The sequence below is a fragment of the Campylobacter concisus genome (assembly GCF_003048875.2).
In the GTDB taxonomy this organism is placed as follows: Bacteria; Campylobacterota; Campylobacteria; order Campylobacterales; family Campylobacteraceae; genus Campylobacter_A; species Campylobacter_A concisus_AU.
Genome location: NZ_CP049264.1, coordinates 170,240 through 227,910, shown reverse-complemented (window position 1 = coordinate 227,910; position 57,671 = coordinate 170,240). Strand labels below are relative to the sequence as shown.

Sequence of the window (57,671 nt, the reverse complement as noted above, 5' to 3'; positions counted from 1 at the left end):
GCAGCAGCTGTTAAGAAAGATAACGCCGAACTTGCAGAGCAAATTTCAAATGCTTTAACTGAACTTTCAAAAGAGGGCAAACTAGAAGCCATCTCAAAAAGCTACTTTGACAAAGACGTCTCAAAATAAATTTATAAACCAACAAGGCAAAAATGGAAAATTTAGATAGAGTGATCGAGCTTGTTTCAAGCTCGACACTACCGATGATCATCGCGCTTTTAAAAGTGACGATCCCACTTACTTTGCTCTCATTTTCGCTAGGGCTTGTCATCGCCATTATCACAGCAGTAGCGAGGCTTTCAAATATAAAAATTTTAAAATTTATATTTGCCACCTATGTTTGGATATTTCGCGGTACGCCGCTTCTTGTGCAGCTTTTCATCGTATTTTACGGGCTTCCTAGTATCGGTGTCACGCTTGATACTTGGAGTGCTGCTACTATCGCATTTAGCCTAAACGTGGGCGCTTATGCGTCTGAGTCTGTAAGGGCTGCCATACTTTCTGTGCCAAAGGGTCAGTGGGAGGCTGCCATATCACTTGGCATGACGCACTATCAAATTTTAAAGCGCATCATCGCACCTCAAGCAGTGAGGATCTCGCTCCCTCCACTTTCAAACACATTTATAGGCCTTGTTAAAGACACTTCACTAGCAGCTTCTATAACGATGGTGGATATGTTTATGGTCGCTCAAAGGATCGCAGCAAGGACCTTTGAGCCACTCATCCTCTACATCCTAGCAGCGCTCATCTATCTAGTGGTTTGCACACTTTTAACCTATCTTCAATCAAGGCTTGAAAAAGCTGTCTCAAGGTATGTCTAATGGCTATAAATTTTAAAAATATAAGCAAATCTTACGGCGATCATTTGGTGCTAGATAATATAAATACAAGCTTCAAAGAGGGGCAAACGACTGTGATCGTTGGCTCATCTGGTTGTGGCAAATCAACGCTTCTTAGATGTATAAATTTACTTGAGATCCCACAAAGTGGCACTTTAGAGGTAGATGACAGGAGTGTAAATTTTAAAGAGAAGCTTAGCTCAAAAGAGCTTTTAGAAATTCGTAAAAAAACAGGCATGGTCTTTCAAAGCTTCAACCTCTTCCCGCACCTAACAGCGCTTCAAAATGTTACCGAAGCTCCGATCTACGTTCAAAAAAAGGATAAAAACGAAGCGATAAAAGAGGCAAAAGAGCTTTTAGCTAAAGTAGGACTTAGCCACAAAGAAGATACCTATCCAAACAGGCTCTCAGGCGGACAAGCACAGCGCGTGGCCATCGCTAGAGCGCTAGCTGTAAATCCATACTTTTTGCTACTTGACGAGCCTACAAGTGCGCTTGATCCAGAGCTCGAGGCTGAAGTTTTAAAGGTCATCTTATCTCTTGCAAAAGAGAAAAAGTCTATGATCATCGTCACTCATAATATGAATTTTGCTAGAAAGATAGCTGATAGAATTTTGTTTTTAGATAAAGGCGTGATCGCCTTTGATGGCTTAGTTGATGAGTTTTTTAACAGCCAAAATGAGAGGATAAAAAACTTCATCTCGGCTATGGATATATAAATTTAGCTAGAAGATCTAGCTAAATTAATTACGCAAAGTATGGCTTTATCTGCTCGATCCAAGCTGAAATTCTACCCTCAGTTTTGTCGCTCTGGTTATCAGCATCAAGCGCTAGACCTACAAATTTACCATTTTTCACAGCGTCAGAGCCATCAAATGTATATCCGTCAGTGCTAACTTCGCCAACTACTTTTGCACCTGCTTTTACGACCTCATCGTAAAGCTTTGCCATGCCATTACAGTACTCATCAGAGTAGCTCTCGCTATCGCCCATGCCAAAAACAGCGACTGTTTTACCGTTTAAATTTAACGCTTTAAAGTCAAACGCGTCCCAGTCATCTTGAAGATCGCCGCTACCCCAAGTCGATGTGCCAAGGATGAGCTTATCAAAGCTATTTAGCTTCGCTGCGTCTACGTCAGAGACGTTTAAAAGCTCGTTTTCAAGGCCCAAGCCCTCGCTTATAAGTTTTGCTGCATCTTCAGTATTTCCCATGCTGCTTCCATAAACTATACCTATCATTTTTATCCTTTTTAAAAAATTTTACTAATAATCGTATAAGGCACGAGCTTTATGCACCCTCTTGCAAAGCAGTGTCTAACCTCAACGTGCCGCCTAAATTCCTCATTTCTAGGGCAAACGATATAGACCATCTCGCACTCGTGACCAAGCGCGCAAACGGCTGCATCGATGTCGTCGTTTAAATTTCTCATATCATCAAAGCTCACTTTTTTAAAGCTTGGCATGACACTGAGCAAATTTTTGCCATCTTTTTTGACCGAGATGACACCGCCATTTAGCACGACCTCTTTGTCCTGATGGCGGAGGCGTATTTTATCATAAACAAACTGGCAAAACATCTGCGCTGCGTCAATGAAAAACTCAAATTCTCCGCTTCTATAAAGCATCTTTATCATCTTTGCAGCTGCCATCTTTGGCTCTTTTGCTACAAATCTCAACGCCTTAAAATCATTTTTTAAATAAGCATTTATAACGACGTTTGAAGGTATGCAAAAGCTATCAACTGGTTTGAAATTTAAAAATTTATCACGCAGTAAGAAATTTATCCTAGCCTCAAAAATGTCTTTGAAATTTAGAAATTTAGCGTAAGAAAGCGGGATCTTTAGCTCGCTTTCAACGCCAACATTATAAAGTGCGATGAAAATTTTCGCACGCGAAAGTTTGTCAAGCTTTGCAAAAATACTTGGAGTTATTTCGCCAATATCTGATAAAAACCCGAACTTCATCGATTATTCTTTGCATCCAAATTCCTTATCTAGGCCAAAGACCTTACAATACTCGCAAAATACGCAGCTAACGCTTCTTTTCGCACAAACGATAGGGATATTTCTTTTTTTTGCTTGAGTTTTAATGGTCTTCATCGTGTTGTGGTTTAAAAAGCTAGTGAGCATCACCACGCACTCGGTATCTTGTGGGATCGGCTTGCGATTTACGCGGTTTTCGTTTCTAGCGTCCCAGTGCTCTATCTTCTCAGCTCCCAAATCATGCAAAACAGCCTTAATAGGCGTGATCTCATCTGCTCCGATAACTAAAACTGACATAACAAGCTCCTAAAATTTATTCGTTTTCTGATAACGATTATAAAAAAGCTTAGCTAAAATTATTCTTAGTTATGATATTTATTATCACTTATTTGTAGAAATTTGTAACGTTTTTGGTTTTTTAAAAAGGCTAAATTTACTTAGCCCTTTTAAATTTAACCGCTGCAACGAGAAAGATGACAAGTCCAGCCGCTGCAAAAAGGCTACCAACGTTGCCGATATTTTGCTCACCAAGATGAACTATCGTTTGATGACCTATTAGCGCGCCAGCTCCTATACCGATGTTATAAATAGCTGAATATATCGCCATAGCAGCATCCGTGGCATTTGAGGCTAAGTTTAGCACCTTTATCTGAAAGCTCATATTTATCCCAGCTATGCCAAGCCCCCAAATAAAGGCAAGTGCAAGCATCAAGCTCTCATTTGTAGCGATCAAATTTAACGTCAGCAAGCAAGCTAAAATGATCGCTATTGAGATAGCTGTAAAGGCAGTTGGTATGAGCTTATAAAATTTAGAGAAAAGCACGCTTGCTACGATACCAGCGACGCCAAATAAAAGCAAAAATATAGTTATAAATTTACCATCAAAGCCGCTTATATCTTTAGCAAATGGCTCGATGTAGCTATAAGTGCTAAAATGCGCGCTGATAACGATAGCAGTTAGCAAAAATATCACCATCAAAAAGCCATTTCTTGCAAGCTCAGGCAAACTCTTTAGTGAGCCTGAGTTTTTGCTAGGCAAAAGTGGCAAAATTTTATATAGCCAAGCCCCAACGCCCACAGCAAATATCCCTATTAGCCCAAATGTGACACGCCAGCCCAAGCTATCACCTAAAATTCTACCAAGTGGCAAGCCAAGTATCATCGCCATCGATGTGCCAAGTGCTAAAAGTCCCAGAGCTTGCGAGCTTTTATTGATAGGTGCAACTCTAACGGCAAGCGAAGCGGTGATCGACCAAAATATGGCGTGCGAGATGGCTATTAGCACGCGAGCTATGACTAAAACCGTGAAATTCCAAGCAACAGCGCAAAGTGCGTGAGAAGCGACAAAAATGATAAAGACCTTTAAAAGTAACGACCTTCGCTCTAAATTTGCAGTTAGCAACATAAAAGGTAGCGAGAGTATCGTCACACTCCACGCATATATCGTGATGATGAGTCCGGTATCAGCCGTGCTCATCTCAAAATCCTTTGCTATGTCACTTAAAAGTGGCACCGGCACGAACTCAGTTGTATTAAATATAAAAGCTGCAAAAGCTAGCGCTATAACCCTTAGATAGGCTACTTTATGAATATTTATCAAAATTTCATCCTTTTTTACTTTGCCCCTACAATATTAAAATTTGACTTACATCTTAGTTATTTATAAATTTTAATTTTTTAATGATAGAGATTAATGACAAATTTTGGATTTTTCTTTTATAATAAAGCTATTTTTAAGATAATTTTAAGGCGGAAATATGTCAAAAATAATGAAAACTATGGACGGAAACGAGGCCGCAGCTTACGCGTCATACGCATTTACCGAAGTAGCTGGAATTTACCCTATCACTCCTAGCTCGCCTATGGCTGACTACACTGACCTTTGGGCAGCGCAGGGCAAAAAAAATTTATTTGGTATGCCAGTAAAAGTAGTCGAGATGCAAAGCGAAGGCGGCGCAGCTGGCACGGTGCATGGCTCGCTACAAGTTGGCGCGCTAACTACGACCTACACAGCTTCTCAAGGCCTACTTTTAAAAATTCCAAATATGTATAAGATAGCAGGCCAGCTCCTTCCTGGTGTCATCCACGTCTCAGCTCGCTCTCTGGCAGCGCAGGCTCTTTCAATATTTGGCGACCACCAAGACATCTACGCCTGTCGCCAAACTGGCTTTGCTATGCTAGCAAGCGGCTCAGTGCAAGAGGTGATGGATATCGCTGGCGTGGCGCATTTAGCAGCGATCAAGGGCAGAGTGCCGTTTTTACACTTCTTTGATGGCTTTAGAACGAGCCATGAAATTCAAAAAGTAGAAGTGATGGACTACGCGCACTTTGATAGACTTCTTGACAGAGAGGCGCTACAGAAATTTAGAGACGAAGCGCTAAATCCAGAGAGCCCAAAAACAAGAGGCACAGCGCAAAATGACGATATCTACTTTCAAACAAGAGAGCTAAGTAACCGCTTTTATGACGCAGTGCCAGACATCGTGGCAAACTACCTAGCTGAAATTTCAAAGATCACTGGCAGAGACTACAAGCCATTTAACTACTACGGAGACCCTGAGGCGACACGCGTCATCGTAGCTATGGGCTCAGTGACGCAAACTCTTGAAGAGGTCGTTGATTATCTAAACGCAAAAGGCGAAAAGGTGGGCATCATCAAGGTGCATTTGTACCGCCCATTTAGCACGAAGTATCTCTTTGACGTGATGCCAAAGAGCGTGAAAAAAATAGCCGTTCTTGACCGCACAAAAGAGCCTGGCAGCCTTGGTGAGCCGCTATATCTTGATATAAAAGCTGCATTTTACGGCCAAAAAGACGCCCCGATCATAGTTGGCGGCAGATACGGCCTTAGCTCAAAGGACGTCGATCCTGCGCAAATGCTAGCTGTGTTTGAAAATTTAAACCAAAGCGAGCCAAAAGATGGCTTTACAGTTGGTATCGTCGATGACATCACTTTTACGTCGCTGCCAACTGGAGAGAAAATTTCACTAAGCGATGAGAGCGTTAAAGAGTGTTTATTTTACGGCCTTGGAGCTGACGGCACCGTGGGCGCAAACAAAAACTCGATAAAGATCATCGGCGATAAGACTGATCTTTATGCGCAGGCATATTTTGCCTACGATAGTAAAAAATCAGGCGGCTACACGCGCTCGCACCTTCGCTTTGGCAAAAAGCCGATCCGCTCGACCTATCTCGTCTCAAACCCGCACTTTGTAGCCTGCTCAGTCGCAGCATATCTTGAAATTTACGATGTGATTGACGGCATCAGAGAAAACGGCACATTTTTATTAAACTCTATCTGGGACGCAGAGCAGACCATAGCGAAGTTGCCAAATAAAGTTAAGAAAATTTTAGCTAGCAAAAATATAAATTTCTACATCATAAACGCAACAAAGCTAGCACACGACATCGGCCTTAAAAACCGCACAAATACCATAATGCAGTCGGCATTTTTCAAGCTTGCGGACATCATACCATTTGAAGATGCGCAAAAATATATGAAAGAGTACGCGCACAAAGCCTACGCTAAAAAAGGCGAGGCGATCGTGCAGATGAATTATAGCGCTATCGACGTTGGCGCAAACGGCCTTATCAAGGTGCCAGTCGATCCTGCGTGGGCAAATTTAGCAGATGATGAGCAAAAAGATGGAAAATATATCGGCAACAGCTTCATCGAAAACGTCGTAAAACCAATAAATGCGGCTCGCGGTGACAGCCTACCAGTCTCAGCCTTCATAGGCTACGAAGACGGCCACTTTGAAGCTGGCACGACGGCTTACGAGAAGCGCGGCGTTGGCGTCATGGTGCCAAAATGGATCGAGCAAAACTGCATCCAGTGCAACCAGTGCGCATTTGTCTGCCCGCACGCTGTAATCAGGCCATTTTTAATAGACGAAAACGAGCTTAGCATAGCCCCACAAGGCGTGCAAGATCACGTCCTAGAAGCAAAAGGCAAAGAAGTAAAGGGACTAAAATATAAAATCCAAGTAAGCCCGCTAGACTGCACCGGCTGCGAGCTATGCGCACAAAACTGCCCAAGCAAAGAAAAATCGCTCGTAATGGTGCCGCTTGAAGAAGAGTTAGGCAAAAACGAGCAAGAAAATGCTGATTATCTATTTAAAAAAGTCGCTTACAAAGACGATCTCATGAACAAAGAGAGCGTTAAAGGCGTTGGCTTTGCTAAGCCGCTCTTTGAATTCCACGGCGCCTGCCCGGGATGTGGCGAAACTCCGTATATCACGCTTATAACAAGGCTTTTTGGCGAGCGCATGATCGTGGCAAACGCGACTGGTTGTAGCTCGATATATGGCGGCTCAGCCCCATCTACTCCATACACCACAAACGACGAAGGCAAGGGCGTTGCGTGGGCAAATTCGCTATTTGAAGACAACGCCGAGTTTGGCATGGGTATGAACGTAGCGATGGAGACCATGCGCCACCGCATCGAAGATATCATGAGAAACAACATAGATAGCGTGCCAAACGCACTTTCAGCGCTTTATAACGACTGGATAAATTTCAAAAATGATGGCGTTAAAACGCAAGAGATCACGAAAAATTTATTGCCTATTTTAGAGCAAAATTTAAGCGCGCCAGGCGTCAAAGAAATTTTAGAACTTAAGAAATTTCTCGTCAAAAAGTCGCAATGGATCATTGGCGGCGACGGCTGGGCGTATGACATCGGCTTTGGCGGACTTGACCACGTGCTAGCAAGCGGCGAGAACGTAAATGTGCTAGTGCTTGACACCGAAGTTTATTCAAACACTGGCGGCCAAAGCTCTAAGTCAAGCCGCGCAGGCTCGATAGCGCAATTTACAGCTAGCGGCAAACCAGCTCAGAAAAAGGACCTTGGCTACATCGCGATGACTTACGGCAACATTTTTGTAGCGCAGATCAACTCAAACGCAAGTCAAGCAAACGTGATAAAAGCGATCACAGCAGCTGAAGCGTATGATGGCCCAAGCCTCATCATCGCCTACTCTCCGTGCATCGCTCACGGCATCAAAGGCGGCTTATCGCAGTCAGGCGGCCAAGGCGAACTCGCTACAAAATGCGGATACTGGCCGACATACCTATACGACCCGCGCCTTTTAAAAGAGGGACAAAATCCGCTTAAAATCACCTCAAAAGAGCCAGACTGGTCGCTTTATGAAGAGTTTTTACTAAACGAAGTTCGCTATAACTCGCTTAAGAAGACCAACCCTGAGCACGCAGACGAGCTACTAGCTAAAAACAAAGCTGACGCTCAAAGACGCTACCGCCAGCTAAAACGCCTAAGCCTAGCTGACTTTAGCGACGAAATCAATTAAATTTTAGGTGCTTTTGCACCTAAAATTTACTCTAGCAGCTAGAATACATCTTGCTTGAAATCTTTTTAAATTTAATACTGCATATCTCGTCAAAGGCAAAATGACGCTCCTTAAGATCGCCCATCATATATGAAAAATAAAATTTCTTCTCCGCAAAAACCGCTTCACTAGCTATGATCTCGCCAAGAGCGCTGTCATCTATATGAAAATTTTTAAAAAGGGCACTTAGCTCGTAGTAGCCATTTTGCAAGTCTCCGATATAAAATTTAACCCTAGCGCCACTTTTCATAAAGGCAAAAGATACTATCTTTGCATCACTAAAATTTAGATCTATAAAAATTCTCTCCAGCGTGTGTAGTTCGCCACGAAAAGACTTTATATACGAGCCATAATCCTCTATCCTCTTTTCAAACTCATCATCGTCTAGATCGCCACTTATCCAGCCCTTATCAAAAAACCTCATCTTGTGCCAAGGCATTGCAGCTCCTTAAATTTAACTTCTAAAGCAAATTTTATATATCATTATCTAAAATTATTCATAAATTTAAAAGGCAAAAACATGAGCCAAACGCACTCTTTTAAGCCAATCTTTGATAAAAACTCTAAAATTTTGATCCTAGGCTCTTTCCCCTCTGTCATCTCTCGTAAATTTGGCTTTTACTATACAAATCCGCAAAACCGCTTTTGGCGGGTGTTGGCTGGGATCTTAAACATTGCCGTGCCAGAATGCATTGATGAAAAGATAAAATTTCTACTCTCTCATCACATCGCGATATATGATGCTGCGATATCATGCGAGATAGAGGGCTCAAGCGACGCAAAAATGGGTAAGATCGTGCCTGTAAATTTAAAGCCATTATTTAAAGAAGCAAATATCACGCAAGTCTATGCAAACGGCGGCAAGGCTTATGAAATTTGCAAAAAATACTTAGAAGATGAGATCATAAAAGCGACAAAAAATGAAGTGATAAAACTACCATCAACCAGCCCTGCAAATGCTAAATTTAGCCTTGAAAGGCTCATGTGCGAATGGCAAGTAGTAGCAGATACATTAAGAGACAGCTAAATTTAGTTAATTTGCTTGTCTGCTATTTAGAATGCTAAAATATAAAACAAAGCCTCACTTTCTGGCCAATTTCATAAACTCCAATTTTTTCTCTTGAAAAAATTCACATATTTAATAGTGCTTAAGACAAGATATCTATGAAGTCTAAATCTATAATCATAAATTTTCCAACATACTACTTATATTTTTAAGATATCGCACCCCTACCCCACCTCTAGCTTAACCTCTTTGCTATCTAGTCCAACTCTTTGCTTTACTTCGTTAAATTTTTGGATAAATCTGTTTTTATTCTCACTATCTATCAAATTTATCCCACTTTTTGTAGATGATGCTCTTTGTATATTGCTATCTCTTGCATAAATTTTACATGGCTCTATATATGATCTATCTTTGCCATCTATGCTTTGGTAGCATGTCTCACTTAGCTTATCATCTTCATATATATCTATATCCCCGCTATTTAAATTTGAGTTTATATAATAAACCCCTTTAGGCATATACTCTACTTTCTTATCTTTACTCTCTTTGCCAAAGATATCATCAGACAAGCTTGTATCAAAGCGCATAGTAGCATCAGTATGCCCAAACTCATATATACAAAGCTTGCCATTAGAGTATTTTAAATATATAGGTGCTTTTATATCTACTCTAATATGCGTCTTTCCAAAATTAGTATTAAACGCAGGTGATTTTAGATAGGCAAAAAACATTATGATATGGTTGCCATGATTTAGCTTCTTTAGTAGCTCTTTATCTTTTATATCATCTTTTGGACTAAAAGTGATCTTTTTGCCTTTAAATTTCTCTTCGCTTAAATTTATCGCCCCTGCTACCTTGCCTACCACCTCACTATTATATTTATCCTCTCTTATCACCTTATAGGCCCAGTTTACCTCTTTGTAGTCATCATCTCCCTTATTTGGTAGATAAACAGCTTCTAAATTTAAAGTATCCTTTATGCTTAGATTTGTAGCACTAGTATTTTCTGAAGTATTTAGCCTGATCTCAGTTATATTTTTTTGATAAGCGACTGTAGATACTTTGATATTAAACTCAGCACCTCCATCTTTTTTATCTTTACTAGCTAAAGTGACAACAGCAGTATCTTCTTTGGCATGTATCTCGGCAGTGTCATACCTTTTACTAAGATTAAGTGTAGCTATGATAAATTTTGAAGTCTTTTTAAAGCCTGTAGAGTTTTTATCTAAATTTATATTTATTCTAAATTTAGCCGTATATGAGTTTTTAGAGCTACTATTGCTATCTGCATCTTTATCATCGTTTTTCTTTAGGTAGTAAGAGGGATAGACCCTTTTATCTTCACCATTATGAAGATACACCTCTTTTATATCGGAGCTTTTGCCTTCTTCATCCTCTATGATCAGATCACTCACTACTAGGTTGAAATTTCCTTCATTTTTTGTAGAGATACTATCAGTAGCGTCTGGTAGCCTTAGCTTTATATCAAACATGCTTGAAGCCTTGTCGCTTCTTATGCTATAGCTGTTTTCTTTAGCAAAATTTAAGAGGTTAAAGTTCATTTTTTCAAAGAAGTTAAGAGTTATTACATTGCCACTATTAAAGGCATATCTATCATCTTGTGATATAAAAATTCCATTAGCGTTTTTGTAGATGATAGTCTCACCATTTGTAGAAGGCTTTATAAAGCTTATCTCTTCATCTCTTGAGTTTTTATTAGGCTCTTTTACATCTTGCTTATAGTTCATAAGCACTATCTCACTCTCATTACTATTTCCGTCTGGGTTTAAATTTGAGCAATCAAGCGATGTATTATCTGCTAAGACGATAGTAAAGGTTGTGTTTTTTGGTTGGATAGGCATTACAGGAAGGGCTGAGGCTGTTGGATATATAAGCAAGATATCTCTCTTTGCTTCAGGTTTAAACTCACCATTTTCTGCTCTTATTTTTAAAAGTTTATTTATCCTTGAGATATTATGGCTATTATCATCTTTTGTGGTGATCACATAGATATCTTCTAGCTTAAAGGTCTTTGAGGTGACATTTTTTAAAAGGGCATTTATCTTATCTGCAAAAAATTGCAAGATAGTGTTGTATTTTCTGTAGTGTTTATTAAAGTTAGTAGCGTTTTTTGGTGTTGCTAAATACTCTGGGATAGTTCTATTACCTTTAAATTCCTTAGTAGTCTCATAAGCTATAGCGTTTTGTAGATAGGTTATAGATGGCTCATCTTTCTCTTTTATCTTTGCCACATTTAAAAGAGAGAATAGATCCAAACACTCTTCAAAGGATATTGCGTTTATGCTTATGTTTGCCAACTCATTTCTTTTAACCCTTCCGTTATTGTCCGCATCTTCAAAGAGTCCAAATTCGTTTGACTCTGCAAATCTACGCTTAGCTATACCTATCTCATTATCTGCATTACTCTTATATCTTATCTCATACCAAGCTCCAAAGCGATTTCTAGCTCTTAAGTGAGCTTTTAGGCCACTTCCTACAAGGCTTGGATTATTATATGTCATGCTCATTAGAGCTATATATTCTCTGCTACCTATACTATCTTTATCTATTTTACTCTCTTGTGGGCTTATAGAAGTATAAGCTAGTTTTTTATTTAGACCATCTCTAAAATTTTCAATCACCTCTGGCAATATATCACCGATTTGTTTATCATCTAGCTTAAATTCGCCAAATTTCGTGCTCTTTTTATCTTCTGCTTTTATGCCATCAAGATACTCTGATACCTTAGATCTTAGATTTTCATTAGTTTTTACCACTACTCCATTAATGGTATTAAGTAACCCAGTAAATTCTTCTTCACTCATCTTAGGATCAGAATATTTTTTATCACAAACTTCTTTTAGTATCTCTTTTAAAGTTACATTAAAACCACAACCTATAGTGGCTATTTTATTAGTATCATAATATAGTTCATATATAAAATCTTCAGCATCTTTTAATGTATCTCTTAGTTCATCTTTAAAATTAGTAGCATTTCTCTCATTAATTGGCATTAAAACTCCTTAAACTGATCAAGATACTCTCTTATAAGCTTAGTATCATTTCTATCTTTAAACCTGCTTTGGATAGGCATTCTGCATATAAGATTATTAGCATATTCTCCTGTAAAAACCCTAAAGAAAAATTTATCAGCAACTATAAGAATAGGCCAATCAGAAGAGTTGCTTGAGAGAAAATGTTCTCCGAATTTCTCTTTTGATTTTTCCCAGCCTAAATTTGAAGCATATAGTATTCTTACCATTCCATCAGAAAGTATATTTGCATCATAGCTTTTATCGGTACTATATATTACGCTACTAAAATCATCTGTATCATTTTTTATTGTTTTTTTATAAACCTCTGTTGAAAAGCTATCATCTTTTTCGTAGTCTAAGCCTCTTCTTTTAAACTCTTCTTCGGTCTCTTCTATCTCTTTAAATTTAAGTCCAAATTTTAGTTTTTGACCATCTCTTATATAATCCCCATTTAAAAAATCCTCGAACTGTCCATTTAATGTTACACAATAAGGCTTATATGTTTTACTTCTTAGATCATATATATCTTTTTCTTCTCCGCCTATACCTACACACATGATGTAACTTCCAACTGGAGCTCCATCAAGTTGTGTGTAGTAATAATTTTTAGTGGTATTTAATTCCCTCGCTGCGATGTCTTTGCCAAGAGCATTAATGATAAATTTCTCATAAAACTCTTTATCTTCTCCATAAGGTGGGTTATCTTTATTTACAGGCTTTGGGGAGTCCATCCAGAATTTTTGAGTAAAGTAGTTATAGCATAGATCATTTGTGCTATTTTTATCGTTTATTGAAAAACCTGTTCTTCTGTTATAGCTTGGAACTACAGATTGTATCCTATTATAATATTCATTAAGGACACACCTTCTAAATTCTTCTTTATCTTTTTCTGTGTTGCAATACCTATCTCTATGCTTAACCCACTCAATCTGACTTTGTTTTAGCTTTTCTAAATATGGCTTTATCTCCTCTTTGGCCTCTTCATTCATATAAGCAAGGTCATATTTACCCATCATTAGATCATAAGCTTTTTGCATATCTCTATCAAGTATTGAGAGAACTTCGTCAGAACATACTAGCTTTTCTACTCTTGTTTTAGCTTTAGAACAATCAAAGCTAGGCTGGATTTTTTCACTTGAGTAGAGGTTTGATGTAATGAGTAGCGTGGATATAACAATAAGTTTTAAACTTTTCATTAGAGTTCCTTTTTGTGATAATAAAATCTTGTTATTGTATCTTTTATGGGGCTTATTAATAATAATTTAAAAGCTTATTTTAACGCAAATCATCTTCTATTTCGTATTTGTCGTTACATTTTTTATAATTCGTTAAATGGCTTAGCTCCAGCTTGTATCTAACTTTCCATGCAAACAAGGATTTGTTGAGTCCGTCCTATAAATTTAAATTCTATCTTTCTAAATATTTATGGCTACTTATGGTCTATAGCCACATACTGCGCCATCTTTTTCATGGTCTTGACATATATATTCTTTTTCAGCACAAGCTGTAAAAACAAATGCCAACAAAGCAAACATGATTAATTTTTTTATTTCCATTTTATCTCCTTTGATTTTGTATTAAACAATAACCAATGCTGACGCATCTTTTGTCTATCCATATTGATTTTTATATTAGAAAAAATTTCTTCCACATCTTGCCTAAATTGTCTTGTTATTTTATTTAACTTTTCTTTTTCTGAGAGGATGCTTTTTTTAAATGCCTCACTTGATAAGTTAAAACTATACTCAGATCTTATACGAAGCACCTTTGGCACACCATTGGCACTATAAAAGCTACAATATGTCTCATACTCTTGTGTCTGAATTATGCCATCACCCTTGTTTTGGTGATTATATTTTTTATTTAGTTCTTTAGGAAAGCTTCTGCATTTTATACCATCTATGATATTGACAAAAGCCCTATCATAATACTGTCCAAATGTTTCATTTTTATATTTTATATTTGGATTATTAGTATTTAGCTCAAAAGAATTTATATTTTCCAAGTCAAGATACTTTTCTCCATCGAATGTATCTATCTTATCTATTTCAAGATAAAATATCTCAACTATCTCTCCGGTGATACGGCGCTGCAACACTGTAAAATCATCATATTTGTCTAAACCCTCAAATAAGATGCCTCTATTTATCGGCGCCTTTACTGAAAATGTTTTATTTGAGCTATAAAGTGTAGTGTTTGCATCCATTTTTATATAGTCGCGATCATATATATCACTTTTATATGTATTATCAAAACTACATCCTGTTATGAAAGCTATTAAAAATGAAATTATTGGTATCTTCATCTCACTACACTCCTTTATGTATAGCCACTATTTTTATCAAATTCTTTGCATATAGTTTGCAGTTGTAATTTTATCTAAAACTGAACCCTATATGGTTTATCAAACAAAAGCCCTTCTTTTCTCATCTTCTCTCTATCCATGCCAAGCTTTATGGTAGAAAATATTGCTTGTATGTCTTGCCTAAATATATTATGTATATCATTTAAGACTTCCTGCTCTGTTTTGTTGCTATCTGTAAACGCTTTTGATTTGCGATTAAAACTATATTCATATTGTAGTCTAACCATATTTGTTGGTTTTTTAATGTTTTTTGGCTGATAAAATGAACAATATGTATCATAATATTGCGTATATGTCTTTTCACCATCAATTACATTTTGATAAATCTGTCTCAAATCCGCATGGACAAATGTCCTGCATTTAACTCCATCTATATAATCAAGATATGCTTTTTTATATATAGCACTAGTAGTAGTATTGTAAAAACTCTCTTTAGTTTTTGTCTCTTCTTCAAAAATTTTAAGATTTTTTGGATTGAGATATTTTGCAGATTCAAAAGTATGCCCAGGATAAGACTCTGTCGAAATAATAAGCTTTGAAGCCATCATATTTTTTACAGCCCAAGTCAACGCCATGCCTTCCTCTACTTTATATACTCCATAAAAAACGCCTATATCCTTATGTATAGGTGCCATCAAAGAGAGCAATCCCTCTTTGGTAGATATTCTTTGATCTACACTCAAAATTTTAGATTCTTTATTGTCATCATCTACACTCGTAATAATGCCGCATCCCGACAGAAATAAGATAATAAATAAAAATCTTATCTGTAACCACATTGTACCCTACCCCTTTATCATTGTCTTTTCGTTTTTGCATTACTTTATGATCCAATAGTCGTTAAATTTAAAATATCCTTGAGCTTCATTTTCTTAGTACCTTGCCTTCTTTGCTGACTAAAATCAATTAAATAGGTTTCTGTAACTTCATAAATTTTTCTTTTCGTTTAGAACCAGCAATATATTGATCTATTTGTGAATACAAAAGTGGCAGTTTGAAAAGATCGCTAGTTAGTATCTCAAAATCATTTTTGACACAGAACGATATGATAAATTTTAAAATATCTTTATATTCACTAGTGAAATTTATACGCAGCAATGCCCCATCTACCAATCCATTGTTGTCAAAAGAGATCTGCAGGCAGCTATCCTCTAGACTGCCATAAATGTCCAAGCTATCCGACCATGATTTTACTTGTGGTAAAACAGAAGCAACACTATTAAAAATTTCTTTATTAACTGATACTTTATGCCAAAAGATAGAATCATCAAATGTTTCTAAATTTAAAACCGCCTCATCGCTGTTGCTTGGTAAAATGTAAAAATCACATTGCCAAATCTCCAATACTAACTCCTTTTATGAATATAGTTTTACAGCATAAAAATTGCCATTGCTATTTTTGCATACAACAGTATCATTAAAACCAAATTCTAGTATCTCGTCAATCTTTTCAAAATCGGTCTTATCTACAATTTTAAAGATATTTCCTTTAAACAAACTGCTTTGACTGGACGCCAAACAGGTATATCTTCATTTAGTATTTTTACATAAATATTAGTAGTCATATTTAAAGCCTTCCCCTCCCACATAAAAATTCACCAGTTTAATTATCAATAACAACTGACTTTCCAGTTTTATCTACACTATCGAGGCTACTTTTCTTTTGTTTTTTCAGATATTATTAGAATATTTTTATTTTGCACTATCTGTATTGTGAATTAAAATTCCAAATTTAGCTTTTTAAGAAAAAAAAATTTATTTCCTGCTAAATTTGGACCAATGCACACATTGTCATTTTTCAATTCCATTGCCTGTGCTTTAATTAAGTCAGATAAAAACATTAAACTTTTTGTATCTCCTTCTATAAAAAAGACATCATCTTCTAGCCAAGTATTTATTTTTATTTTTTCTTTAGAATATTGCTCACATATACTATCTGTTTTCATTTTTGACCCTTAAATCTACCATCTTCTCAAACATCAAATGAACGTTTACCCTTTTCATATGATTTTTTATCTTTATATACTTTTCAGTGGTCTTTATATAATAAGTCCTTTACACATATTGTTTCATCGTCTTTCTTTTTATAAGCTTTAATACTTTTTACTTTTTCAAATTCTGATTTATCCATATCTGTCGTTGTATTTTCTTTTTCAGCAAAATAAACATTATCTTTAAATTTCTACTCTTTCCCCTCAATTCCACCTAGATAAAGTTCATAAAAGAATTATTTGTATTTATCCACTAATTTATTTATCTTTACAAAAATAGCATAGCAAATGTCAACTACCAGCTGGGCACATAGACAAGCAAATGCGATATAGAGCAAATTTTTATTGCCTAGGTTATATTCAAAAATTTTAGGAATGTTTAAAAAATTTGTCAGAATGATAAATATAGCACCAAGAAAAACGAAAAAATATCTAAAAATAAACTTTTGTCCCTTGTTTTTATACTCTTTTAGCCAAAAAATCAAAAATATAAAACTTGCGACTGATCCACAAATTAGACCAATATTATCAAATGCCAATGTTATCCCCCATCAAAAAAACAGTAACTATCAAAAATATATTCAAAAATAGTTGATAATAGCCAGAAAAGTGCTTAGGGTTATTTTGCCAATCTATCAATATAATGGCTGGCCAGATCATATTCATAAAAAGAACAACTATCATGGCCACCAATATTCCAGTTCTTATTTCAAACCGATTGTTGTGATAATACAAAATATAGCAAGCAAAATAGACAAGTATGGCAAAACCTATAAAAATACATGCTCTAGATAAAAATCTCAGAAATTTATATATGGAATTTAGCATAAATCGCTTACTTATATATAGCATTAAATAAAGCACTAAATTTGATATTAAAAAAATAGATACTAGTTCCATTTATTATCCTACTGTATGAATACACGAAAATCTATTGTATGTGGGGCTATTTTATTTAATTGTTCTGTTAGATTTCTTAATTCTGTACTATTTTGCAAAAGGTGCATTTTTAAAATTCATAATAGATCCTCCACTAAATTCTATTACATCATCTACAAATGTATTTGAATTTCTTAATAAAGAGTCCTCATTGTTATTGTAACCTCCAAAAAAAGATTCACTGATTGTTGAAGCAAGATTTGGATATCTATTGTCTTCAAAGATTTTGTTATAGTTTCTTGCATTTTCTAAAACACGCTCATCAAATTCTCTTTCTGTCATACCTCTTGGAGTTTCAATCACCTGTTTTTCTTCCCATGTATTATTCAAGTAATGATCTCTATCTGTGTCTGCCACATCTTCTTCTTCACTAATATGGTTTATATCTTTTACTACGATTTCAGTATCACCACCAAATATAAAATCTTTAGCACCAAGAGAAGCAATAGTAATTCCTTCTTTATAATTACTTCCATCAACTACTATAAACATATGGTTTTTACCTAAAAATACCCCTCTAGAATATGCTTCAACTCTATTCGCTCCCAAATTCTTATCCAGCTTTGCAAATTCTCTATTGTTATTTATCATGCTTGTTGTTACAGCTGTTGTTAAAGGTGTTTTAGAGAAACCTCTGTCATTTAGCCATAGAGCATGAGAGAAATATCTAGTTGCAAAGTCTGAGAAATTTGACGCATACTTAGTATCATCATCTCTATTTTTATTTATATCTCTATGATCTTGTATATCCATAGATCTTTGGTTTTCATGAATTATGGTCTTTACAAGATCTTTCATATTGGTTATGTTTTTGAAATTTATATAGCTAGCACCAGTTTGCAAGCTTGTATAACCTTTTATTTCTTCGTTATTATATCCCCTTTGAATAGCAGCAATTACTCAAAGTATGATATAAATACAAATTTAAAAAATATTATTTTAAAAATTCTATAACATCATAAGTTATCCAGGATATCAAAATAAATATCACCCAAACAAGAGAAACTCCACCGTACTTAAATTCGCCATGTTTTACTCTCTCAAATGTGATGTCATCTTTTTCAATTTTATTTTTTGCTATGCAAAGCACCAAATATACGGTAAAAACAGCAGAAAATAAATTAAAGGCCACATTAAAACCAAAAAAGATAATCACTGCAAATATTACCAAATTCCATGCTAGTACAAAAATCATTTGACCTATTTCACTTGACAACTATCCAAAATACTAATACAAAAGTACAAAAAACAAGCCATACAAATGCTACAAATCCATTATTTTTTACTTGATCGTTTTTTATTTTATACAAAGTTATGTCACTTCTTTTAATGCCATTTTTTATCACATAATATCCGTTAAACAAAATAGGGCACAAAATCAACATATACAGCCTTTGTTCACCAAAAAAATAAATAAATATCCTAAAAATAAGATAGACAAAAAATAGTAGTAGCCAAACTTTTAAAAGTATTAACAAATTATTTTTCATTTTTATCTACTTTCTTGTTTTAACTTTCTACTATTTCTATATAAATTTTGATTTTATAATGTTTTTTTAGATATTTGTGTGCTCTTTTTTAAATATCCTACAAAAGGTTTGATGAATATAAATATGTATATCGGATAATACAAAGTTGATAAAATATCCCAAAAAATATGATCGCCTGGCAATAGATCTGCGCAACTACAATCTATATAGCCATGTCTGCGCAAATACCCATACCCATCCATACCGTACAAAATTGCATTCATTATCAGTCTTTCTGCAAATACAAAAATAACCATAAAAACAGCAAACAAGAGTATGCTAAGAAAAACTGTAACAATTTTTAGTGGCTCATCTCTAAAATTTATAATATAAAATATTTTTAAGAAAACAATTAAATTAAACAAACAAAATAATAGTAGAGAAATCTTATAGGAATAGCCAAGATACACCATGATAATCCCAGAGTATATAACTAAAAAATACCCCAGGATAATCATGTATTTTAGCCTATTATTCATCTTTTTGCCCATTTTTAATGTATCCTTTTATTTCGTGATAGTACATACTAAAAGGATGATATATTTCTACGTAATTAATATATACCCTTATCCATATTACCTTTTAAAAGCTATCACAGCTACTCTTCAACTCATCAACAATGCCTTAACAGATCCACTTTTTAATCTCAAATCCCATCTTTGACAAACAAGCATCACTACTATCCATCTACTCCCTTTAATTCGTTTAGATAGCTTAGCACCTGTTTTTCATCTAACTTTCCATGCAAATAAGGATTTGCTAGTTTAAAGATCATTTCTTGTGTTTTTTCATCTTCAAAGCCTATATCTTCACGACATTCTATTAAATTTGCCCACTCTTCAAGCTCTAAAAAAGATATCTTTTTATCCAAGCTTCTTTGTAAAATTTCTGCTATATCATCTTTTGACATAGAAACGAGCTCAGTTTCGCTATCAAAACCAATCTGGGATAACATATTTTTTAATGTATCTATGTTGTTTTTAAAATGCACCAAGTCTAATAAAATTCCAATTTCGTCATCTGTATATTCAGAATTTCTTTTTATCATATAATTTTTGTTTCACCTACTCTTCTTTTGATAATTCATCTCGTATAGTTTTAAACTTTAGCCTATCATCACAAATTTGATTTTTTTCGTTCATGCTTTTGCATTCAAAGAAGTCCGGATTAAACCACTCGACGGCATTTTCATCTTGAGTACCATATTTGGCATTTTCGTGTAGTAAGCCATCTCTTTTCATTCTTTCAATATCCATCTCATCTATCCAAAGAGAGTCAGCTACTACTTTAATATCTTGTTTAAGGGTATTATAAGCCTGAGTTATCTTATACTCATATAACTCTTCTTTAGTTTTTATAGTTTTATCTCTTGCATAATCCGATAATGACGTCTTTGCTATTAGAAATTTCTTCTTACCATTTTTGCTATAAAAGGGGCAAGTATATTCAATATTCACATAGATACTACTATTAATATTTGTCTTTGCAAGGCATAATAAATTTGATATATACTCATCACTTAGTTTAATGTATCTATTTGATTTAAGAGAAAAGATCTTGCCATGAGATTTTAAATACTCCATTCTATCTTGCATTCTCTCATCTTTGCTTGTTGCTTTTATTACATTGCTATGATCAGCATCTTCAGTATAGACACTTATTTTATATTCAAAGTTTTGTCCTATCTTGTTTATTATAAATTTTTTTAGCCCGTCAGTATCTAGCCTTACTTTATCTCCTCTTGCTTCTGGTGCATAGGCCTTTAAATTTCTATCATAGCTATATATTACATTTCGTTCATTCACCTGAAGACTGCCATCTGAAAAACAACCAGCAAAGAAAAAAGGCGTAAAAAGAATAATGAATTTTTTATACTTAAGCATCTTAACCTCTTATCTTTCTTTCTGTTTCATAGTATTTCTCATCAAAAAATTTTTTATTTTTACGTATCTCTTTCCAAAGATGTGATTTTTTGCAGATCTGATATTCTTTTTGGTACTTTGTACAGTCAAATTTATTTGGATCAAACCACTCATAGATTATTTCATCAAATTCATCCCTAGGGTTATATATTCTGTCAAAAAGCAAGCCCTCTTTTTTCATTCTTTGTCTATCCATATTTTTTAATTTTATCGATTTTAAAAATTCACTCATATCATTTTTAAATAGTATTGCCATATCTTCTGCTTTATAGTTTTTATGTTTAACTGGATCAAAAAATAATCTAAAAGTGCCTCCAATAACTAAAGTTGATACAGCACCACTAGTATCGTAATAAAGACAATCAATGCCATAGTTTGCAGAGCCAATTTGAGTTATTGAGCTTATCAAAAAATCTGCTTCACACTTTATGCCATCAATATATGTAAAGAATCCTTTTTCATAAGGTTGCCAACCCATTAAAATATCATAAATACTCCTATCAATGCTTTCTTCTCTATCTTTGCGAATTTCTAACTTACTTCGTGACATATTTCTTTCTTTATATCTGTAAGTATTGATCTGAAATTTTTCATTAAACATAGACGGCAAATTACGTTCAAAAACATTTCTGCCATTTTTTTCATCTAGAAAATAATACCAATCAATATCAGTAAAACTACTTGGAAGCACATAGGTAAAGCTTTCATTTTGAAAAGATGAAAGCATAATACCTGGCTTAAGGTGCTTTGTAGTTATATCTGGAATATCATGACAACCGGAAAAGAGCACAATAAAAGTTATAACAATAAGCTTTACTACTGGAAATTTACACCACATATAGCACCATCTTTTTCATAATCTTGACACACATAAGAACTGTGTGGTGAGCCATCCATAAATAATTTAGGAATATTTAACACATTTATACGATCTGTCATATCTGCTTTTTTATTCACATCTTTATTTCCACCAAGACCTTCTGCTACAAAATCGTCTTTGTTGGAAAATGTTCCCGCTATATCAATTTTAGCCGCTTCTAATACATCTCTCATTTTTTCTACATCTACTGGAGATCCAAAAGAAGAAACAGTATATGGATTGCCTTTACCTTTTTTCATTGAACTTTTAACTCCATCTAAATGCCTATAAAGTTCATTGTCTATGCCCCATTTAACACCATTATAGACTAATGTATTTAACTGAGAATGTGCTGCAAAATTTACAGCAAAAACTCTATTATCTTTTTTTCTTTTTTCTTCAGCAGCTTTTGTTACATCCGATATAAAACTACCAACTTGCTTCGCCATGTCACTTGTACCTATACTAAATTTATCCTGCGCTGCTTCAAGCAAATCAGAGAAAAATCCACGCGTTGGATTATATTTTATCGTTAATTCAATGGTATTTCCAGCAAGCCTTGTACCATCCTTTTTAATCTGACCAGTTTGCTCAAGTCCGTTCATAATAGCCTCCATTGGCGTATTCAAGATACCATTTCCAAAATTTTGATGTGTTATGGTATCCACATCTATTCCTAAAGGTTCTTTAGAGACATAAAGGTCTTTAAAATACGAAAGCTTTTTTAATTCCTCTCGCTTTTCTGGGCTAATGGTCTTGAAGTATTTACTATCCTCAAGCTTAACCATTTTATCTTTATATAGTTCATATTTTTCTGAGTTTTTACTAAAAACAGAAATAAGGTCACTTGCAATCTCTTTTCCACCGAAAGAACCAACAAGCTGCCCAAATAAACCTCCATTATTATAACTGGTTGGTATTATATCCAAAGCAACCATACTTCCATACACAAGAAGTTTTCCCATAATTGATACTATTTTATTCTTGCTATTTTCGTCTGGCATTTGCTCTGATAGTTTTTTTAATCCATAGTTAGCATCTACTATCTCTTTAGCTATATCCTTTTGCCCACTCTTTGTTAGCACCCTTAAATCCATACTACCATCCACATTTGAGCTTATGCTAGTATTTACTAGATCTTTTGTTAGTTTAGTAGTATCTCTATTTAGTCTTGTTAGATCATCAGAGTTCTCTTTATCAGCTATCTCTATGTTGCCACTACCTAGAGTTGCTAGGTTTTTAGATAAGCTGTAGCTTAAATTTCTATGGTTAGATAGATCTATTGATTTAAGACCTGTAAATTTATCTTCTTGATTGTTATTTGATCTGCTATCTTTATTGTTTTTATCTTCTAGGATATAGTTAGCTCCTATGCTAAAGTCTGTTCCTTTAGCATAGCTTGTATTTGATAGGTTCTCATAGCTTAGGGTATTTGTTTTTAAATTTAGGTTGTGGTTATCTATAAAGGTATTATCTTTATCATACTCTCCTGCTGCTAGTAGTGATCCTTTTAGATGAGTGTTTTTACCTACCTCTACGTTTAGCTCATTTGCTGTTATAGATGAGAGTACGGTTTGTTTGGTTATTGTATTTGAGCTTGATCTAGAGAAATTTGCATTGGTGCTAGTTGCTTTTGTGCTAGATGGATTAGCAAAGCTTGAGTTTGGTGATTTATCACTACTAAATCCTATGCCGACACCTACACTATATCCTCTTTCGTTATATGCGTATTTGTCTCTTACGCTCTCTAAGCTTAGGTTATTTCCTACTTTTAAATTTAATCTCTCATCAGCTCTTAAATTTGCTCCCTTGATAGTTGCGTCATTGGCTGTGTTTATATTTATATCTTTAGCTGAGTAAAGATGAGAGTTGTTGTTTTTTAGGCTCTCTGTGTCACTACTACTAGTAGAGTAGTTTAGGCCAGCACTTCCGCCGCCACCACCATACATAGTATATCTCATGGTTCCACCTATGCTTTTGTCTTTACTTTCTGATGTATAGGTGTTTTTGCTAGAGTTTATATTTAAGTTGTTTGTGTTTATATCTATTAGATTATTGGCACTTAAATTTGAACCAGTGATAGTTGTATCATTTGGAGTTTGTATCTTGATGTTATTTGCGCTTAAATTTGATGGATTAGAGATAACTTCATTTGAGTTTGATTTTGATTTGTGACCATTTACACTAGCTGCTACTCCTACACTAAAGCCAAATGTATACCAGTTAGATGCTGCCTTTGCAGCTGCTGCTACTTGAGCTACTAGAGCTAAGCTCTTAGCCTCTACGTTTGCCATAGCTAAAGCTATATTTGCCTTATAGTATCTCTCTTCGTCATTAACATTTTCAAGGATATCTGATAGATCTTCTATATCTGAGCCATCTATGCCAGGAGTTTTACTTTTATAAGCTTGTTTTAGCTCATGTAGTTTATCTTTTAGATCATCTCTAGTGTGTTTATAGCTATCATACTCTTTTTTTACCTTTTTAAGCTGCTTTATAGCTTCTATCAAAGCAAGACTAGCTGGAGCCACCTCTACGTATTCGTTTTGGGCAGTGATAGAAAGAGCTGCTTTTGCTTGTTTTAGTGTTTTAGATATATCAGTAGTGTCAGTGCTATTTAATATATCGATATTTGCATTTTTACTTATTAGATTTATATCTTCTTTAGCGATCAAATTTGATCCAGTGATACCTATCTCTTCGTTTGCATTTAAATTTATATTTTTATCTGAAACAAGGTTTGACGATATAGCTTTAGTTGATGCTACATCGGTGGTAGATTTTTCATACTCTGCGTCTGCTACTCTTGTCTTAGTGCTAGTATCGTACTTAAATTCTTTTATAGGTTTTGGTTTTTGATCATTTGCAAGATCTTTGGTGCTTGGTAGATTTATACCCTTGCTCTTAGATATCTCATAGCTACTATGCTCGTTTTCGGCATTTGATATCTCAATAGAATTTGCCTTTATATTAGTATCATCTTTACTTGACAAATTTGCAGTTATAGTAGCTTCATTTGCTTTTAGATTGAGCTCTTTGGCTGCAGATATATTTGAAAGCTTCGCTAGCGCATCAAGACTTCCCTTTTCGTTATATGTAGAGCGATAAATTTGAGTCAGAGTATCTCCAAACATTTGCTCAAACAAGTAGGTATTTGAACCAGTCCCAATAGGATCTATTGCAGAAGCTACCAGCATGCCTGGGTATGTCAATAATGAGATTATATTAATGTTTGAGCTCTTATGAACGCTTTTTTCTTTTATTTGCTCTTTAGCTGCTAATATAGACAAGTTATTACCAGCATTTAAATTTACATTTCTACCACCTTTAATATCTGAAGATATTATAGAGATGTCGTTGTTTGCATTTAAATTTATATCTCCTTGACTAGTGCTTAAAGATGAGCCTTGTAAGTTTGTCTTATCAAGAGAGTGCATATCAAGGGTAGATTTTAATCCACCAAATGACTTCTTAGAACTAGATCTTGCCTCATCATTTTTATAAGCTGTTGGGGCTAAGCCTATATTATTTGCATCTATGTTTATATCATTTTTAGCACTTAAATTTGAGCCAGTTACTATTGCATTGCCACCAGCCTTTAGACTGATATCACCTGCGTTTAAATTTGAGCTGATGACCTTTTGATTTATAGCCATTAGCTGTGACTCTTTTTTAGAGAAAAAGCCCTTTGACTTCTCTTTAGTCTCCGTGCTCTCGTTTGTATTAGCACCTACTACATATATATCATTTCCAGCTTCTATGTTTAGCTTGTTAGTGGCTCTTAAGTTGCTTGAGCTTATCTGCGTGTTTGACTTAGAGTTTAAATTTATATCTTTTGCGTCTAGGTTTGCGCTATTTAGTGTTTGGATGCTTTGTTTAAATTCTACGCCTTTTTCTTTTGCGCTATGGCTATAGGCAAACTCTTTGGCGTTTATATTAATATTATCTGCGCTTAAATTTATCTTATCAGCCTCTAAGCCTCCGCCAGCGATGTTTAAATTTTCTTTAGCGTTTAGGCTTAGGCTCTCGTCTGCTTTTAGATTTGAAGCCTTGCTAAACTGAGATGACTCTTTGTCTAAGCTTATATTATTTGCATTTACATTTATATTTTTGGCTGAAATTTCACTTGAGTTGATATTTGCTGCGTTCGCTTTTAAATTTAGATCTTTAGAGTTTAGCTCTAGGTGATTTAAGTTTAAATTTTGTGAGTTTAGATTGATATTATCAGCCACTACGCTGCCAGCTAGACTTATGTTGCCTTTGGCGTCTAGCTCTATGTTATTAGCCATAACCAGAGCTGAAGCTTTTACGTTTTTATCTTTTGCCTCATTTTTAAATTTACTTATACTCTCGTTTCTTGCTTCATATAAGCCATCAAGGATATTTGCTATGTAGGCTGAGCTTATACTATCAAGGCTGTAGTAATACCCTTGGTTTTTCACCCTTCTATTTAGGTTTTTGATGATTGGGCTATTAAATATTGGCTCAGAGAATTTATCCAGATCAACATTTGCTAGCTTTATATCGTCATTTAGTGCGTAGCTTGAAAAATCCTGTGTGCTTCCTACTATGTTATTACCAGCTGCAAAGACTGCTGGAAGGCCAACATCTGTATATGAGAAGTTAAATACAGCACCTTTGCCGCCTTTAGTTACCCATCTTTTTTTACCAAAAACTTTTCCTCTTTTACCTTTCCACTCTTGCTTTTTCCACTTAAATTCGTTAAAGCTGCTAACATCTCTTCTTAAATTTAACGCTACATTTGTTATATCTTTGCTATCAAGCACGAGGTCGTTGCCTGCGTAGATAAAGCTCTTATCATTTAGTAGCTCATCTGTTTTTAAATTTATATCATTGCTTGCTACTATGCTACCTGGGATGAAATTGGCTTTATCTTCTTCGTTTAAAATTTCTTTGTTTATAGAGTAGTAAATTCTCTTTAGCACCTCGCGGTCTTTTGCTTTGCTAGTATCAAGTACTACTTCGTTTTTGTCAATGTCTAGTCTTAGATTAGCAAATACCTTTGTCGATGTGCCATATAGATATGAGTCTTTGTGTAAATTTAGCGCATAAAGGGTGCTATCTTTACTTATAGCCTCTTTTAAAATTTCAGCATTTAGCTCCTGCTCGCTTAGCTCTTTGCCTAGTTTTTTAAATTTAGCCTCTATCTTTGCTTTTATCTCTTTTAAATTTACCTCTTCAAGTTTAAATCTATTCTCGCCACTTTGCTTTAGAGCTAAATTTTTAGCAAATGAGCTTTTCTCCACCCTAGCCTGCGAGCTTGAGTTATTTACCAGCTTTTTAGCCTCTACATTTATATCTTTAGCATAAATTTGGCTTGAAGTATTTACCAAAGTCTCTGCTTTTATGTTAAGGTTCTCTTTGGCTGCTATTAGCGCTTCATCTTTGTTTGTTATAGTCTTTGCCTCTATCTTAGCCTCTTTGTTAGAAGCGATAGCACCAGCATTAACTATGTCGCCATCAAGGCTTATCTCTATGTTGTTATTTGCTATTACTAGGCCATTATTATTTACACCTACACCATTACTTGTGCCAACTAGCTTTATCTTATTAGCATACATGCCGCCAAGCGCGCTACTATCTAGGCTAAAGCTGTTTTCTTGGTTTTTAGCTTTTACGTCGTTGTAAAGTCTATCTTTACTTGAAGTAACCGCCTTTTCACCGATGATGTTTAGCTCATTTGCGTGGATATTTGAGTTTAAATTTACAGCATTTGAGATCACATTAGTATAGTCACTGCTCTTATCATTTAGGCCGTCCCCTACGATGTCGATAGAGTTATTAGATATTAGCTCTATCTCTTTAGGACTTAGTTTATTGATATTGCCTGTTGTTAGTGTGAGTGAGGATGAGTTGATCATATTTAGACCATCTACGCTTATGCCATTTGGGTTTGCTATGACCACATCAGCTCTGCTACCTGCAACCTCTAAATTTCCTTTTAGAGATGATTTCTCAGCCGAATTTACTTTGTTAATAATAAGGCTTGCCTCTTTATTTAGCCTATAGTTTGCATCTATCTGACCAGCTATCTTTGTGTCTATATTTTTATTAGAGTTATTAAGGATAGTGCCAGTGGTTGGGGTATTAAACCTGCTATATTCATTTATAGATACGCCCTTACTATCAGGGTTTGTGATGTTTATGATTAGCGTCTCATTAGGAGCTTTTAATATATCAGGGCGGTTGCTAGCGCCTGGGTCAGCTATGATACTTGGCTCATTTGCAAGGGCGGGCATAGTGCCAAGTAGCAAAGAGAGACTTACGTAGAAATTTAAGCCTATGGTTAAAAGGCTAGGTTTTTGTGAATTTGAAATTTGGTTGTTCTTTAGCATATTTTATCCTTAAAATTCGTAGCTTATGATGAAATTTACATTTGTTGATTTAGTTTCGAAACTCTTTGGCTTATAAAGAGGTTTTGAGACAGATATGTCGTAGCTTAGGTTGTTGTAGGCTTTCATGCTGCCTCTTAGACCTATGGCGTATCCAGCAAGGGTGTTTTTATCCTTTATGCCACTGCTCGCTGCTCTTACCATGCCAGCGTCAAGCCCTGCATAGACAGAGTTGCTCTTATAGTAGTTATATGAGAGGGTATTTCTTACGCTTACTCCGTGGTTTCCAACAAGCGAACTCTCCCCGTCAAAGCCCCTAACACTGTGATATCCACCGATGCTAAATTTATCCTGCAAGCTTAGTTTATTTAGACCATATCTTGCGTTGATATTTAGATCATAGCTTAGTGGAAGTTCAAATTTATATTTGTAGTTTAGGTTTAAATTTATTAGAGCAAACCTAGATGTAGCCTCGCCGCTATCCTCCAAAGGATCAGGCTGTGATCTAAATATACCAGTGCCCTTTTTGTAAGCTAGCTTGGCGCTAAAAGCTTGGTTGTAAGAATTCCAGCTTGATTTTACGCCTACCTCATATCCAGCATTTCTTCTAGCTTGGTTATCTAGCTCGTAGTCCTCTAGGTAGTTTTTATTTTTTCTCTTAAATAGTTTTACATAAGCGCTATTTTTAAAATTTGAGTCCCTATAAAATGTATAAGCAAGGCTTAGTGAGTCGCTCTCGCTTCTACCTTTATATGTGTAGAGGTTATAGGCTGCGTTTATGATCTGGGCGTAGTCATATTTGCTCTTTTCGTATTCAAGCATGAAGTAGCCAAATGGGATACTAAAGCCGTAATAGTAGTTATTTGAAGCCCCGTGATCAGTGGCGCCATTAAATTTATTTGTAACCTCATACTTTTTAAATATATCTTTTCCGCGTGAGAAGCTAAAAATTTCGTTAAATCCAAGCAAATTTAGCGTGCTTAAATTTAGCATTCCTTGATATTTGCCACTTTGTTTTGAGCCAAGGTTATCAATGCTAATAGCAGCCTTTAGTGGAAAGCTATCAACTCTAGTGATCACTATGTTTGAAAAGCCAGCCCTATTTGAAGGCAAGAATTTAATGCTAACGTCATTTTTCGAGACGTTTTGCAGTGACTCAAGAGCCTGCTCGATATCTCTTATATTTGCCACTTTATTTTTATGAGAGTACTCACCAAATGCGCTAAATAAGCTCGCTCTATTTCTTTGGCTGTCAGTTTCATTTATGCTTATATCATCTATTAAGCCAAGATTTATCACAAACTCTAGCTTGGCATCTTTTAGGCTCTTTGTAACAAGGCTCGCACTTGAAGTGATATAGCCACTTTTTATTATCTCGTTGTTAAAAGAGTTTATGATTAGGTTGATAGAGTTTTTACCAAGACAGCTGCCTGATTTAAAATCAAGCTTATTTAAGCTAGCCTCTAAAATAGAGTTAAATTTAGAGTAGTTTTTGTTATAAGCTTCTCTTATTATAGCCTCATCGCCACCACTACTAGCGCTAAAGCTAGCTACTTCGTTCTCACTAAGAAGTGAAATTTTATCTATTTTAAAGCATGGAGTTTCGTTTAAATTTAGCTTACCTTCTGAAGTTGGTTTTTCGTTAAGCAAATTTATGTTGGAGCTTTCGTTAAAAGAGCTTGCCATATTCGCCCTAATCTCTTCGTTGTTTAACTCGTTTTTTAGATTAGTCTCATTAGCAAGTAGCGCAGCACACACCATGCTTAAAGATAAGAGAGTTCTCATCTTAACCTTCCTTGGAAATAACTATAAAGTTATATTTTCTAAAATAATTTAGTGACATTATAAAGGATATAATCTTAATCTAATATTAAAATATAATGAGAAAAAAGAATTTTTATACAAAATATTTCAAAAATGAAACTTTTTAGCTATCTAAATGGCAAAGGCAAATTTAATTTGGTTTATTCTCTTGTATGTAAAATTTAATTTTATATTGACAATGATTATTATTTTGATATAATTGCACTACTAATTTTATTTCGTAATTTCAGTGATTAAACTATTTTTATAGTCATGCTATTTTTATAAATTTGATAAAGTAAATTTGGTTTTGATTACTAAATTTTCTAAAAATTAGTAAAATTTAGATCTATAAAAATTTAACAATATTTTTGTGACATATATTAGAAAAAGAAAAATAGACATTTTAATCTGAAAGGATAGGTAATGAATAAGCATTTATTTGCACTTTTGGCTTTGGCAGCATTTAGCAGCCACTCTTTAGCTCACGAATTTTGGCTTTTTGGAAGCAGCAAGAACGTAACTAGCGTTGATATCGGCTACGCAGACGACTTCCCAACTGTTGAAAAGATACCAGATAATAGGATCGCCCTATTTGAAGCCCCATACGTTATAAATAAAAATGGCGAGAAACTGAGCCTAAAACAAAGTGGCGAAAACTACCACTACGAAAGAGCCAAACTAGAAGACGGCTCATACCTTATAGCTGGCGAGTATAAGCCTACGTTTTGGACAAAAGCAAGCGATGGCACATGGCACATGGGCAAAACCAAAGAGGACATCAAGGACGCCAAATACTGCAAAAAAGCGAGCATGAGCGCAAAAGGTGTAATAAATAAAAAAGCTAAGGACGACTCTGTAACAAAGCCTTCACAGCAGCGCTTAGAGATAGTCCCACTTGACAATCCAGCAAATTTCAAAGTGGGCGTGCCGTTTAAAGTAAAAATTCTATTTGAGGGCAAACCTTTAGAAAATGCTACACTTGATGGAACATTTGATGGATTTTTAAAAGAAAAAAGCGCATTTCACGGCAAAACTGAGCCAGATGGTACGATAGAAGTGCTTGCGCTTAAACCTGGAAAATGGCTACTACAAACAGTGCATAAAATGCCATTTGCTGACTCAAAAATTTGCGATGATGAGACGATCGCAGCAACACTTGCATTTGAGCTAAAATAGATTAAATTTAAAATTTATCAAAGGGCGTAGTCAAATGCGCCCTACTCTTTTACCTTATAAGTCAAATTTATCAAGATAAAAATCAGCAAATTTATCAAATTTATGTTGCGGCTAAATTTTAAAATTTATGTATTTCTAAAAGATTTAATAACTCAGCAGTCATGATTTCATCATTATTTATAATCTCTAAACTTTTATAAATTGTTGATCCGTTTTCGCCTAAAACCTTTTACAAAACTCAAGCACCTCGTTATTAAAACAAGTTTTTAGAGCTTCGGCAAAGAATTTTGAGATTTTGAATACAGTATTTCAATATAATTTCTGCTACCTAAATACCAAAACTACTTCACACATTAACAAGCAATCAAGAAAGTATCATAATCCATAGATGTAAAAATTTAATGATAACAATACACAATTCATTTTACTGTGAAAAAACGAGTGCCCCATTGCTTTCTATATGTGCAACTCTGGTAGTTTTTAACACAAAATTACCTTTCATAAAATAGAAAGAAATTTTAAACATTTTTTAGTCAAATTTATCGCACTAGCACTAAATTTTTCAAAATTTGAGTTAAATTTAGAAGAAAAATGGTGACCCATACGAGACTCGAACTCGTGTTACCAACGTGAGAGGCTGGTGTCCTAACCGCTAGACGAATGGGCCAAAAGATGGTGCCCCGTGTAGGTCTCGAACCTACGACCCCATCATTAAGAGTGATATGCTCTACCAACTGAGCTAACGAGGCAAGATTAAGTATCAATAACAAATCGTAAAGTGTTATCTTAGAACTTATAATCTTAAAATTTAATTTGACACTCAATAATGGGTGCTTTATGAGACGCAACCTTAACCTAAGGTTTAATAGATGGCGCAGCGGACGGGGCTCGAACCCGCGACCTCCGCCGTGACAGGGCGGCATTCTAACCAACTGAACTACCGCTGCACCTAAAAGTAATGGTGGTCGCTATAAGACTCGAACTTATGACATCCACCTTGTAAGGGTGGCGCTCTACCAACTGAGCTAAGCGACCTAAAATTTAAAATATCTGGCGACCCTTAGAGGATTTGAACCTCTGTTTCTACACAGAGAAAGTAGAGTCCTGAGCCACTAGACGAAAGGGTCATAAACCCAAAAAATGGTGTCCTGCGTTGGATTCGAACCAACGGCCCCCTCATTAAAAGTGAGATGCTCTACCGACTGAGCTAGCAAGACATGATTATTTAAAAAAGAATTGAGATTATACAAAAAACATTATTATATGTCAAGAAAAAATTAAATTTTAAATCAAATTAAAGCTATTTTGTCCGCTATTTCTAAGCGAAAAATATAAAATTTTATTTTTAAATCTTCTCAATTTAAAGCCAAAATTTCTTATAAATTTAAACCATTTTTACTTTATGATCCAACAAGCAAAACACAATCAAGCACCTAATCCGCTTAGTGGCAAATTTAATCCCTGCCTAAAAATCTTACAGCTGTTTTTCTAGCTTTTTCTATCTTTTCAGAGTCTTGATTTTGAGCTGCGCTAGAAGATATCCACTTTTTACCAAACAAAATTTGAGCCGCTTCTATCATAACTGCGCAGGCGTATGGCTCTTTTTCGCTAGAGATGCCTTGCAAAAATGCGGCTTTTGTTTTGTCTCGCAAGATATCTTGGCTGGCCCTATGAAACGACATCTGCATAAGGCTAGCTGCCGCCCATGCCCTGCAAAGGCTATCCTTACTTTCTAGCATCTCACTTATCAAAATTTCTATTTGCTCTAACGTGCCAACCCAGCCAAGCGCTATTATAAGCTTGCGGCGTAAGACATCATTTGTCTCCAAAAAAGAAGTTATTTGAGGGATAAGGCGGTCACAAAACGCGGTATAAAAGTCCCTATGCTTGGACTTAGAAAGGATTTGCGCTATAAGATAGATGGTTTCTATTTTTAGTTTTTGATCGCTCTTTTTGGCTAAGCGCTCAAACAAAAACTCCAGCCCAGCGCCTCCATGCCTATCAAAACTGCTTTCTAAATTTAGTTGCCTGCCCTCTTGCCACTCTTTGCAAATGAGCTCATAGTGATATGCTATCTCGTCACTTGCGCCTAAATTTGCGATAAATTTGATCCTTTTGCCGTCCTGAAAATTCTCTTTTTTAAGCTCTAGATACTCTTTTTCAAGATCGTTTAAATTTAGCACTAAATTTTACTTTATCATCTCAAGTTTGGCTTTGCAGGCATCTTTGTAAGCACTTGTGAAATTTGAGCCAACGCACTCGTTTAGATATGGTTTAGCTAGCTTATACTGCTTTTGTCTGATGTAAATTTCACTTGCCAAATTTAGAGCATGCAAGCGGTCCTCTGGCTCAAGCTTCATATTTAGTATAAATTTCGCCTCATCAAGCGCCTCGTCAAGATTATCTGTCTTTAGCGAAGCCTCCGAGTAGTCAAAATTTAGCTTTGGCGAAAAGGTATTTATCTTAGCCCTAGTTTGCAGCTCAAGCGCCTTTTTAGCGTAGGTTGCAGCGATAGCATAGTCGTTGCTCTTCATCGCATAGTCACTTATAGCTGCGTATGCCTCGATGATCTTAAAGTCCTGCCCTCTTAGCTGCTCGATCGCGCTAATCGTAGAGACTGCCTCAGTAAAGCGCTTTAGCGCAAGCAGCGAGTAAAATCTATCAAAAAGCGATGGCGTAGGATCCGAGTACTCGACCGCTGAGCCAAGCGAGAGCGCGTCATTTGCCGCAGTGATCGCATGCTCGTAGTCTTTATTTTTATATAAAATTTTGCTCAAATTTACCAGCCACTCGACTCTATCTTCTAAATTTTCATCCTTTGTGTGCGCCTTGGCAAGCTCTAGCGCATCGTTGTAACGTGCCGTTCTAAAGTAGCAGTTAAATAGCTTAAACTGTGGCAAAGAGACCTTGCTCACATCGTAGTTTTCGAGTAAATTTACAACCGCCGTGCAGTCATCTTTGATGAAAAACTCTTTTGTTAGCTCAAGCGCAGCCTCATTTACAAGCTCCATCGCCTGGCTTAAATTTTCATCTTTTGCGAGGTTGTTGTAAGCCAGTGCATCAGCAAATTTACGCTCTTTTAGATCAAGCTCAAGCTCGCTAATTAAAGCCTTTTGACTAATATTTGTGCCAGCATATTTTTCGATTAGATCTTTATATCTTGCGTGAAGTGCAGTGGCGTTTTTATCGTCCTCTTCAAAAAATAGCCCATCCTTTGCCTTAGCGACCTCATCGATATAATCGCCATATTTAAACTCTTTTTCGTACCTGTTTAGATACTCATACGCCCTTTTTTCATCTTTGGTTTTGGCTAAATTTAGCGCTAAATTTTTTAATGCTGCCTCGTAAAAATCCTTTGTCCTGTCACTATTATTTACCAAAATTTCATAAATTTTAGCAGCCACATCTGGCATATCTTTGCTAGCAAATGTATAGGCTAAATTCATCGATTTTGTCGGATCGTTCATGAAAAATTTTTCATTTGCATTTGCGATCTTTAGCACAAATTTCTTCGCCTCGTCAAATTTCTCTTTATCGATATTTGCATCCGCTAGACTTAGTGCTGCCCTACTTGCAAGGTCGATGTCGTTTGTAGAGTATAGCACCTTTTCATAGTCGCTTAGCGCCTCTTTTTGCCTGCCTATTTTATATAGGTAGTCAGCATAATCAAGCGTGGCAAGCTTTGTAAATTTAGACTCCGCGTGCTCTTCGCTTAGTATGTCAAGCATATATTTTGCATCACTTGCGATGCTATCTTTTAGGTAAGCTCTGGCGATGAGATATAGCACCTCAGAGTAGTTCTCATCAGATGGAAATTTCCTTATCCAGGCTCTGCCCTCGCTTACTATATCTTTTGGCTCAAGCCCCTCAAACTCGCTCTTTGTCTCAAAAATTTTATCAAGCGCTCTTAGTCTAAAAAGCAAAAACTCACTTGAGAAAAGACTGGCTGGGTGCCTTTTCATCGCTGTTTGCGTATCTTTTACCACGCTTTCATAAGCGCCCTTTTCATAAGCTCTTTTTATATTTATGTAGATGTCTATATCGTTGCTATCAAGCCCAGCGATAGGCGCTTTGTTAAGATCAAGCGCTCCGATGCTTGGACTTAGCATATCTCTAAAATCAGGCGAAAAATTTAGCCCAGATACTCTTTTGTTGTTTTCACTTAGCGAAGTGTCGATGATGATGCTAAAGTGCTTTGAGATGGTCGTCTTTGGCGTATCTTGCACGCTTGGACTGCTGTAAAGCTCGGTTTGAACATTTAGAAGTTTTGAGGGTGCTTTTGGCATGATGACGATGAAGAGTTTGCCGTCTTGCTTTTTATATTTTATATCCATTAAAGGCAGTGTCGTATCTTCGATCTTTGGCAAGATCCCATCATCGAGCATACAAACGTAGCGCTTTGTATCATAGGCTAAAATTTGCTCCACACATTCAAATTCTTTCTCGTCGCTTAGCTGAAGGACGCTATAAGGCTTATTTGCGTTTGCGCCGCTGTTTAGGCTAAGGCTAAAGGCGGATAGATAAAGCGGTAAAAATAAGATGGTTAAGAGCTTTTTCATGCCGCCATTATAGTTAAATTTTCTAAAATCCTGAAGCAAAGACAAAATGCTCGATAAATTCCAAAATCGCCCCAGAAAATAAAAAGGCAAAGACCGTGCCAGCAACGGCAACTCCAACGATCACTTTTAGCGCCATCGAGACGTTTGAGATGTAGATATTTTTATCTTTTACGATAGGCTCTTTTAAAAACATAAAGACGATGAGCTTTAGGTAGTAATAAATCGCAATGGCTGAGTTTATCATAATGATGAGGCTAAGCACGACGTAATCAGACTTTATGAGCGATGAGATAAGCACCATCTTGCCCCAAAATACGCTAAAAGGCGGTATGCCAGCAAGGGCGATCATAAAAATTCCCATTATCACGGCGTAACTTGGCAAAATTTTAATAAGCCCTGAAAATTTCTCATACGGATGTTTAAAGCGCTTGTCCCAGCATACGACGTCGTCGCACCTTGCGACCCAAAGCATAGAAAATGCGCCCAAATTTGCAAACAAAAACATGATCCAGTAGAAAAACAAGGCGACATTTGCCTCGTGAGAATTCGCTACAAGCGCGCAAAGCACGACACCAGCGTGAGCTATCGAGCTAAAAGCGAGCATCCTTTTTACGTCTTTTTGCACTAGCGCCATGATGTTTGCAAGGCTCATCGTAAGCACGGCGATGATGTAGAGCATATCTTTTATCCATGAAATTCCAGAGCCCTCAAGCATCGCAAAAATTCTTAACGCGACGATAAAGCCCGCAACCTTTGGCACGATCGACATATAGCCTGCTAGCGGGGCATTTGAGCCCTCATAAACGTCTGGTATCCATGTGTGAAATGGTATGAGCGAGAGCTTAAAGCCAATGGCTGATGCGATGAAAACGCAGCCAAGAAGGATTATTAAATTTTGATTTAGGCTAAGATCTTTTATAACAACGCCTATACGAGCGATGTCTATTGAGTTTGTTGCCAGATAAAACATCGCTATCGCCATCGCAAAAAAGCCAGCTGAGAGAGAACCCATCGCGAAGTATTTGATAGCAGCCTCGACGCTTTTTGCCTTGTTGTGAAGGGCGATTAGGGTATAGAGGCAAAGCGAGCTGATCTCAAGGCCTAAAAAGATGATTAGTAGGTTGTTTGAGCTCACCATAAACAAAAATCCAGCGATCATAAACAAAAATAGCGCGTAATACTCGTAAATTTTATACTCAAAATACTCTTTTGTGCTAAGTGCAAGAGGGATGAAAAGAGCTGAGGCGATTAAGATAATAATCTGCGAGATGATAGAAATTCCATCGACTAGGAGCATATCCCAAAAGCTTAGGCTAAGCCCGTTAAAATCAAGCGTAATGCCTAAATTTACAAATATAGCGATGATGCAAAATACGCAGTAGAAATTCCTCGAAAGATCCTTTTTTATCGCTCCAACTATGAGGATAAAAAGCGCAAAAACCATCATGCTTAGCATCGGTGAGAGCGATTGCAAAGAGATCTCGTTTAGGTCTAAAAAGGCTATTTCGTTCATAGTTTGCTCCCGCCGTTTAAAGATGAAATTTTATCCTTTGTGCCGCTATTTACAGCTCTAGTTTGCATTTTACTTATGATATTTTGTACGCTTGGCTCAAGCGGTTTTAGTATCAAATTTGGTGCGATACCAAGAATGATTATGAGCAAGCAAAGTGGCACAAGAGCGACTAACTCTTTAAAATTTAGATCTTTTAGACTTAAATTTTTCTCCTTGCACTCGCCAAAAAAGACCCTTTTATAAAGTACCAGCATATAAACAGCGCCCACGATGATGCTAAAGCCACCAAGTAGCGCAAAGAGCTTGTTTAGCTTAAATACGCCAATTAGGCTCAAAAACTCGCCCACAAAGCCGATCGTTAGTGGCAGGCCGATACTTGCAAGCGTTGCTATAAAAAATATAAGTGCATACTTTGGCATCACCTTAGCAAGGCCGCCAAATTCGCAAATTTCTTTTGTGTGAGCTCTCTCGTAGATGACACCAACTAACAAAAATAGCGCGCCACTTACGATGCCGTGGCTTATCATTAAAAATATCGAGCCGCCAAGGCCTATTAAATTTAGTGAAAAGATGCCAAGCATGATGACACCCATGTGTGAAATGGAGCTATAAGCGATCACTTGCTTCATATCGCTTTGTGCGTAGGCAACAAGGGCTGCGTAGATGATCATGATGATAGCTATGACGCAGACAAAGCCGCTTAAAAGTAGGCTCGCATCTGGAAAAAGTGGAAGTGAAAATCTCACAAAGCCATAAGTGCCCATCTTCAAAAGCACGCTAGCAAGCAGCACTGAGCCGATAGTCGGAGCCTGTCCGTGTGCGTAAGGTAGCCACGTGTGAAATGGAAATAGCGGAGTTTTGACGCCAAAAGCGAAGAAAAATGCTAAAAATAGCCAAATTTGAGCATTTTCTCCGATGCCAAGCTTGTACCAATCAAGCAGGTTAAAGCTAAATACGCCGCTTTTTTGGTAGCACAGATAGCCGATAAAGATGATCGCCACTAGCATAAAGACAGAGCCTAAAAATGTGTAGATGAAAAACTTAATCGCAGCGTAAATTCTATTTTTACTGCCAAATGCGCCGATGATGTAAAGAAGCGGTATGAGACTAAGCTCCCAAAAGCTGTAAAACAAGATCATATCAAGCGCGCTAAAGACGCCCATCATCGTGCTCTCTAAAAATAGCACGCTAATAACCAGGTGCTTTAAATTTCCATCGTCACTAAGTGCGGCGATAGAGATAAAGCTCATAAATGCGCTAAGGACTATAAGCACAAGTGAGATGGTGTCGATGCCGACAAAGTAGCTGATATTTAGGCTTGGTATGAGCGAGACTTGATGCGTCAAAACAAAGTCATAACCCTGAAAATCGACATTTACGCATATAAAAATAGCTAGTAAAAGCTCGATTAAAGCGATGCTTGCTCCATAAAATTTGATGCTTTTATTTTCTATCAAAAAGCCAAGTATTGCGCTTATTGCTGGGAAAAATATGATGACACTTAGCATTATTTGGCTCCGTTTAATAAAAATATAAAGCTTAAAAGCAAGGCAAATCCTGCGACCATAAATCTAAGCATGACGCTTAGATCGCCACTTTGCATTTTGTTTGCAAGATACGCAAATTTAGTAACCAAAAGTGCGACAAAATCGACACTTTTATCAACTATCATCTCGTCAAATTTCTTACAAATTTTAGAGATAAAAGCGTAGCCATTTATAAAAAATTTCTCATAAAATTTTGGTATAAAGTAGGCATTTTGCAAAATTTTATATAGCTTGCTCTCGCAAATGCTCTCTTTAAAAATTTCTTTTTTATAAGCAAAGACTGCAAAACCAGCACTTGCTAGCACTAGAGTAAGCGTTAAAACGAGTAAGAAAATTTCACTGCTGTGAGATAAATTTAGCTTAAAATCCCCAAGGCTAGCACCCAAAAACTCGCTAAAGTTACTCCAAAAAAAGCCGCTGATGACTGATAGAACGCCGAGCACACTCATGCCAACAAGCATGTAGTTTTTGGCTTCATGTGCGTGAGTATCGCTCTTTGGCTTTGCAAAAAAGACTAGCATGACAAGTCTAAAGCTATAAAATGCCGTAAGCACCGCGCCAAATAGCAAGACGGCCCACAAAATTTGATTTTCACTAAAGGCGACTTCTAAAATTTTATCTTTAGAAAAAAAGCCAGCAAATGGATAAAAGCCAGCCAGTGCGCAGCTTGCGATGATAGAAAGAAGTGCTGTTGGCTTCATAAATTTATAAAGTCCGCCCATTTTTTTGATATTTAGCTCGTCGTTCATCGCGTGCATGACGTTGCCAGCGCACAAAAAGAGCAAAGACTTGAAAAATGCGTGCGTGACAAGGTGAAAAAGTGCGATCTTGTAAGCGCCAAGACCAGCGGCTACAAACATATATCCAAGCTGCGAAAGCGTCGAGTAGGCGACTATCTTTTTAAGGTCGTTATGCACTAGCGCGATGCTAGCGGCAAATATCGCTACAAATGCGCCAAGGCAGGCTATAAAGTGCGAGACTTCAGGCACGTTTGCAAAGATAAAATTTGCGCGTATAACCAGATAAACGCCAGCTGTTACCATGGTCGCAGCGTGGATGAGCGCAGAAACCGGCGTTGGTCCCTCCATGGCGTTTGCAAGCCAAGTGTGAAATGGAAACTGTGCGCTTTTACCCATGGCGCCTATAAAAAGAAGTGTGGCGATGATGCCTAAATTTAGCCCAGAAAGGTCGCTTCTAGCGTTAAAAACCTCGCTAAATTTAAGCGAGCCAAAGCTATAAAATATATAAAAAATGCCAACAAGCATGGCTAGATCAGCTACTCTATTCATCACAAAGGCTTCGTTTGCAGCGACGTTTGCGCTAGGCCTTTTATACCAAAAGCCAATAAGTAGCCACGAGCAAAGACCAACGCCCTCCCAGCCGATAAATAGCCCTATGAAGTTATCACTTGAAACAAGGACGTTCATGCAAAAGACAAAGAGCCCAAGGTAGCTAAAAAAGCGGTTAAAGCTCGCGTCATCTCTCATGTAGCCAATGGAGTAGATATGCACGATGCTAGCAACCACTCCCACGGTGCTAAGCATCACAAGGCTAATCGCGTCAAGGTAGAAGCTAAAGCTAAGATCAAGCGAGCCTAAGCTTATAAACTCTTTTAGGGTTAAATTTAGTGGCTCATCTACGCTAAGACTAGCCGTTAGCATGAGTGAAGCTGTGGCGCTAACGATCATGAGAAGCGAGCAAAAAAGACCGATAAATAAATTCTTGCTGCTATGCGAAAAGATGCCAGCTATGATGAAGCTAAGAAGCGGGAAAAATAGCGAAATACAAAATAAAATCATCTCTTAGCCTTTCATATTTGTCATCGAATCTAAACTGATGCTGCCAGTCTTTTTATACCAAAGCACAAGCAGTCCAAGTCCCACGGCGACCTCGCTAGCTGCTATGGCTACTATAAAAAATGCGATGATCTGCCCAGTTAGGTCAAAGTAGTATTTTGAGATAGCAGCAAGCGCGATGTTTGCTGAGTTTAGTAAAATTTCACTTGAGAAAAATAGCATTATCAAATTTCTTCTTCTCATTATGCCAACAAGCCCTATGACAAAGACCAGGCTTGCTAGGATGAGGTAGTGAGTAAGGCCTATCATAGCATCTCCTCAAATTTGCTTTGCGCGTCTAGATCTTTATGTATCAAGATGATGCCAGCCACCATCGCCACAAGTAGCATGATAGCGCACATCTCAAAGGCTAGCAGATACTTGCTAAAGAGTAAAATTCCAACCGCTTCGATGTTGCCAAGACTAGCGAGAGTAGAATTTACAACCTCTTGCTTTGCGCTATAGATCGGCGCTAAAAAGATAAATATCAAAAGAAGCGCTATGAAGCTGCTTAGAAGATAGATGATGATCTTTGCTTTTTTGCCACTTTTTGGCTCGCACTCCTTGCTGGTGTCAAAAAACATCATCGCAAATGCGTATAAAACGACCACCGCGCCTGTATAGACGACGATTTGCACCACGCCTAAAAACTCAGCCCCAAGCAAGAAAAATATAGCTGATATAAAAACCATGCCAGCAGCTAGCGCAGAGACCGCGTTTAGGGCGTTTTTGCAAAGCACGCTAAAAGAAAAACTAACTAATATAAGGGCGCTAAAAAGATAAAATGCAAAGCTCTCATACATCGCTTGACCCTTTTAAATTTATATCCATCACTTCTGCCTTATCTTCATTTGTAAGCGCATTTGGCGTCTTTTTTACTAGGCTATTAGCATTTTTAGGTAGCGCGCCATAGCCCTCAAACTCGGCTTGATCTTTTAAGAATTTATCATCTGTCAAAAACTCATTTTTTGTACCAAAAAGGATTTTGTTTTCACTTGCGACCTCGTACTCTTGCCCACAAACTATGGCAAGCTCAGGGCAGACATCAGCGCAAAATCCGCAATAGACGCACCTGCTTAAATTTATCGTGTAGCTTGCGACCTTTTTGCGGCCATCTTCGCCAAGAGAAGTCTTCATCGAGATGCAGTTGCTAACGCAAATTTTCTCACATAGCCCACAGCCTATGCAGCGCTCATTTTCGCTTTCAACAAATTTTAAAAGCCTATGAATCCCCCTATATCTGGCGTTTAGCTCCATCTTTTGCATAGGATATTTTAGAGTGTGCGACTTGCTAAAGAGCATCTGCTTTAGCGTGATCTTTAGCCCTACTAAAAGATCAAGCTTAAAAGTAGCGGCGATGAAGTGCTTAAATTTATCAAATGTCCCTTTTGGCTCTATCTTTTCGTCTATCAAAATATATCTTTTCTCGCTCATTTTACGCCTTAGATAAGTAGTGCAAAGCCGGTGATTACGACATTTAAGATGCCAAGCGGAAGCAAAATTTTCCAGCAAAGCATGCTAAGCTGATCGACCCTTAGATGCGGCCACGACGCCCTCGTCCAAAGAAAAAAGAAAAAGACTAGGCTTGATTTTAAGATGATCATCAAAGCGCCTGGGATAAATAAAAACTCATTAAAACCACCCAAAAACAAAAGCGTGATGATGATGCTTGCTGCGATCATGTTTGTGTATTCGCCGATAAAAAACATCGCCCATCTCATGCCGCTATACTCGGTGCCATAACCTGCCACGATCTCGGTCTCGTTTTCTGTTAGGCAAAACGGCGTTCTGTTGCACTCCACAAAGCTTGCCATCACAAAAAGCACGAAGGCAAGGGGCTGTTTGAAGATGAGCCAGTTAAAGATGCCTTTTTGATAGTTGTTTATATCAACTAGCGAGAGCGAGCTAGTCACCATGACAACGCTTAAAAGTGCCATGCCAGCGACCACTTCGAAACTAAGAAGCGCTACGACTGCGCGAGCGGCGCTGATTAGTGCAAATTTATTGTAACTTGCAAGGCCTGCTGCAAGTGGCGAAAAGACGCAACCTGCTGCCACGCCAGCGATATACAAAACGCCCACGTTTATATCTGCAAGTATCGGTCTAATCGTATGTCCAAAAACCTCAAACTCAGGCAAAAATGGCACAGGCGCAAGCGCTGCAAATGCCGCGATAGCAGAGATTAAAGGGGCTATTAGAAAGATAAATTTATTTGCATTTGCTGGGACGATGTCCTCTTTTGTAAAGAGCTTTATCATATCAGCCACGATCTGAAGCACGCCAGCAGGCCCAACCATATCAGGTCCCACGCGGCGCTGCATGTAGGCTAGCACCTTTCTTTCGGCGTAGGTCGCAAGGCCAGCAAGGCTAGCCATGACGGCCAAGATGACGACTGCTTTAACAATAGTTGTTATCACGAAAAATAGCATTTCACTCATTCTGTGCCTTTATTATTTTTACGCTAGCGTAGCAGTTACCCTCAAAAATGGCGCTTACATCAAGCTTATCATCGTAGTCGCCAAGATAGGCGCCAATGCCTCCTAGCTCGCTATCAAGCTCCACGCAAATGGCAAGCTTTTGCCCATTTTTTTCTAAAATGACCGCTTCATTTTGTGAAATTTCAAATTTAGACATAAACTCGCTACTTGCGTAAAGCACTGCGCGTTTAGCTGTCTGGCTAGCATAGTTTGCAAAAAATGAAGGCAGATTTATAGGATTTGCAAGGCTTATAAGCGCTTCGTCTTCTTTTAAATTTAGCTCATTTTTTTCTTTAAAAAGTGGCTCTATGTCCTCTTTTGGCGTGAAATTTGAAATTTCAAGCTTGTAGCCTCTGTGGCTTGTGCCGTCATTTGCGTAAAAATTTTCTAAATCATCAAATTTAACGCCCCTGTAACCCTTCTCTTTTGGTAGTTGCGCTGTGTAATCAATCGTATTTTTAACCGCTAGCCCAAGTGCATTTGCGATATCGTTTAAGAAGTAGCCATTATGTGTCAAAGCCGCATTTGTCGGCACTACTTCGTTATTTATACTTGTAAATGTGCCCTCTTGCTGATTTAGCGCACCAGCGTCAAGATCGCCCTCAAAGATGCTAAATTTAAACTCGCCCATTTCGTTATATCCTAGCGTCTTGCCAGGCTTTTTCTCGTGTGAAAGCGTGCAAATTTTAGCCACGCCAAGCGAGTTTGTGCGTGGTGGTATCAGCATTACAACAAAGGGCGTAGCTCTTGCGATCACTCCAGCAAGGGCGGCTAGTAAATTTGCATTTTCATGAGCGTAAAAATCGCTACCCAAAATGAGCGTAAATTTAGCCTTACCCTCGCAAAGAGTGGCTACTTCTAAGCCAAAGCTCTCTTCAAATTTTTCAAGTCTAGCCTGAAGCGCTGCTGGTAAATTTTCACCCCAGTTTTTAAGCACAAAGAGTAAAATTTGCTCCAAATCCCCAGCCTCATAGCTCACACAGGCGAAATTCTTTGAAAATTTCTTCACCACCTCATCAGCGATGTGATGAAAGTAAATTCCAGCCGCTTTATTCATCTTAAGGGCGTTATTTAGCTTATAGCTAGTTACTGGGCTCTCGTGGCGCAAGAAGCTACCAGCTGTGATAATAAAGTCGCTATTTTTTAGACTCTCATAGTCTGCGTTATATGAACTAAGGCCACTAAATTCGCTAAAAATATTTAAGAAATTTTGAAATTTAAAAGCCTCATCGTTTAGTAAATTTAGATCAAATTTCTCTCTCAAGCGCTCCAAAATAAGCGCCTCCTCGTTTGTTATGAAGCTATTAAATTTTATATTTTTTATGTTGCCGTTTTTTAAATTTGAGATGAGCTCATTAAATTTCGTCTCATTTTTACGCGCGTTTTCATTGTGAAAGTCGTAGGCAAACCTTGCAGCGCCACTTATCTCGCCGAAGTGGAAGTCGTTGCTGACCCTATAAATTTGATTGTTTCTATCGCTAGTGCTTTTTTCTTTTACGTCATAAAAAATGAGCTCGCAGTCGCTTTGGTGCGGATTTGCTGCTGGGACACGGCTTAGCTCCCAGATGTTTGAGCTATACTGAAAATTTGAGCTAACAAGCGCGCCAACAGGGCAGACGCTGATGCACTCGCCACAAAATGAGCAGTCCAAATTTTCGCCCACACTTGGGCCAATTAAGCTCTTTTGCATCTTGCTAAAGACGGCGTAAGCATCTTTTGGCATGCTCTCTTTTAGCTCTTTTGGCACCTCAACACCTCTTGGCACCGTTTTTAGCGCGCTCTCGCCGATCTTATCTTTGCAAACCGTCACGCACCTCTCGCAAACCACGCAAAGGGCTGGGTCGTAGTTTATTAGCCCCCATTTTTTGTGCGGTTTGTGCGTGTCAGTAATGGCAAAGCTTTGCTCTTTTACATTTAGATGCGTCGTTAAATTTTGTAATTCACACTCGCCGCTTTTGTCGCAAACGCCGCACTGAAGGGGGTGATTGACGCAGTAGGTCTGCATGATCGCATTTCGCTCAGCAGCGATCTCTGGCGTATTTGTGTAAATTTGCATATCCTCTTTGGCTTTGGCGTTGCAGCTATAGACCACTTTGCCGTTTGCCTCGACCATGCAAAGCCTGCAAGCAAGCGTTGAAGAACAGCCGCTAAGGTAGCAAAGCGCAGGGATGTAGATGCCATTTGCCCTTGCGATATTTAGGATGCTCTCGCCCTCGTTTGCCTCTAAAATTTGATCGTTTATGGTGATTTTCATTTGCTAACTACTACTTGTTTAAATGCATATCCATCAAAATTTTTTGCACCAAGCAGGGCAACCGTGCCTTTTAGCGTTGGATCAAGCCTAAATTTAGCGCTCACGCTAAAGTCTTTTGCCTTTAAATTTAAAATTTCGCCATCCTTTGCCTTTGCCACGATGCCAAACTGCACGCCGCCCACGATCTCGTCGCTTGCGTTTTTGTTTAGATAGACGACCGCTCCGTCAAAATTGTCAAGCTCTCTTAGCTCGCCAACTTCGCCGCCTGCTGCAAATTCTCTCACTTCGCCGCCTGCTAAAACGACATTTTTGCCTAAAATTTCAAGAAGCCAAAAGATCGCATCTTTATCTGGATGAGTAAAAAAAGAGTCGTCAATGATCACGTTTTTAACGTCCTTTATCCACTCGCCAAGCTCCTCAAACTCCTCCTCACCCACGTTGCACTCGCCACTTATGAGCCCATCATCAAGCTCATCAAAAAACTCATTTTGCACCAAATTTGCATACTTGCAAAGAAGCGCCAAGACGTAGCTTATTGAGCCTATCTCGCAGCGGATCAAATTTTTACTGCCAAGCTCGTTATCTTCAAAGCATGAGATGTATTTAAACTCGTGCTCTTTTATCTTTTTTGCTAAATTTTTGTCGCTCAAACTTAGTAAATTTGCGATACTTAGGCTTTTGCCTGCTACTAGATCATTAAATTTCATATCTTGCCCTTTTTTATCGTTAATGCCCAATCAACTTGGTTAAATTTAAGCGAGTTCATCACCTCGCAGTTTAAGTTATAAGCCAAATTTACAGCCTTTGTTACACCGCTGTAATCACCTATCTCAAACAAAAATATCACCACTTCGCCTGGCTCGCTCGCCTTTATCTGCTGTCCAAGAGCGCTTAAAAACTCGCCCTTTAGATGCCTAAGATCGACCCTTCTCATCTATCAACCTCGCCTAAGATGATATTTGTGCTGCCTATTATCGCAGCCACATCTGCCACATACTGCCCAACTAGCATATCTTCATAAATAGCGCAGTGCCAAAAGCTTGGCGTGCGAATTTTTAGGCGATACGGGCTTGCGCTGCCGTCTGAGTTTATATAAATGCCAAGCTCGCCCTTTGGTGACTCACTAGCAAAGTAAATTTCACCCTTTGGTGGCTTTAGCCCCTGAGTTATCAGCACAAAATGCTGCATTAATGAGTAGTTTTGGCTCATTATCTGCTCTTTTGAGGCGCTCACATACTCTGGTGCGTCGGCGATGATAGCGGGGCTACTTGTCTGATACTTGCTAACGCACTGCTTTAAAATTTTCACGCACTCGCGCATCTCTTTCATATAAAGTAGGTATCTCGCGTAGCAGTCACCCTTGGTGGCGTAAGGCACGTCAAATTCTAGTTCGTCGTAGATGAGATATGGCTCTTCTTTTCTGATGTCGCGTGCGATGCCACTTGCTCTTAGCATGACGCCAGAGCAGCCGCTACTAAGGGCTAGCTCTTTGCTAACTACGCCCACATCCACAAGCCTTGCTTGCCAAATTCTATTTTCACTTAGCAGACCTTCATAAAGCGTGATGTCGCTTGGAAATTTCTCGCAAAATTTAAGCAGCTCCTCGCACCAGCCATCAGGCAGATCAAGCGGCACGCCACCTATTCTTATGGAGCTATGAGTTAGCCTTGCGCCGCAGTATTTTTCTATGAGATCAAGGACATATTCGCGCTCTCTAAATGCGTATAAAAAGACGCTCATTGCCCCCACATCAAGGGCGTGCGTAGCTAAAAATAAAAGGTGCGAGCTGATGCGGTTTAGCTCCAAAAGCATCACTCTAATGATCTGCGCACGGCGAGGCACTTCTATGGCACAAAGCTTCTCCACAGCCGCGCAAAATGCGTAGTTATTGGCACTCGATGCGATGTAATCGACCCTGTCAGTCACTGGGACAAATTCCTGATAGGTCATATTTTCAGCCATCTTTTCAACGCCTCGGTGCATAAAGCCAACCTCTGGCATAGCGCGTACGACCTTTTCTCCGTCAAGCTCAAGTACGAGTTTTAGCTGGCCATGTGCGCTTGGGTGTTGTGGGCCAAAATTTAGTATCATCTTGCCGTCATTTTGCTCAAATTCTAAATTTTCAAAAAATGGTTTTAAGCGGTTTGGTGCCTGGCTCAAGGTCTTTCCTTTACTATCTGGCTTTGGTTAAATTTAGCCTTTTTGACAAATCTCACGCCGCCTTCTTCTTGATACTCGTAGTCTTCATTTTCGTCAAACACGCGTGAAAAGCCAAAGGTATCTTTCTCATCGACAAAGGCTGGGTCGCGGTTCTCTTCGCCGATCTGCTCTCTAAATTCACGCCCAAAAATTTTATCCACCTCGTACCATTTAGCAGCCTCGTCGCCAACTAACGGATAGCTCTTTAAAAGCGGATGCGAGTGCCAGTCATCAGGCATGATGAGGCGCTTTAAATTTGGATGATCTTTGATGAGAACACCGCTTAGATCATACATCTCACGCTCCGCCCAGTTTGCGCTTTTATAAAGCTCGCAAACGCTTTTTAGCATTTCGTCCTTTTTAACAAAGCATTTTACGCGTGCGCGCCTATTTTTGCTAACACTTAAAAGCTGATAAAAAACCTCATATCCACCTTTTTGCGCTATATAATCAATCGCCGCAAGCTCACAAAGCTGCTCATAGCCAAAGCGTTTTAATGCTTCAAGCGCTTTAAAATTTTCAATAGAATTTACGTAGAGAACAAGTTGGTCAAACTCCACATAGTTAGATAAAATTTGCACTCCGCTTTGCTCTAAAATAGCGAGCTCCTCGTCAAATTTAGAGCCATTTGCTGCTTCTTTTGGCGTCTCTTTAGCTATATAAAATTTCTCGCTGTAATACTGCTTTTTTTGCAGGTCGTTTTTTGGCTTATACTCTCTCATATATCTAGCTTTCTTGGCTTTTGTACCCTAAATGCGCTCTGTTTTCTTATCTTTTTTTGAAGCATCATAAGTGCGTACTGAAGCGTCTCTGGGCGCGGGGCACAGCCTGGGATGTAGATATCGACTGGGATTATGCGGTCTACACCTTGAACGGTTGAATAGGTGTTAAACATGCCACCAGTGTTTGCGCAGCTACCCATCGAGATGACCCACTTTGGCTCAGGCATCTGATCATACAAGCGCCTTGTAAATTCAGCGTGTTTTTTAGTTAGCGTGCCTGCTATGATCATCACCTCCGAGTGCCTTGGACTAGCGCGAAATATAGTGCCAAATCTATCAAAGTCATATCTGCTAGCGCCACTTGCCATCATCTCGATCGCACAGCATGCAAGCCCGTAGCTAAGCGCCCAAAGCGAGTTGCTCCTGCCCCACTGCACGAGCTTATCAACGGTCGTTAAGACTACTGGCAGGCCGCCATTTGCAGCGTAGTTTATCTGATGCTTTGCCATTTAAAGACTCCTTTTTGCCAAGCGTAGGCAAAGCCGATGAGTAAGATCACTACAAAAAGCAGCATCTCGATGAGCCCAAATAGCCCAAGCAGCCTAAAATCCACTGCCCACGGATACATAAAAATGACCTCAACGTCAAATAAAATAAATAAAATTCCATAAAAAAAGTAGTGGATATTTATCTTATTTGGCTGTTTGACGGTTGTCGGTCCGCACTCGTAAAAGCCAACTTTTAAGCGCTCAGTGTTACGGTTGGCCAGCTTTTTGCTTATCTTTGAAGATAAAAATGTTATCAGACTAAATGAACAAGTAGCTAACAAAAGTATGATAAAAGCGCCAAGATAGGTGCTGTCAAGCTCTGAGTGTGACATACTTCGCCTTTTTTAATTTTTCAAAATTCTACTAAATTTAAATTTATTTGATCTTGAAATAGCTCAAGAGTAGCGCACTCAAATCTCTTTTTGTGTAAAAAATACTCTTATTTTATCTTTTCTACGGCGTCTTTTGCAGCACTTATGCGCTCAGCCTCATCAAGCTCGCGCACAAAGCCATCTTTTACTAAAATGATCCTAGTTGCCACGTCAAAGTAGCTATCATCGTGGCTCACGGCGATGACGCTGATGCCTTTGCTTTGCAAAAACGGCAAAATTTCTTTGTAAAATTTACGCTTAAATAGCGGGTCTTGATCGGCTGCCCACTCATCGAGGATAAGGATAGAGCGGTGCTCTAATATGGCTATTAGCAGGCTTAGGCGCTTTCGCTGACCGGTTGAGAGCTGCGTGGTGCTAAGCTTATTATCAATGACACTTACCTTTTTATCGATCTCAAGCATGGCCAAGAGCCCCTCTATATCGCTTTGGCTAGCAAAGCCATCACGACAGAGCGTTTGCGAAAATAGATAAAAATCAGCAAAAATAGCGCTTATTTTTGCTTGGTAGCTTTGTAAATTTGCATCATCTATCTTTGTGCTATCAAGGTAAATTTCGCCGCTACTTGGGCGGATAAGCCCGCAAAGGATGTTTATAAGCGTGCTTTTGCCGCTGCCATTTTTACCGATGATAAATGTTATCTCGCCGCGTTTGATCTCTAAATTTACATCTTTTAGGCTAAATTTGCCGTGAGCGTAGTTGAAATTCAGATCCTTTAGCCTGATACTTTGCCACTCATCGCTTAGGCTATCGTCAAATTTAAAGCCTTCTTTAAATTCATTTAAATTTAAACTCATGATCTTCTCTAAGCTCACCTTTGCGCTAAGTGCGGCTGGTATGGAGCCAACCATGCTCATAAATGAGCCTCTTAAAAAGAGTATCGTTAGGCTGATACTAAGTGCTGTTTGCAGGCTCGCCCAGCCAAATGCCACGCATAAAAATACGCAAAGTCCGACTGAGCCAAGCAGCATCACGTTTGTGAAATTATCACTTAGTGCGTGAAATACGTCGGCTTTTACCATGCTTTGGCGCTTCTTATCGCCTGTCAAATTTAGCTCATCAAAGCAAATTTGCGCTCTTGCTCTGTTTAGGCTAAGCTCTCTGTGCCCCTCAACGATGTCATCGTAGTGCCTTTGCAGCGCGTCATCTTGCGTCCTTGAGTCTTTAAAATAAAGATGAATTTTCTTCATAAAAAGCGTATTTATAAAAAGCGTAGCACCGATCCAAACGGCTAAAAATAAAAAAACCTTTGGCGCGATGTAGGCTAGATAAAAGCTCGCGCAGATGATGAAAACTAGGCTTTGTATAAAGCCAGTAGCGCTCATAAAGGCAAATGTGATCGTTTTTATGTCGTTGTTTAGACTAGCTATGATCTTTGCCTTGCCGATCTCGTTTATTACGCTATTTGGCGTGTCTAAAATTTGCTTGACGCTTTGATATCTAAGCTCATAGATAAATTTGTGTCCGAAATTTGTAAGTGAGATGTTTGCAGCGATGGCGCTTAGAAAAAAGAGGAGCAAAACAACTATAAATTTAACTGCCAAGGGAGCGTTAAATTCTTTTAAATTTACAAGTTCGTTATTTATAAAAGAGAGCGTCCAGACGCCAAGCCCGCTAAAGGCAAGCGTCAGGATCACTATTTTGATTATTGAAAAAAGATTGCTTTTTATTAAATTCGCAAGCATTACATCGCAGCACGTGGCTGAATGATATTTTGATCAAATTTTTGCTCGGTATTTTCACTCATTATGTGAAGCACTTTGCTGCGTTTGATCTTCGCGTCATCCTTAAATATCGCGCGCACCTTATCCATGCCAGCGTAGAAGTCGCGCATTAGCACGACGCAGATATACTTGCCAAAAAATGTTGGCTTGATAACGCCATTTTCTTCGTAGATCGCATTTACAAGTTTTAGCAGGCTAAGCTCGACAAATAGGTCTTTGTTGATGTTTGCGTTGTTTTGCTCGTTGTAGGTTTTGATATCGACGGCGCCGTCAAAAAGCCTTGTTAAAAATGTATATTTTAGTCTCTCTTTTTTGCTAAATGCGCATTTTGCGATGACTGGGCTTTGTCTTTCTTTGACCTTTCTGCCGTAGTCAAGTAGGTTAAAGGCATTTATCACAAGCTCGCCGTTTAAGAAGCTAAACGCGCCACTACCAACGCCCACGTACTCTAAATTTGAGCCTACATATTCGTCGCGAAGGTCAGCGCTTTTTTCATTTGAAAATGCCCAAGCGTTGCTCTGTCTATATCCGCCTTTAGCAAATTCGCTCACGATGATCTCGTAAAATTCGCGCTCATTATCGACGTTTGAGACACCTAGTGCGCGAGCGATGTTCTCTCTTGTTAGCTCTGATTTCATGAGCGGATAGAAGGTTATTTGCTGCGGAGAGATCGATTTTGCAGTGTTTATGTCGTTTATTAGCTGCTCTTTTGTTTGATTTGGCAGGTTAAAGATGAGATCTAGGCTGATGACTGGTATCTTGCCGATAGCCTGCTCAAGCTTTCTTTTTGTCTCCTCGGCTGAGCCAAATTTCTCGTATCTGCCAACTCTTTTTAAAGTCTCATCATCAAAGCTTTGCACGCCTACGCTTAAGCGGTTGATGAGCCCATCAAAACGGCTGAGGCTCTCTGGCGAGATGTGATTTGGGTCGCTCTCTGCTGAGATGTCCTCTATGCTAAAGAGATCTTTTGCGAGTTTTAGCGTTTTTTCAAGCTCTGGCTCGTTTATAAGCGTCGTGCCACCGCCCACATAAAGCGATGAAAAGTCAAAGCCAGCCTCCTTTATCTGCCTCATCTCCTCGCGTAAATTTTCAAAGTAAATTTTCGCAAGCTCCTGCTCGTAGTGGTACTTGTGAAACGAGCAATACGGGCAAAATGTGTGACAAAATGGCACGTGAGCGTAGAGCATATACTTTTTGTCTTTTTTTGGAGTTTTAGTGTAAGTCGTGTTTAAAATGTCTATGTTAAATTCGTTATATAGCGATTTTTGTATAGAATTATGAGCGTAATTTACAGCAAAACTCTCAATGATATTTTTAAAGATCATAATTAATCGCCTTAAATAAGTTAATTTTAATTTAGTCCATTAGGATAGCCAAATTTTAATAAATTTAGCCTTGCATTAACGTAAATTTTGAGTAAAAAATGCAATCATCTTTTAAATTTTCTATTTTTACAAACCTGCGATTTTTACATATCTAGCTCGCTTTTGCTCTATAAATTTAAGCTTAGCCTACTTACTCTTTTACCCTTGAGATAACCTTGCTTGAGTCAAGCTCAAATTTCACTCCGTCTTTTGTCTGCAAGTAGTAAAATTTACCGATATTGCAAAGCGACTTCACATCATAAATTTTAACCGCCTTTTCATCTATCTCGCAAGGCGTTTGCTCTTTGTCTTTTGCCTCGCAAAGTGAGCTAGGTAGCGCTTTTAGCGCACTTTTATCTACAAGCAAAAATTTATAATCCACATCGCCTATGTTAAAGGTTTTTGCTGTGTATTTGATAAACAAAAGCGAGTTTGAAACGATCATAAGCGAAAGCGCAGCGTAAAAAACAAATGAAAAATCCTTTGTCTCTTTGATACTCGCAACACCCAGCACAAAAGAGAGCATAAACGAGCAAAAGAGTATCCAAAGTGCCAAAAATCCGCCATCTTTTAAGACAACAACCGAAATGATAAAGAGCAAAAGCATGATAAGCGACAAAAGATAGATGATGAAATTTGATCTATCTTTAAAGAAAACTGCCAAATTTACCCCAGCATAAGAGAGCAAAAGTAGCGATAAAATGGCGCTTTTGCTGTAGTTTAGCTTGAATGCTGCAAAGGCTAAAATGGCAAATGAGATGAGCGTTAAAAAATAGATGAAATTTGAGCTATAAAAAAATAGAAATTTCGGCTTTTTAAATTTATATTTTTTATCGTCATTTTGGTAAAGATAGGAGACAAAGACCAAGATAGCAATCTCAAAAGCCGTCACGATCGCGGTCGCGCAAAATAGCAAGATGCCTGTAAATATCATCTCTGAGCTATCTAAACTCGGAAAATAGCCGATCACAAAGCCAAAATACAAAAAGTAGCAAAGCATGCTGACGACTGGGACGATGAAATTTGAGTGCTTGAAGAAATTTGTAGCGCACTCTTTTATGAAATTTGCCTTTAAATTTGCCGAATGCTCGCCAAGACGGCTCTCAAAATACGAATTAAAAAGCAGCTCATTTTTTATCTTTTCAAGGCGCTCCTCGTCACTATTTGCTGCGCCTTTATAAATTTCATAGTTTTTGTCTTCAAAATCCTTTGTGATCTCATCTTTTATGTCTAAGATCACGAAGCAAATTCGCTCTTTTAACTCGCTAAGCTTCTTTGAAATTTCAGCGTAATTTGTCCTTTTTAGCTTTAAATAAAGCTCGCATTCGCTTTCTAAAAGTGCTATTAGCCTACCTTGTTTGCTGCCTATGATATGAGAGTTTAAAAACCTAGCCTTGATAAAATTTATAAATTTACTAGCCTCTTTTACGCTCTCATCTTTTTCACTTAAAATGTCTTGATAACTCAAATTTACCTTTCTTGTTTTTTCCTTGAGATGATTTTACTTGCGTCAAGTTCAAATTTTACACCATTTTTTGTCTCTAGGTAATAAAACTTTCCTAGTGTTGATAGGGCTTTTATATTATAAATTTTTACAACTCCGCCTGCTTCATTTTCATCATAGTAGGTTTTATTGATGTCGCAGTTTTTACTTTTATCATTTTTACAAATTTTTTCAGGAAAAGCATCTAATACACTTTTTTCAATAGATAAGTATTCATATTCTATCTTGCCTATATCAAATAATTGAGCTACGTACTGCGGGCAATAAATAATTGCAAATAGAGAAACCATAACAATTAAAATTTGTACCATTGTTTCATTATTTTCTTTGTATATGTCTTTTGTAAGCAACAATAAACCGATAACCAGCATCAAATAAAAAAATAAAAGAAAAAGGGATAAAGATATATAACGTACATAATTATCTTGAGAGAAAGAAGTAGCAAATACTAACATTATAACAGCTACACAAAATAATATAAAAAATCCAAAAAGTTTTTTATCACTCATTCCAGGGTAAGCTAAGCGATTTATAACACAATACGAACAGCAAAATAATATTAAATAAAAAATAAAAGCTATACAAATAGCAGTATTTACATCAGCAATATTAATCCATGTAATATATTTTAAAAGAATGCAATATAGAACAAGTAGTGCAAAAAAAGCTACTGGAATAGTAAGAATAAAAGTAAACCAAGAAAAATACAATTTTTTAGTCTTATTATTCAACAAATATTTCTTATAGTGCAATGGATATAACGCTACGGGCAATATGATAAAACTAGTAAAAGCAGCTACACCAAAAAGCAATAATGCACCAATATAAAAAATATCAGAACCACTTAAAACTGGAAAGTAACCAATAAAAATACCAAAATATGCAAAATAGCAAATCACGCTAACCAAGCTAATGCCAGATAGTATCAGCGAATGAAATTTTAAAATGCTGTTTAAATAATCTTTAATACTTTTTTGTTCATAAAAATTTGCTAAATAATATTCAAAGTACTTATTGGAGAGTAATTCTTTTTTTATATTAAATGACTCTTTGTTAAATAATTCTTCTTTTTTATTACTAATATACTCATCACTTATCTTTGCTTTTTTAAATTTATCTTCAATACTTTCCTTACTCAAAGAAGCTGAAATTTCCTTTTTTAATTCCATAACCTCTTTTTTTATATCATCTTTTATATTGTTTACATCTATATCTTCAATACGATTTTTCTTTTCTTTGATCAGTAAATTCAATATTTTTGATTGTCTTGAGTCTTTGCATTCACAATTTGAAAAAGTTTTTTCTAAAAAGTTAGCAAAACCTTTAATTCTGGCTATCTCATCTGCTTTTTTATATTGCAGATCAGACAAATAATAAGCAAAATACTCACTGCCAACCAGTTCTTTTTTTATTACATCTATTTTACCATCTAGTATTTTATCTAGATACTTTTGGCTTATTTTTGTTTTTAAAATTTTATCATCAAATTTGTCCTCTTTAAAAGTATTTAATATTTTATTTTTAATCACTAAAATTTTAAAAATTATCTGTTGTCTTACGCTTTTTACTTCTTTTAATATTTTATTAAAATCTCCTTTGTTTAATTCAAAATATAGTCTTTTTTCTTTCTCTAGAAGAGCGCTTAGCTGACCATATTCATTATTATATTGGTCAAGGTCACAAAATGTATCTTTTAAAAATTCTATAAATCTATCAATTCTGACAATATTTTCATCTTTTTCATCTAAAATGTCTTGATAACTCAAATTTAAATCCTAAAAATTTACACGAAATGCTATTTAAGCACCTTTGCGATTTCGCTCCAGCCTATTTGCTTAGCAAGTTGGGCTGCGGTTTTGCCGCTTTTTGTGCGGGCGTTTTTGCTAGCGCCATTTTCTAGCAAGAGATTTACGATCGTTAAATTTCCAGCAAGTGCCTCGTGGTGAAGCTGCGTAAAGCCAAGCTCGTCGGTGTCTGCGACCATACTGGGATGCGCTTTTATATACTGCTCCACCTGGCCGCGCATATTTTTGCTCATCGGATGCTCTATCAAATTTTCTGGGTGCTCTTTTTGCTCGAAAACCACCAAAATGTCTTTAAAATCGCCAAAATCAAGCCCCCAAGCCGCGTCATGCTCGGCTAGCTCATCTTTTTGCATGCGTGAGCGCATCGCCTGTACGCTAAATCCACCATAAGCACGTCCATCTATCGCAAAGAGCCAGTCGCTCATATCGGTAAATTTTGCACTTATTTGATCGCCAACTTTGACGTTTTGCACGCTATCAGGCTCATTTACGAGCGTGCCATATATCGTCTCTCCGTCAAATTCAACGTCATTTATCCACATGTGTTCGCCCACCTCTTCGCCGTTTATGACGTCTAAGAAGCAAATTTTTACCATCGCATAATCAAGCATAGGTGCGATCCTGCGGCGCTCCCAGTAAAGCTCACGCCAAAAATACTTAAAGCTCTCACGAGCTTGCTCAAATGCGTGCTGCATGTAGTCTTCGTCGCTACTTACAAAATAGATCGGCATCTGCTCGCCAAGGTCTATTTGCTTACCAAGGATTTTCTCAAAAAAGCCCATTTTTACCCCTTTTTAGAATTTAGATAGATCAAATTTAAATAAAACGATAAGGCGAAATTCACCCACGAATACGCCAAATTTTAGATACAAAAAACCACGCGAAATTTCACAAATTTAGCCCAAAACCATGTCAAATTTTAAATATAAAAGTCGCATGGCAATTTGGCAAATTTATCCGAGCAATTTGCCAAATTTTAACATGAAAATCATGCGACGTTTTCTCAAAATTAGGCGAGGCGATTTAAATTTTTGTGACGGGAGTTACCGAGCTGGTAATGACCGAGCAAAAATTTAAATCAACGACGCATAATAAAGCGAAAATATGCGATATAGCCTGCGGAGCGAGAATTTTTCTAGCTCATTTAAAGGCGCTCGCGAAAAGCCATTACTTTAGGTTTTTAAAGCTTATCGGAAGTTCTAAATTTAACCCCCTAACGAGCTTTATACACTCCTGCAGATCATCTATGCTTTTGCTTGTTACTCTGATCTCTTCACCCCTGATCTGCGCGCTAACCTTGATCTTTGAGTCTTTGATCGCTTTGGTGATCTTTTTTGAGTTTTCATTATCAAGCGTGTCGTTTAGCTTTAGCGTCGCCTTTAAATTCCCCCCACTTGCTGGCTCTCTTTTTGTCTCTGTGATCGCCACTGGTGGGATGTTGCGCTTGATGAGCTTTGAGATCACGATATCTTTTAGCGCGTCGATCTTGTTATCGCTTGAGCTAAGAAGCGTGATAAATTTCTCCTTTTCATTTAGCTCAACTTCGGCCGCAAGCCCTTTAAAATCATACCTCGCTGCGATCTCTTTTTTAGCCGTTTCAAGAGCGTTTTTAACCTCCATCATATCGACCTCGGCGCTTATATCAAAGCTGTGTTCGCTTGCCATTTTTCATCCTTTTATAAATTCTTCTATATTTTTAACTATGAGTGTGATCAGCCGTTTTCTAGCCTCTAGGCTGCCCCATGCTACGTGTGGCGTGATGAGCAGATTTTCTTTGTTTTTTACATTTAAAAATGGGCTATTTTCGCTCATCGGCTCGCTTTCTAAAACGTCGGTGCCAAAGCGTAAATTTCTCTCATCTATCGCCCTTGCCATCGCCGCTTCATCTACTATGCCGCCACGTCCTAAATTTAGCACTATCACATCATCTTTTAGCAAATTTATCTCGTTTGTGCCCAGTAAATTTCTAGTCTTTTCATTTAGTGGTGCGTGGATGCTGATGATGTCGCTGCTTCTTAGTAGCTCGTCTAAGCTTTTTTGCGCAAATTCGCTATTTTTATTTGCTCCGCTTGTCGAGTAGT

The 57,671-nt window shown here is 37.5% G+C and carries 50 protein-coding genes and 6 tRNA genes (2 of these 56 running past the window's edge); 6 read left to right on the top strand and 50 right to left on the bottom strand.

Annotation, left to right across the window (positions count from 1 at the left end):
- The 3 genes in view from CVT07_RS01160 to CVT07_RS01150 are tightly spaced (at most 23 nt apart) and all read left to right on the top strand, a layout consistent with a single transcriptional unit that may run on beyond the window.
- Window positions 1-129, top strand: the 3' end of a protein-coding gene (locus CVT07_RS01160) for an amino acid ABC transporter substrate-binding protein (RefSeq protein WP_107935560.1). The gene continues 624 nt to the left of window position 1, outside the view; only the last 129 of its 753 coding nucleotides appear in the window; its start codon lies off the left edge, out of view; it ends in the stop codon at window positions 127-129.
- 23 nt (window positions 130-152) lie between these two features.
- Window positions 153-821: an amino acid ABC transporter permease gene (locus CVT07_RS01155; protein WP_103635919.1), complete on the top strand. Its 669-nt coding sequence runs from the start codon at window positions 153-155 to the stop codon at window positions 819-821.
- Entirely contained in the window at window positions 821-1,558 is a 738-nt protein-coding gene (locus tag CVT07_RS01150) for an amino acid ABC transporter ATP-binding protein (RefSeq protein ID WP_103566153.1), read from the top strand. The genes CVT07_RS01155 and CVT07_RS01150 overlap by 1 nt, the downstream gene beginning before the upstream one ends.
- A 28-nt stretch (window positions 1,559-1,586) precedes the next feature.
- Here CVT07_RS01150 and fldA read toward each other — a convergent pair whose 3' ends face one another.
- From fldA to CVT07_RS01130, 4 genes are all read right to left on the bottom strand, one after another.
- Window positions 1,587-2,078 carry a flavodoxin FldA gene (fldA, locus tag CVT07_RS01145; RefSeq protein WP_107935558.1) on the bottom strand — a complete coding sequence of 164 codons (492 nt, stop codon included), beginning with the start codon at window positions 2,076-2,078 and terminating at the stop codon, window positions 1,587-1,589.
- A gap of 11 nt (window positions 2,079-2,089) precedes the next feature.
- Entirely contained in the window at window positions 2,090-2,803 is a 714-nt protein-coding gene (locus CVT07_RS01140) for a UDP-N-acetylmuramate--alanine ligase (RefSeq protein WP_107935556.1), read from the bottom strand.
- A 3-nt stretch (window positions 2,804-2,806) separates the two neighbouring features.
- Entirely contained in the window at window positions 2,807-3,118 is a 312-nt protein-coding gene (locus CVT07_RS01135) for a DUF2325 domain-containing protein (RefSeq protein ID WP_002939277.1), read from the bottom strand.
- A 136-nt stretch (window positions 3,119-3,254) separates the two neighbouring features.
- On the bottom strand, window positions 3,255-4,421 hold the full coding sequence (locus tag CVT07_RS01130) for a sugar transporter (protein WP_107935554.1): 1,167 nt from the start codon (window positions 4,419-4,421) through the stop codon (window positions 3,255-3,257).
- Window positions 4,422-4,578: 157 nt separating this feature from the next.
- On the opposite strand from CVT07_RS01130, the gene nifJ reads away from it, so the two are divergent.
- Window positions 4,579-8,130 (top strand): pyruvate:ferredoxin (flavodoxin) oxidoreductase, encoded by a 3,552-nt coding sequence (gene nifJ / locus CVT07_RS01125; protein WP_107935552.1) that lies wholly within the window; start codon window positions 4,579-4,581, stop codon window positions 8,128-8,130.
- A 31-nt stretch (window positions 8,131-8,161) separates the two neighbouring features.
- On the opposite strand, the gene CVT07_RS01120 is transcribed toward nifJ, so the two are convergent.
- On the bottom strand, window positions 8,162-8,608 hold the full coding sequence (locus CVT07_RS01120; protein ID WP_107935550.1) for a hypothetical protein: 447 nt from the start codon (window positions 8,606-8,608) through the stop codon (window positions 8,162-8,164).
- Window positions 8,609-8,689: 81 nt separating this feature from the next.
- Between CVT07_RS01120 and CVT07_RS01115 the strand changes: the two genes are divergently transcribed.
- Complete coding sequence (locus CVT07_RS01115) at window positions 8,690-9,196, top strand: DNA-deoxyinosine glycosylase (protein WP_196375745.1); 507 nt, start codon at window positions 8,690-8,692, stop codon at window positions 9,194-9,196.
- A 203-nt stretch (window positions 9,197-9,399) separates the two neighbouring features.
- Here CVT07_RS01115 and CVT07_RS01110 read toward each other — a convergent pair whose 3' ends face one another.
- The 16 genes from CVT07_RS01110 to CVT07_RS01040 form a co-directional block, all read right to left on the bottom strand.
- A complete protein-coding gene (locus CVT07_RS01110; protein ID WP_107935548.1) occupies window positions 9,400-12,189 on the bottom strand; it encodes a hypothetical protein in 2,790 nt (929 codons plus the stop codon).
- Window positions 12,189-13,406, bottom strand: coding sequence for a lysozyme inhibitor LprI family protein (locus CVT07_RS01105; protein ID WP_107935547.1), 1,218 nt, complete (start codon window positions 13,404-13,406; stop codon window positions 12,189-12,191). Before CVT07_RS01105 ends, CVT07_RS01110 begins: the two co-directional genes overlap by 1 nt.
- A gap of 237 nt (window positions 13,407-13,643) precedes the next feature.
- Entirely contained in the window at window positions 13,644-13,766 is a 123-nt protein-coding gene (locus CVT07_RS10235; RefSeq protein WP_257784944.1) for a hypothetical protein, read from the bottom strand.
- A complete protein-coding gene (locus tag CVT07_RS01100) occupies window positions 13,757-14,515 on the bottom strand; it encodes a hypothetical protein (RefSeq protein WP_107935545.1) in 759 nt (252 codons plus the stop codon). Before CVT07_RS01100 ends, CVT07_RS10235 begins: the two co-directional genes overlap by 10 nt.
- Window positions 14,516-14,589: 74 nt before the next feature.
- On the bottom strand, window positions 14,590-15,354 hold the full coding sequence (locus CVT07_RS01095) for a hypothetical protein (protein ID WP_107935543.1): 765 nt from the start codon (window positions 15,352-15,354) through the stop codon (window positions 14,590-14,592).
- Between the two features lie 127 nt (window positions 15,355-15,481).
- The gene (locus CVT07_RS01090; protein ID WP_107935541.1) at window positions 15,482-15,919 is read right to left on the bottom strand and encodes a hypothetical protein; all 438 of its coding nucleotides are present in this window, start codon (window positions 15,917-15,919) and stop codon (window positions 15,482-15,484) included.
- A gap of 374 nt (window positions 15,920-16,293) precedes the next feature.
- Window positions 16,294-16,521, bottom strand: coding sequence for a hypothetical protein (locus tag CVT07_RS01085; protein ID WP_107935539.1), 228 nt, complete (start codon window positions 16,519-16,521; stop codon window positions 16,294-16,296).
- A 281-nt stretch (window positions 16,522-16,802) separates the two neighbouring features.
- Complete coding sequence (locus CVT07_RS01080) at window positions 16,803-17,105, bottom strand: hypothetical protein (protein WP_107935537.1); 303 nt, start codon at window positions 17,103-17,105, stop codon at window positions 16,803-16,805.
- 448 nt (window positions 17,106-17,553) lie between these two features.
- Window positions 17,554-18,348: a hypothetical protein gene (locus CVT07_RS01075; protein ID WP_107935533.1), complete on the bottom strand. Its 795-nt coding sequence runs from the start codon at window positions 18,346-18,348 to the stop codon at window positions 17,554-17,556.
- A 91-nt stretch (window positions 18,349-18,439) separates the two neighbouring features.
- Window positions 18,440-18,700, bottom strand: a complete 261-nt coding sequence (locus tag CVT07_RS01070; protein WP_196375744.1) for a hypothetical protein — start codon at window positions 18,698-18,700, stop codon at window positions 18,440-18,442.
- Window positions 18,701-19,048: 348 nt separating this feature from the next.
- Window positions 19,049-19,513: a hypothetical protein gene (locus CVT07_RS01065; RefSeq protein ID WP_196375743.1), complete on the bottom strand. Its 465-nt coding sequence runs from the start codon at window positions 19,511-19,513 to the stop codon at window positions 19,049-19,051.
- Window positions 19,514-19,713: 200 nt separating this feature from the next.
- Complete coding sequence (locus tag CVT07_RS01060) at window positions 19,714-20,082, bottom strand: hypothetical protein (protein WP_107935527.1); 369 nt, start codon at window positions 20,080-20,082, stop codon at window positions 19,714-19,716.
- A 16-nt stretch (window positions 20,083-20,098) separates the two neighbouring features.
- Complete coding sequence (locus CVT07_RS01055; protein WP_107935525.1) at window positions 20,099-20,917, bottom strand: hypothetical protein; 819 nt, start codon at window positions 20,915-20,917, stop codon at window positions 20,099-20,101.
- Between the two features lies 1 nt (window position 20,918).
- Window positions 20,919-21,794: a hypothetical protein gene (locus CVT07_RS01050; protein WP_159071290.1), complete on the bottom strand. Its 876-nt coding sequence runs from the start codon at window positions 21,792-21,794 to the stop codon at window positions 20,919-20,921.
- Entirely contained in the window at window positions 21,773-28,171 is a 6,399-nt protein-coding gene (locus CVT07_RS01045) for a hemagglutinin repeat-containing protein (RefSeq protein WP_107935521.1), read from the bottom strand. The genes CVT07_RS01050 and CVT07_RS01045 overlap by 22 nt, the downstream gene beginning before the upstream one ends.
- A gap of 9 nt (window positions 28,172-28,180) precedes the next feature.
- Window positions 28,181-29,953, bottom strand: coding sequence for a ShlB/FhaC/HecB family hemolysin secretion/activation protein (locus CVT07_RS01040; RefSeq protein WP_107935519.1), 1,773 nt, complete (start codon window positions 29,951-29,953; stop codon window positions 28,181-28,183).
- A 444-nt stretch (window positions 29,954-30,397) separates the two neighbouring features.
- Here CVT07_RS01040 and CVT07_RS01035 point away from each other — a divergent pair, with 444 nt between their 5' ends.
- Window positions 30,398-31,150: a DUF4198 domain-containing protein gene (locus CVT07_RS01035; protein WP_107935517.1), complete on the top strand. Its 753-nt coding sequence runs from the start codon at window positions 30,398-30,400 to the stop codon at window positions 31,148-31,150.
- Window positions 31,151-31,742: 592 nt separating this feature from the next.
- Here the strand turns inward: CVT07_RS01035 and CVT07_RS01030 are convergent.
- The 29 genes from CVT07_RS01030 to CVT07_RS00890 form a co-directional block, all read right to left on the bottom strand.
- Window positions 31,743-31,817, bottom strand: a tRNA-Glu gene (locus CVT07_RS01030).
- Between the two features lie 6 nt (window positions 31,818-31,823).
- Window positions 31,824-31,899, bottom strand: a tRNA-Lys gene (locus CVT07_RS01025).
- A gap of 121 nt (window positions 31,900-32,020) precedes the next feature.
- Window positions 32,021-32,097: transfer RNA gene (locus CVT07_RS01020), tRNA-Asp, on the bottom strand.
- A gap of 12 nt (window positions 32,098-32,109) precedes the next feature.
- Window positions 32,110-32,185 (bottom strand) — tRNA-Val (locus CVT07_RS01015).
- Window positions 32,186-32,201: 16 nt separating this feature from the next.
- A tRNA-Glu gene (locus CVT07_RS01010) sits at window positions 32,202-32,277 on the bottom strand.
- Window positions 32,278-32,291: 14 nt separating this feature from the next.
- Window positions 32,292-32,367, bottom strand: a tRNA-Lys gene (locus CVT07_RS01005).
- 237 nt (window positions 32,368-32,604) lie between these two features.
- Entirely contained in the window at window positions 32,605-33,333 is a 729-nt protein-coding gene (locus CVT07_RS01000) for a HEAT repeat domain-containing protein (protein WP_107937466.1), read from the bottom strand.
- 6 nt (window positions 33,334-33,339) lie between these two features.
- A complete protein-coding gene (locus CVT07_RS00995; RefSeq protein ID WP_196375742.1) occupies window positions 33,340-35,754 on the bottom strand; it encodes a tetratricopeptide repeat protein in 2,415 nt (804 codons plus the stop codon).
- On the bottom strand, window positions 35,732-37,222 hold the full coding sequence (gene nuoN / locus CVT07_RS00990; RefSeq protein ID WP_004317979.1) for an NADH-quinone oxidoreductase subunit NuoN: 1,491 nt from the start codon (window positions 37,220-37,222) through the stop codon (window positions 35,732-35,734). Before nuoN ends, CVT07_RS00995 begins: the two co-directional genes overlap by 23 nt.
- On the bottom strand, window positions 37,219-38,730 hold the full coding sequence (locus tag CVT07_RS00985; RefSeq protein WP_103634535.1) for an NADH-quinone oxidoreductase subunit M: 1,512 nt from the start codon (window positions 38,728-38,730) through the stop codon (window positions 37,219-37,221). The genes nuoN and CVT07_RS00985 overlap by 4 nt, the downstream gene beginning before the upstream one ends.
- On the bottom strand, window positions 38,730-40,568 hold the full coding sequence (gene nuoL / locus CVT07_RS00980; RefSeq protein ID WP_107937464.1) for an NADH-quinone oxidoreductase subunit L: 1,839 nt from the start codon (window positions 40,566-40,568) through the stop codon (window positions 38,730-38,732). The genes CVT07_RS00985 and nuoL overlap by 1 nt, the downstream gene beginning before the upstream one ends.
- A 3-nt stretch (window positions 40,569-40,571) precedes the next feature.
- The gene (gene nuoK, locus CVT07_RS00975; RefSeq protein ID WP_004317991.1) at window positions 40,572-40,874 is read right to left on the bottom strand and encodes an NADH-quinone oxidoreductase subunit NuoK; all 303 of its coding nucleotides are present in this window, start codon (window positions 40,872-40,874) and stop codon (window positions 40,572-40,574) included.
- Window positions 40,871-41,407: an NADH-quinone oxidoreductase subunit J gene (locus CVT07_RS00970; protein ID WP_087582055.1), complete on the bottom strand. Its 537-nt coding sequence runs from the start codon at window positions 41,405-41,407 to the stop codon at window positions 40,871-40,873. The genes nuoK and CVT07_RS00970 overlap by 4 nt, the downstream gene beginning before the upstream one ends.
- Window positions 41,400-42,038 (bottom strand): NADH-quinone oxidoreductase subunit NuoI, encoded by a 639-nt coding sequence (gene nuoI / locus CVT07_RS00965; RefSeq protein ID WP_107937462.1) that lies wholly within the window; start codon window positions 42,036-42,038, stop codon window positions 41,400-41,402. Before nuoI ends, CVT07_RS00970 begins: the two co-directional genes overlap by 8 nt.
- Before the next feature lie 8 nt (window positions 42,039-42,046).
- A complete protein-coding gene (gene nuoH / locus CVT07_RS00960; RefSeq protein ID WP_107937460.1) occupies window positions 42,047-43,042 on the bottom strand; it encodes an NADH-quinone oxidoreductase subunit NuoH in 996 nt (331 codons plus the stop codon).
- Window positions 43,035-45,335 (bottom strand): NADH-quinone oxidoreductase subunit G, encoded by a 2,301-nt coding sequence (locus tag CVT07_RS00955; protein WP_107937458.1) that lies wholly within the window; start codon window positions 45,333-45,335, stop codon window positions 43,035-43,037. Before CVT07_RS00955 ends, nuoH begins: the two co-directional genes overlap by 8 nt.
- Window positions 45,332-46,042: a hypothetical protein gene (locus tag CVT07_RS00950; protein WP_107937456.1), complete on the bottom strand. Its 711-nt coding sequence runs from the start codon at window positions 46,040-46,042 to the stop codon at window positions 45,332-45,334. The genes CVT07_RS00955 and CVT07_RS00950 overlap by 4 nt, the downstream gene beginning before the upstream one ends.
- The gene (locus CVT07_RS00945) at window positions 46,039-46,269 is read right to left on the bottom strand and encodes an NADH-ubiquinone oxidoreductase subunit E family protein (protein WP_021088253.1); all 231 of its coding nucleotides are present in this window, start codon (window positions 46,267-46,269) and stop codon (window positions 46,039-46,041) included. Before CVT07_RS00945 ends, CVT07_RS00950 begins: the two co-directional genes overlap by 4 nt.
- Window positions 46,266-47,495, bottom strand: coding sequence for an NADH dehydrogenase (quinone) subunit D (gene nuoD / locus CVT07_RS00940; RefSeq protein ID WP_107937453.1), 1,230 nt, complete (start codon window positions 47,493-47,495; stop codon window positions 46,266-46,268). Before nuoD ends, CVT07_RS00945 begins: the two co-directional genes overlap by 4 nt.
- Window positions 47,492-48,256, bottom strand: a complete 765-nt coding sequence (locus CVT07_RS00935; protein WP_107937451.1) for an NADH-quinone oxidoreductase subunit C — start codon at window positions 48,254-48,256, stop codon at window positions 47,492-47,494. The genes nuoD and CVT07_RS00935 overlap by 4 nt, the downstream gene beginning before the upstream one ends.
- The gene (locus tag CVT07_RS00930) at window positions 48,253-48,765 is read right to left on the bottom strand and encodes a NuoB/complex I 20 kDa subunit family protein (RefSeq protein WP_107829805.1); all 513 of its coding nucleotides are present in this window, start codon (window positions 48,763-48,765) and stop codon (window positions 48,253-48,255) included. The genes CVT07_RS00935 and CVT07_RS00930 overlap by 4 nt, the downstream gene beginning before the upstream one ends.
- Window positions 48,747-49,136 carry an NAD(P)H-quinone oxidoreductase subunit 3 gene (locus tag CVT07_RS00925; RefSeq protein ID WP_004318039.1) on the bottom strand — a complete coding sequence of 130 codons (390 nt, stop codon included), beginning with the start codon at window positions 49,134-49,136 and terminating at the stop codon, window positions 48,747-48,749. The genes CVT07_RS00930 and CVT07_RS00925 overlap by 19 nt, the downstream gene beginning before the upstream one ends.
- 107 nt (window positions 49,137-49,243) lie before the next feature.
- Window positions 49,244-50,878, bottom strand: a complete 1,635-nt coding sequence (locus CVT07_RS00920; RefSeq protein WP_107937449.1) for a multidrug ABC transporter permease/ATP-binding protein — start codon at window positions 50,876-50,878, stop codon at window positions 49,244-49,246.
- Window positions 50,878-52,242 carry a coproporphyrinogen III oxidase family protein gene (locus CVT07_RS00915; protein ID WP_107937447.1) on the bottom strand — a complete coding sequence of 455 codons (1,365 nt, stop codon included), beginning with the start codon at window positions 52,240-52,242 and terminating at the stop codon, window positions 50,878-50,880. Before CVT07_RS00915 ends, CVT07_RS00920 begins: the two co-directional genes overlap by 1 nt.
- Window positions 52,243-52,432: 190 nt before the next feature.
- Window positions 52,433-53,749 carry a hypothetical protein gene (locus tag CVT07_RS00910; protein ID WP_107937446.1) on the bottom strand — a complete coding sequence of 439 codons (1,317 nt, stop codon included), beginning with the start codon at window positions 53,747-53,749 and terminating at the stop codon, window positions 52,433-52,435.
- Between the two features lie 2 nt (window positions 53,750-53,751).
- On the bottom strand, window positions 53,752-55,551 hold the full coding sequence (locus tag CVT07_RS00905; RefSeq protein WP_107937444.1) for a UbiA family prenyltransferase: 1,800 nt from the start codon (window positions 55,549-55,551) through the stop codon (window positions 53,752-53,754).
- A 29-nt stretch (window positions 55,552-55,580) separates the two neighbouring features.
- The gene (locus CVT07_RS00900) at window positions 55,581-56,372 is read right to left on the bottom strand and encodes a DUF2314 domain-containing protein (RefSeq protein ID WP_107937442.1); all 792 of its coding nucleotides are present in this window, start codon (window positions 56,370-56,372) and stop codon (window positions 55,581-55,583) included.
- Between the two features lie 385 nt (window positions 56,373-56,757).
- On the bottom strand, window positions 56,758-57,255 hold the full coding sequence (locus CVT07_RS00895; protein ID WP_107937440.1) for a YajQ family cyclic di-GMP-binding protein: 498 nt from the start codon (window positions 57,253-57,255) through the stop codon (window positions 56,758-56,760).
- A gap of 3 nt (window positions 57,256-57,258) precedes the next feature.
- A protein-coding gene (locus tag CVT07_RS00890) for a D-2-hydroxyacid dehydrogenase (protein WP_107937438.1) crosses the window boundary here: on the bottom strand, window positions 57,259-57,671 show its final stretch. Its footprint extends 517 nt past the window's final position; 413 of the gene's 930 nt are visible here — the last part of the coding sequence; its start codon lies beyond the right edge, outside the window; its stop codon occupies window positions 57,259-57,261.

What these genes read in the sequence shown, in the direction of transcription:
- CVT07_RS01155 (WP_103635919.1), top strand. Translation starts at nt 153, where the DNA reads ATGGAAAATTTAGATAGAGTGATCGAGCTTGTTTCAAGCTCGACACTA.
- CVT07_RS01150 (WP_103566153.1), top strand. Translation starts at nt 821, where the DNA reads ATGGCTATAAATTTTAAAAATATAAGCAAATCTTACGGCGATCATTTG.
- fldA (WP_107935558.1), bottom strand. Translation starts at nt 2,078, where the DNA reads ATGATAGGTATAGTTTATGGAAGCAGCATGGGAAATACTGAAGATGCA.
- CVT07_RS01140 (WP_107935556.1), bottom strand. Translation starts at nt 2,803, where the DNA reads ATGAAGTTCGGGTTTTTATCAGATATTGGCGAAATAACTCCAAGTATT.
- CVT07_RS01135 (WP_002939277.1), bottom strand. Translation starts at nt 3,118, where the DNA reads ATGTCAGTTTTAGTTATCGGAGCAGATGAGATCACGCCTATTAAGGCT.
- nifJ (WP_107935552.1), top strand. Translation starts at nt 4,579, where the DNA reads ATGTCAAAAATAATGAAAACTATGGACGGAAACGAGGCCGCAGCTTAC.
- CVT07_RS01120 (WP_107935550.1), bottom strand. Translation starts at nt 8,608, where the DNA reads ATGCCTTGGCACAAGATGAGGTTTTTTGATAAGGGCTGGATAAGTGGC.
- CVT07_RS01115 (WP_196375745.1), top strand. Translation starts at nt 8,690, where the DNA reads ATGAGCCAAACGCACTCTTTTAAGCCAATCTTTGATAAAAACTCTAAA.
- CVT07_RS01110 (WP_107935548.1), bottom strand. Translation starts at nt 12,189, where the DNA reads ATGCCAATTAATGAGAGAAATGCTACTAATTTTAAAGATGAACTAAGA.
- CVT07_RS01105 (WP_107935547.1), bottom strand. Translation starts at nt 13,406, where the DNA reads ATGAAAAGTTTAAAACTTATTGTTATATCCACGCTACTCATTACATCA.
- CVT07_RS10235 (WP_257784944.1), bottom strand. Translation starts at nt 13,766, where the DNA reads ATGGAAATAAAAAAATTAATCATGTTTGCTTTGTTGGCATTTGTTTTT.
- CVT07_RS01100 (WP_107935545.1), bottom strand. Translation starts at nt 14,515, where the DNA reads ATGAAGATACCAATAATTTCATTTTTAATAGCTTTCATAACAGGATGT.
- CVT07_RS01095 (WP_107935543.1), bottom strand. Translation starts at nt 15,354, where the DNA reads ATGTGGTTACAGATAAGATTTTTATTTATTATCTTATTTCTGTCGGGA.
- CVT07_RS01085 (WP_107935539.1), bottom strand. Translation starts at nt 16,521, where the DNA reads ATGAAAACAGATAGTATATGTGAGCAATATTCTAAAGAAAAAATAAAA.
- CVT07_RS01070 (WP_196375744.1), bottom strand. Translation starts at nt 18,700, where the DNA reads ATGATTTTTGTACTAGCATGGAATTTGGTAATATTTGCAGTGATTATC.
- CVT07_RS01065 (WP_196375743.1), bottom strand. Translation starts at nt 19,513, where the DNA reads ATGAATAATAGGCTAAAATACATGATTATCCTGGGGTATTTTTTAGTT.
- CVT07_RS01060 (WP_107935527.1), bottom strand. Translation starts at nt 20,082, where the DNA reads ATGATAAAAAGAAATTCTGAATATACAGATGACGAAATTGGAATTTTA.
- CVT07_RS01055 (WP_107935525.1), bottom strand. Translation starts at nt 20,917, where the DNA reads ATGCTTAAGTATAAAAAATTCATTATTCTTTTTACGCCTTTTTTCTTT.
- CVT07_RS01050 (WP_159071290.1), bottom strand. Translation starts at nt 21,794, where the DNA reads ATGTGGTGTAAATTTCCAGTAGTAAAGCTTATTGTTATAACTTTTATT.
- CVT07_RS01045 (WP_107935521.1), bottom strand. Translation starts at nt 28,171, where the DNA reads ATGCTAAAGAACAACCAAATTTCAAATTCACAAAAACCTAGCCTTTTA.
- CVT07_RS01040 (WP_107935519.1), bottom strand. Translation starts at nt 29,953, where the DNA reads ATGAGAACTCTCTTATCTTTAAGCATGGTGTGTGCTGCGCTACTTGCT.
- CVT07_RS01035 (WP_107935517.1), top strand. Translation starts at nt 30,398, where the DNA reads ATGAATAAGCATTTATTTGCACTTTTGGCTTTGGCAGCATTTAGCAGC.
- nuoN (WP_004317979.1), bottom strand. Translation starts at nt 37,222, where the DNA reads ATGAACGAAATAGCCTTTTTAGACCTAAACGAGATCTCTTTGCAATCG.
- CVT07_RS00985 (WP_103634535.1), bottom strand. Translation starts at nt 38,730, where the DNA reads ATGCTAAGTGTCATCATATTTTTCCCAGCAATAAGCGCAATACTTGGC.
- nuoL (WP_107937464.1), bottom strand. Translation starts at nt 40,568, where the DNA reads ATGATTTTATTTTGTATTTCGCTATTTTTCCCGCTTCTTAGCTTCATC.
- nuoK (WP_004317991.1), bottom strand. Translation starts at nt 40,874, where the DNA reads ATGATAGGCCTTACTCACTACCTCATCCTAGCAAGCCTGGTCTTTGTC.
- CVT07_RS00970 (WP_087582055.1), bottom strand. Translation starts at nt 41,407, where the DNA reads ATGTATGAGAGCTTTGCATTTTATCTTTTTAGCGCCCTTATATTAGTT.
- nuoI (WP_107937462.1), bottom strand. Translation starts at nt 42,038, where the DNA reads ATGAGCGAGAAAAGATATATTTTGATAGACGAAAAGATAGAGCCAAAA.
- nuoH (WP_107937460.1), bottom strand. Translation starts at nt 43,042, where the DNA reads ATGAGTGAAATGCTATTTTTCGTGATAACAACTATTGTTAAAGCAGTC.
- CVT07_RS00955 (WP_107937458.1), bottom strand. Translation starts at nt 45,335, where the DNA reads ATGAAAATCACCATAAACGATCAAATTTTAGAGGCAAACGAGGGCGAG.
- CVT07_RS00950 (WP_107937456.1), bottom strand. Translation starts at nt 46,042, where the DNA reads ATGAAATTTAATGATCTAGTAGCAGGCAAAAGCCTAAGTATCGCAAAT.
- CVT07_RS00945 (WP_021088253.1), bottom strand. Translation starts at nt 46,269, where the DNA reads ATGAGAAGGGTCGATCTTAGGCATCTAAAGGGCGAGTTTTTAAGCGCT.
- CVT07_RS00935 (WP_107937451.1), bottom strand. Translation starts at nt 48,256, where the DNA reads ATGAGAGAGTATAAGCCAAAAAACGACCTGCAAAAAAAGCAGTATTAC.
- CVT07_RS00930 (WP_107829805.1), bottom strand. Translation starts at nt 48,765, where the DNA reads ATGGCAAAGCATCAGATAAACTACGCTGCAAATGGCGGCCTGCCAGTA.
- CVT07_RS00925 (WP_004318039.1), bottom strand. Translation starts at nt 49,136, where the DNA reads ATGTCACACTCAGAGCTTGACAGCACCTATCTTGGCGCTTTTATCATA.
- CVT07_RS00920 (WP_107937449.1), bottom strand. Translation starts at nt 50,878, where the DNA reads ATGCTTGCGAATTTAATAAAAAGCAATCTTTTTTCAATAATCAAAATA.
- CVT07_RS00915 (WP_107937447.1), bottom strand. Translation starts at nt 52,242, where the DNA reads ATGATCTTTAAAAATATCATTGAGAGTTTTGCTGTAAATTACGCTCAT.
- CVT07_RS00900 (WP_107937442.1), bottom strand. Translation starts at nt 56,372, where the DNA reads ATGGGCTTTTTTGAGAAAATCCTTGGTAAGCAAATAGACCTTGGCGAG.
- CVT07_RS00895 (WP_107937440.1), bottom strand. Translation starts at nt 57,255, where the DNA reads ATGGCAAGCGAACACAGCTTTGATATAAGCGCCGAGGTCGATATGATG.